Here is a 52,681-nt window from a genome sequence, read left to right as displayed (position 1 = left end):
GTTTCGCCCGAAACCTGTAGGTCGGCGATCCCGACGATCCGCTTGTCGATATCGATCGCGGGGCGGGCGATGAACCACACCTTGCCCTTGGTCGTGAACGCGCCCGAAACGGCCTTGACCGTCATCCCGACGCCGACCGCGACGCGGCGATCGGGCGTGCCGTAAATCGTGACATTGCGATATTCGGCATCGACTTCGGCGCCGCCCTTCAGCTTGATCTTGCGATAATCGATCGACTGGAGCTCGCGTAGCGCCGCGGCCTCGAGCACGTCGTAGCGGACCAGCACGGGGACGTGGACGTTGATGCCGCCCGGGGGCAGGCCGCGCATCAGGTTGGGCAGCGGCGTGACGGGCGGGTCCTTGGGCCGATCGCCGAAGATCGTCTCGGTTCTGGCTTGCGCCGCAAAGCCGATGCTGAGCTGGCCGTCGCGGATCGAATAGCCCGCCAGTCCGATTCGCTGGGGAGTGAAGCGCGCCCAGATCAGCGGATCGGACTTCACGCGCACCGAGGTGAAGCCCTTCGCCCAGATCTTCGCCACCTCACGCTTCGCCTGCACCCGATCGAGCTTGGCAGGCAACGTCCGTTCGAGCTGCGCCAGCACCTTGCGGAGTTCCGGATCGACCTTGTCGGCGAACTCGATGCGCTGTCCCAGGAAGTCGATGCCGATCTTGTTCGTCCAGGCATAGTCGGCGTCGATGTTGGCACGGGGCGTCCAGTCAGGCGCCAGGCCGAGCCGCACGCGTGCGGTGACGTTCATCGCACCGGTCGCGGTCTCACGCTTGATCAGCTTGCCGATATTCTCGGCGTACACCGTCGTGCGCACCGGCATGGCCAGGTTGAGCACATTGCCCGCGCCAGAAAGTCGGATAGGCCCGCGCACCACCTGGCCGCGCAGCCGACAGGTGACGTCGGGCAGCAATTTGCTCTCGGTCTTGACGCACACGCGCTGCGGCTCGTCGATGCGGTAGAGGGTGGCGGGAATCTCGGCGTTGATTTCCCGTTCGATCGTCGCGAGCGGGATGCCGACGGGGATGCGCAGTGTAGAAGGCTGTTCGGGAAGCGACAGCGGCTCGGTAAGGCGCGGCGGGGCAGGGTTCGACGTCGTGTCGCTGCAGGCGCTGAGCGCCGCCGCTGCCATCATGCCAAGGAGTGCGCCCGCCCTAATCTGCATCAGGGCGACTAAACCGTCAGCCGCGCCAACCGTTCCATACAAGCAACAACCAGCCGACGATCAAGGCCGTGCCGCCCAGCGGAGTGACCGCGCCGAGCCAGCGCGGACCGCCCAATGCCATGACATACAGCGTTCCGGCGAAGATCGCGCTGCCGAGCATGAACGCCCATCCGGCACCGTTCGCGCCCATGCGCGCGGCGATCAACGCGGCCACGGCATGGATGAGCTGATATTGCCCACCGGTCTGAAGCCACTCGCGTGCCTGACCCTCGGCCGCATGCGCGCCGAACGCGCCGGCGCCAACTGCGATTGCACCGGACAGCGCGGCGAAGATCACCAACAGGTTCATGGCCGGTCCTCGTCCTCAACGCGTTCGGACGGCAGCGGCTCAGGTTGCTCGCGGCCGGCGGCGAAGCCCAGTTCGGGGCGGGCGATGATCGTCTCACGCGCGGCGAGCATGTCCCCCGCCTCGTGCTGGATGCGCAGCCGCTCGCGATCGCGGCGGCGGTACAGGTCCTCGGTGCGGTCGATCTCTTCATGGTCCACACCGACCGCTTCCATCGCGAGGCGCGCCATCTTGATCGCGGATTCGAGCACCTCGCGAACGACTGCGGTCGCTGAACCGCCTTTAAGCTTGAGCAGCATGCGGCGATCATAGGCGCGCACGAAAATCGCGGCATGCGGGAAGGAGTCATGCACGGCATCGACCAGTTCGGGCGTCACCTGATCCTGATCGATGCAGAACAGGATCAACTGCGCGTCGGCGGCGCCGGCTTGACGCAGCAGGTCCAGCCGGGTGCCGTCGCCATAATAGACCTTTGCGCCGAACTGGCCGGCGATGTCGATCATCTCGATATCGGTGTCGATCAGCGTGACCGAGATGCCCTGGGCGTTCAGCATCTGGCCGACCGTCTGTCCGAAGCGGCCATAGCCGACGATGAGCGCGCCGGCGCCATCGTGAGTGGGACCCTCCCGCTCGCCCTGCACCTCGTCCCGTTCCTTGCGGAACCGGGCAGTAAACATCATCAGGAACGGCGTGGTCGCCATCGACAGGGTGACGACGGCACTGAACACGCTGACGGCTTCGGGCGCGATCAACTGCGCGGCCTGTGCCTGGGCGAACAGGACGAAGGCGAACTCGCCGCCCTGGCTCAGCAGGAGGCCGAGGCTGAGCGCCTGACGCCACGGCATGTGAAAGAACATGGCCAGGGCTGTGATGACGGCCGCTTTCGACGCGATCAACGCCGCTGCCATTACGATCACGAACAGCGGCCGCTCGGCGATGGCGGATAGGTCCAGCAACATGCCGACCGAGAGGAAGAACAGGCCGAGCAGGATCGAGCGGAACGGCTCGATATCCGCCTCCAGCTCGTGTCGGTAGGGGCTGTCGGCCAGCATCACGCCGGCGATGAAAGCGCCAAGCGCGGTCGACAAACCCAGCGTCTGCATCAGCGCGGCGCTGGCGACAACGGTGAACAGCCCGGCGAACACGAACAACTCGCGCTCGCCCCAATTGCCGATCAGGCGGAACAGCGGGCGCAGGATATAGCGGCCGGCCAGGATCAGCCCGGTGATCGCGACGACCGTGTAAATCCCGAGCAGCCAGCCCGGCGGGCCGCCGGCATCGGCCGGGTTGCGGCTCATCACCGCGATGATCGTGATCAGCGGGACGATCGATAGATCCTGGAACAACAGGATCGAGAAGGCACGCTCGCCGAACGGGGTGCGCAGCCTGCCGGCCGACTGCAGCATCGGCAGGACTTGCGCGGTGGAGGAAAGCGCCAGCGGCAGGCCGAGCGCGAGCGCGGCGGCGGGCGAGAAGCCTGCGCCATAGCCGATGACGGCGCTGATCACGACGCCGCACAGCACCACTTGCAGCAGGCCGAAGCCGAAGATGTCGCGCTTCATCCGCCACAATCGCTGCGGGCTGAGTTCAAGTCCGACGAGGAACAGCAGGAGCGCAATGCCGAATTCGGCGATGACCATCTTGTCTTCAGCGTCGCCGACCAGGTTCAGCAACTGCGGGCCGACCAGCGCGCCGGCGACAAGATAGCCGAGCGTTGCGCCGAGGCCGAGACGTCGGAAGATCAGGACGAAGACCAGCCCGAAGCCGAGCAGCGGCGCATATTCCAGCACGAAACCGTGGCTCGCCCCCTGGTCCATCAGCGCTGGTGCCCCACCATTTCGGCCGCTTCCGCCGCCGCCTCGAACGCGAGCCGGATCGAGGCGTGACGCGCGGTATGCGGGAGCGCCGGCTCGAACAGGTCGAAGCCGGGCCAGTCGGGCAGGGCGGCGCGTTTCCCCGCGAGCCATGCACTGAGTTCGTCGCGGGCGGTCGCCAGCTCAGCGGCCGAACGCCCGATCACGTTCGCACCCAGCAGCGATGCCGATGCCTGGCCAAGCGCACAGGCACGGACAAGCATGCCGATCTCCCGCACGCGGCCATCCGCATCGACATTGACGTCGACCGTTACGCGGCTTCCGCAGACCGGCGAGCGCTTCTCGACACTGGCCATCGGGTTCGGCAGCCGATCATGATACGGTATCGATGCCGCCAGCCGCAAAATCTGCGTATTGTACAGCGGCGCGTTCATTCCGTGTCGTCGCTCTCGGCGCGCTTCTTCGCCTTGGTCTTTGCCAGCACCCGGTCGGTATCATCGCCGAACACCGGCTCGCCGCGGCGGCGGCGATCGACGAACTCGGCGATGCTGGCGCTGGTGGCGTTGAGCAATGGATAGGTTCGCGAACTCGTCATCCATTCGGGACGCCTCGACGGTCCGCCGCCGACCGTGTCGACGACCAGCGTGACGAGCAGGAAGCCGAGGCTGACCAGGATCAAGCCCTTCAATGCGCCGAAACCAATGCCGAGCGCGCGATCGACCGGGCCGAGCAGACCCGAGCGGGTGCGCGATCCGATCGCATTGGCGACCAGCCGCCCGCCGAAGAAGGTAACGCCCGCGATCAGCGCAAAGGCGAGCACGGCCGCGCCCTGCACCGTGCCCACCGGTGCGGCGAGCAGCGCGGCCAGCGGGGTGTGGAGCAGGCGCAGCGCGACGACCACGAGCAACCAGGCCATGAGCGAGAGCACTTCGGTCACGAAGCCGCGCATCAGGCCCAGCACCGCTGCGCCGCCCACCGACAGCAACACGATGATGTCGATCGCGCTCAAACCCATGCTTACGTCCTTTGCCCCACGCCGCTCTTAGCCTGCCCGGGCAGCTTGTCGAACCCCAAGTTATTCGGACGCGAGGATGCGGCTGACCGCGCCGACCGTAACCGGGTGATAGCCGGGTTGCGCCTTGGCGAAGATGCGGCGCGCGATGGGCTCGCCCCAGCTGCCCTGCGCCTTCAAGCCGCGGTAGAGCGGCGTCACCAGCAGGTTGCGTCCGACCCGGGTCAGATAGGCTTCGAGCGCCGGGACGATAGGCTCGTAGCGGTTCGCGATGGCAAGGTCGAACCAGGCCGACTGGACATAGGCGTTGGGCGAGTTGGAGAGGCCGAGCGCGTCGTCGAGTTCCTTCAGGCGCGCGGCACTCTGCTGGCGCGGAAGGTTGTCGAGAAAGCGTTTCCATTGTTGCGTGGACCAACCGGTCGCATCGATCGCGCTGGCGGCACCGCCGGCGTTGAACGCAGCAAGCTGTGCGTCGATCTTCGCCAGGGTCTGCGATTTCACCTCGACCGCGTTGCTCGGCACACCCGGTTGATAGACCCAGCGGTCGAGCTGAAGCTTGGTCTCGAGCACGCGGTCGCCCTTGATCAGGTTCTTGCGCAAGTCGGCAAGGAAGCCGGCGCTGGTCTGCGGCTGGAAGGCATGGCGGTCGAAATAGCTGCGCAGATAGGCGTCCCATTTGGCTCTTCCCACCGCGTATTCGATCGTGCGCAGGAAGGTGCTGCCCTTCAGGTAATCCAGCTGCCCCGCAGTCTCCCCGGGATCGCCGTGCAGGCAGGTGGATGGCGCGGCATCGCCGCCGGCCGCCTTCACGTCGCGAACCATGCCGGCGAAATCCAGCTGCGAATTCACTGCCGCACGCTCCTTGCCGTACAGCGCCTCCATGATGCGGTTCTCGAAATAGGTGGTGAAGCCTTCGTTCAGCCAGCTGTCCGACCAGGTCGCGTTGGTGACGAGGTTGCCCGACCAGCTATGCGCCAGCTCATGCGCGACGACGTCGGTGTTCGACTTGTCGCCGGTGACGATGGTGGGGGTGAGGAAGGTGAGGTTGGGGTTCTCCATCCCCCCGAACGGGAAGCTGGGCGGCAGCACCAGCATGTCATAGCGGCCCCAGCGATAAGGGCCGTAGAGTGCCTGCGCGGCGTCGATCATCTTCTCGACATCGGCGAACTCGGCCGCTGCCTTGTCGAGCATGTCCGCTTCGGACCAAACGCCCGAGCGTGGGCCGAGCGGGCGGAACTTGAGGTCGCCGACCGCGATCGCGATCAGATAGGGCGGGACCGGGTTGGTCATGGTATAGGTGAAGGCGCGCTTCGTCCCCGCGGCAACGCCGCCGGGCGTGTCGGCGCGCGCGCTCATCACCGCAGTCAGCCCCTCGGGCACGGTGATCTTCGCGCGCCAGGTCTGGCGGATGCCGGGGCTGTCCTGAGTCGGGATCCAGCTGCGGTTGTTGATCGCCTGACCCTGGCTGAACAGATAAGGGTGGCGCTTGCCGGCGGTCTGCTGCGGGGTGAGCCATTGCAGCGCTCGCGCGCCGGGCGCGGACTTGTAGGCGATCCGGATCTTTCTGGCGCCGTTCAGCTGGATCGTCAGCGGGCTGCCGAGTTCGGCGTCCTTCTTGCCGAGCGAGTAGGCGAGGGCGCGGCCGCGCTCGTCGGTGATCCCGAAGATTTCGAGATCCAGCGTGTCGAGGACGATGGCCTTGGCACCACGCGCCGCCAGCACGTCGAGGATGGCGGTTCCGCGCACCACCTTGGCCGCGAAATCGACATCCAGGTCGAGGTCGACATGGGTAACCCGCGCCTCCGCAGGGCGGGCATAGGTCCACACGTCCTTCGCCTCGGGCGTCGTCAGGATCGGCGCGACGGCCTGCGCCTGGGCAAGGGTCGGAACGGCGGTGAGCAGCAGGGCTGCGAGAAAGTGGTTGCGCATGTGACGGACCTAGGCCGGCTGCCGCTGAACGGCAACCGAGTGCGTGCGGACGCGTTGAGTGAAGGAGCAAGGAGACATGCGATGAACGCCAGGGTCGAGAGTCCCAATCCGATGATCGCTTCGGATCGAGTGGAGGGCACGGCCGTGTACAGCCGCATGGGCGAGCGGCTGGGCACGGTTGAGCGCTTCATGGTCGACAAGGTTTCCGGTCAGGTCGAATATGCCGTGCTGGCATTTGGCGGCGTGCTGGGGATCGGCCATCGCCATTATCCGCTGCCGTGGCGGGCGCTAACCTACGAGCCCGAGCAGGGCGGCTATGTGGTTGACATCACCAGGGAGCAGATCGACAGCGCGCCAGGCTATGATGCCGAAGGCGATGACGAGCCGAGCTATGACCGCGCGTATCGCGAGCAATTGGCTGCCTATTACACGATCCCGCCCGTGTGACCGGCCCGAATCAGTCCGGTTCAGGCACGCGCCAGCGGCCGGTCTCCATCCAGAGCAGCAGCGGCTTTAGCGGCATGATCCACACGACGCCGGTGATGACGTAGAAGACGAGCTGAACCAGGATCGGCCAGCCGCCGATCGTGCCTGAAAAGCTGGCGATGAGCACGCACCACGTCACGATCAGCGCGACGATGGCAAAGGCGCCGGCCGGCTTGCGCCACGACGGGTTCATGCTGCCACCTCGCCATAAGCCATCGCTTCGGTGACGACGCCGTGCAGCGGCACGTCCCAGGAATCGGTGACCAGCAGTTGGACGCGCTGGACCGACCAGGCGACGCCGATCCGCCAGGCGCCGGGGAGTCGTTCGAACACCCGATCATAATGGCCGGCGCCCTGACCAAGCCGATTGAGCGCGGCGTCGAACGCAAGCAGGGGGGTGAGGATGACGTCCGGCTCCGCCTCGACGCTGTCGGTCGAGGGCTGCTGAAGGCCGAGCGGTCCGGCGATCAGCGGCTCGCCCGGGTTCCAGACATGGAAAGCGACGGGCGATTCGCGGCTGGCGACATGGGGCAGCACGATGCGGCAGCCGCGCTCGGCGGCGGCAAAGGCGATGGCGCTTGGATCGGCCTCGCTGCCGACCGGCATATAGCTTGAAACGGTTGCGCCGGGCACGAAGCGATCGAGCAGCGCGGGCGGCGGTTCGATCACGCCGCCGATCGTCATCGCAAACTCGTCACGCAGTGAGCGCATCCGAGCGCGAAGGGTGCGTTTATCATCCATCGCGACGTTCCGAATGCCTCAAAGTCGAGGGTGGCGGGACCACCATGGGCCGTGTGCGGTGATATCCACTGACGCACAGAACGTCAGGTGGGAACCATGTGCTTCGGGCCAGGACCCGGGCAGGGACAGCTCCCTTGGATGAAGAAATAGCCTCAGGGATGATCTTAGCTCGTACCGGGCAGTGCCCGCCACAGACATATTTAGGCGTTTGTGCCGCCATCCTCAAGGGTCGCGGCGACGGCTTCGAGGCGATCGGCAAGATTTTCGAGCAGCACGGGCGACACGCCGGCGGGCGGATTGCGCTCGGCTTCGTCCAATTGGTCGGCCAGGATCAGGCTGAGGAACAGCAAGGTGCGTTCGTAATTGCCGCCCGACGCGCGCTGTGCGGTGTCGGTGTGGCGCGAAAGCAGCGCGCCGAGCCGCTCGAGCTGAAGTTCCTCACCATCGCGACAGGCGATGCTGTGCGGGCGGCCGGCGATGGTCAGCGTTACCTGGCCCATCAATCCTTCTGCCCGTCGATCAGCGAATCCAGCGCCGCAATGGCATCCTCGACCTTTTCGCGTAGCGCGAAATGCCGGCGTGCAAGTGCATCAGCATCGAAGGCGCGTCGGCGAGAGGCTGCCTCGATCCGGGACAGCGCGCGCTCGATGCGGTCGAGCGCTGGGTGGGACGCCTCCGTCATGCCCAGTTGGATAGGCAGGCTTTACCTCGCTCGCAAGCCCCGGGCGGTTGACGTGCGCGCCCGTGCGCCCCAAAGGCACGCCACATTCGAGTCGCCGGGCAGGCGAGACGCGGGGCCCGGCATCAGGGGACCTGCCGTGACCGTTTCGTTCAGTGCCGTTCCGTTCAGCGAGCGGGCCAACGCCATTCGCGCGCTTGCGATGGACGCGGTGGAGGCCGCCAATTCGGGTCATCCGGGCATGCCGATGGGCATGGCCGATGTCGCGACCGTGCTGTTCAGCGATTATCTGAAATACGATCCGGCCGACCCGAAATGGGCCGACCGCGACCGCTTCGTGCTGTCTGCCGGTCATGGTTCGATGCTGATCTATGCGTTGTTGCATCTCACCGGCTACGCACGTCCCACGATCGAGGACATCAGCCGCTTTCGCAAGCTGCACAGCCCGTGCGCCGGGCACCCCGAGAATTTCGAGCTGCCGGGCGTCGAGTGCACGACCGGCCCGCTGGGCCAGGGCCTTGCAATGGCGGTCGGCATGGCCGCGGCCGAACGGCACCTGAATGCCGTCTTCGACGATTCGCTGGTTGATCACCGTACCTGGGTGGTCGCTGGCGACGGATGCCTGATGGAAGGCATCAACCACGAGGCGATCGGCATCGCCGGGCACCTGAAGCTGGGCCGGCTGATCGTGTTGTGGGACGACAACAACATCACGATCGACGGCAAGGTGTCGCTCTCGTCCAGCGAGGACATTCCGGCTCGCTATGCCGCCACCGGCTGGCATGTCGTCAGCTGCGATGGGCACGACCCCGCCAGCATCGCCAAGGCGTTCGACGCGGCGATCGCCGACGAGCGGCCCTCGCTGGTCCGTTGCACCACGATCATCGGCAAGGGCGCGCCGAACAAGCAAGGCACGTCCGCGACGCATGGCGCCGCGCTGGGCGCGGCCGAGGTCGCCGCGGCCCGCGAAACGCTGGGCTGGACGTCCGAGCCGTTCGTTGTGCCGGACGATATCCGCGAAGCCTGGCTCGAGACCGGCAGGCGCGCGGCCGCGCCGCATGCCGGTTGGAAGCAGCGACTTGCCGGTCACGCCGATCGCGCCGAGTTCCAACGCCGGATGGCGGGCGACCTGCCGGCAGGATTCTCGCTCGACAGCTATATCGAGGGCCTGTTGGCCGACCCCAAGAAGATCGCGACGCGGGTGGCGAGTCAGATGGCGCTCGACGCGATCAACGCCGCGCTGCCCGAGACGATCGGGGGCTCGGCCGACCTCACCCCGTCCAACAATACGCTGACCAAGGGGCTGGACGACTTTACCGCCGATAACCGGACCGGCCGCTATATCCGCTACGGCATTCGCGAGTTCGGCATGGCCGCGGCGATGAACGGCATGGCGCTGCATGGCGGGGTTCTGCCCTATGGCGGCACGTTCCTGGTGTTCTCCGACTATGCACGGCCCGCCATCCGGCTGTCGGCGCTTCAGAACGCCCGTGTCGTCTATGTGATGACGCACGATTCGATCGGCCTTGGCGAAGATGGCCCGACCCACCAGCCGGTCGAGCACGTCATGTCGCTGCGCATGATCCCGAACCTCGAGCTGTGGCGGCCGTGCGACACGGTCGAGACGGCCGAGGCGTGGGCCCAGTCGGTGGCACGCAAGGACGGTCCATCATTGCTCGCACTGTCGCGCCAGAACCTGCCGCAGTTGAGCAGCGGCGGGGCGGCGCGCGGTGGCTATCGCCTGCAGGCCGCTGAGGCGCCGCGCAAGGTTGTCCTGATCGCCACCGGGTCCGAGGTCGAGATCGCCGTTGCCGTCCGCGCCGAACTGGAAGCCAAGGGGATTGGCGCCGATGTCGTGTCCATGCCGTGCTGGTCGCGTTTCGACGCGCAGCCGGCGGAATATCGCGACGACGTGCTGCCGCCGCTCAAGCCCGAGGAACTGCTGCGCGTCTCGATCGAGGCAGGCACGACGTTCGGCTGGGAACGCTACACGATGGTGGACGGCATGCGCTTTGGCATCGACCGTTATGGCGCGTCGGCGCCGATCAACGATGTCTACGATTATTTCGGTCTGACCGCTGACAAGATCAGCGCGCAGATCCTGGCCAAACTTGGCGCTTGAGGAGAAGCACATGACGAAGGTTGCGATCAACGGGTTCGGACGGATCGGCCGCTTGGTGGCGCGCGCCATTCTCGAGCGCCCGGAAAGCGGTCTTGAACTGGTGACGATCAATGATCTGGCCGACGCGAAGTCGAATGCGTGGCTGTTCAGCCGCGACAGCGTGCATGGCAAATATCCCGGCACCGTCACGGCCGAGGGCGACGACCTGGTGATCGACGGCAAGCGCGTGAAGGTGACCAAGGAGCGCGACCCCGCCAACCTGCCGCATGCCGCCAACGCCGTCGACATCGTGCTGGAGTGCACTGGTTTCTTCACCGACCGCGCATCGGCGCAGAAGCATCTCGACGCCGGCGCGAAGAAGGTGCTGATCTCTGCCCCGGGCAAGAACGTTGACCTGACCGTTGTTTATGGCGTGAACCACGACAAGCTCGAGGCCGGTCATACGATCGTGTCGAACGCGTCGTGCACCACCAACTGCCTGGCGCCGGTCGCCAAGGTGCTGAACGACAGCATCGGCATCGAGCGTGGCCTGATGACCACGATCCACGCCTATACCAACGACCAGAAGATCCTCGACCAGATCCATGACGATCTGCGTCGCGCCCGTGCCGCGGCGATGAGCATGATCCCGACCACCACGGGCGCCGCGCGTGCAGTGGGCGAAGTGCTGCCCGAACTGAAGGGCAAGCTGGACGGTTCGTCGGTGCGCGTGCCGGTGCCGGACGGCTCGCTGATCGACCTGACCTTCACGCCGAAGCGCGACACGACCAAGGAGGAGGTCAACTCGATCCTGAAGGCGGCCGCCGAAAGCGGGCCGCTTAAGGGCGTGCTGGCATTTTCGGACGAGCCGCTGGTGTCGATCGACATCGTCCACAATCCCGCTTCCTCGACTATCGACAGCCTTGAGACGGCGGTGATCGACGGCAAGCTGGTGCGTGTCGTCAGCTGGTACGACAATGAATGGGGCTTCTCGAACCGCATGGTCGACACCGCTTCGGCGATGGCCAAGCTGGGGTAAGATGGGACGGATCGCCGGTATTGCCCGTCACCAGTTTCCCAAGGCACCGATGGAGACCATCGATCGTGCACGGGTGACGCTGGAAGGCGGGATTGCCGGCGATTTTCGTGGCGCTATGAAGGGCAAGCCGCACAAGCGCCAGGTCACGCTGATGGAAGCGGGCGACTGGGAAGCGGCCATGGCCGAACTGGGGCGCTCGATCGGCTGGGAACAGCGGCGGGTCAACCTGTTGGTCGATGGGCTCGACCTGCCGCAAATGCCCGGCGCGCGGCTGCGGATCGGTGCCGACGTGATGCTGGAAGTGCGCTGCGAGTGCGACCCTTGCAGCCGCATGGAAGCGCTGGCGCAAGGGTTGAAGGCGGCGTTGATGCCGGACTGGCGCGGCGGCGTATGTGCAATGGTGATCGCCCCCGGCGAAATCGCGGTTGGCGACGAGATCAGGATCGAAACATGACAGAGCCGGTAAGCAGCAGGGCGTTCAAGACGCTGGACGACATGGGCGACGTCACCGGCAAGCGCGTGCTGGTGCGCGAGGATCTGAACGCACCGATGAACGGCGCCGAGGTGACCGACGACACCCGGCTTCGCGCGGCGGTGCAGACCGTCGCCGAATTGGCCGACAAGGGCGCGATCGTGCTGGTCCTCGCCCATTTCGGCCGGCCGAAGGTGCCGAGCCCCGAACATTCGACTGCGCTGCTGACCAAGCCGTTCGAGCAGGTGCTCGGCCGCCCGGTGCGTTACATCAACTGGGAAGGGGCCGAGGAAGCCGTCGCGACGCTGAAGGCCGGCGATATTGCGCTGCTCGAGAATACCCGCTTTTTCGGCGGGGAGACCAGGAACGATCCCGCCGTGATCGATCGCTTCGCCGCGCTAGGCGATCTCTATGTCAACGACGCCTTCTCGGCCGCGCACCGCGCGCACGCTTCGACCGAAGGCCTTGCCCACAAGCTGCCGGCATTTGCCGGACGGCAGATGGAGGCCGAACTGGATGCGCTGGACAAGGCGCTGGGCAACCCGCAGCATCCGGTCGCGGCGGTGGTCGGGGGTGCCAAGGTCTCGACCAAGCTCGACGTGCTGAAGGCCATGGTCGGCAAGGTCGATCATTTGATCATCGGCGGCGGGATGGCGAACACCTTCCTGGCGGCGCGTGGGGTCGATGTCGGCAAGTCGCTGTGCGAACACGATCTGGTTGGCACCGCGAACGAGATCTTCGAGGCGGCGGAGAAGGCGAACTGCACGATTCACCTGCCCTATGACGTGCAGGTGTCGAAGGAGTTTGCGGTGAACCCGCCAAGCCTGCGCACCGCCAATGTTCATGAAGTCGCGGCGGACGAGATGATCCTGGATATCGGCCCGGCCGCGACCGAGGCATTGGCCGACGTGCTCAAGAACTGCCGCACGCTGGTGTGGAACGGGCCGCTGGGTGCGTTCGAGACGCAGCCTTTCGACCGTGCCACGATGGCGTTGGCGCATACCGTTGCGGCGCTTACCAAGGAAGGCGGCCTGGTCTCGGTCGCCGGCGGCGGGGACACCGTGGCGGCGATCAACCAGGCGGGCGTGGGCGGCGAGATCAGCTTCGTATCGACAGCCGGCGGCGCATTCCTGGAGTGGATGGAAGGCAAGGAACTGCCCGGCGTTGCCGCGCTCGCACGCTGACCGATTGAGCCAGCGACGCGCGATTCCTGATCCGGGATTCCTTGCCAGCGATGGCAGCCCTTTTCAGCGTCGTGCTGCGCTGCAATAGGCATTTCATCATCCGCGCTGAGGGGACATCATGAACATCGCCGAAATGACCGCCAAGATTGCCGAAGGTAACGGTTTTATCGCAGCGCTGGACCAGTCGGGCGGCTCGACGCCCAAGGCGCTGAAAGGCTATGGGATCGAGGCGGACGCCTTCTCGAACGACGATGAGATGTTCGCGCTGATCCACGACATGCGCAGCCGCATCATCACCTCGCCCTGCTTCAACGGCGAAAGGGTGATCGGCGCGATCCTGTTTGAGCGCACCATGGACGGGCAGGTCGACGGCAAGCCGACGCCGCAGGCACTGATCGAGCGCGGCGTGGTGCCGTTTATCAAGATCGACAAGGGGCTGGAGGACGAGGCGAACGGCGTTCAGCTGATGAAGCCGATGCCCGACCTGGACGCGCTGCTGGTCAAGGCCAAGGGCCTGGGCGTGTTCGGGACCAAGGAGCGGTCGGTCATCAACCTTGCCAACCGCGAGGGCATCGCCGCCATCGTCGCACAGCAGGTCGAAGTCGGGCTGCAAGTGTTGAGCCACGGCCTGGTCCCGATGCTGGAGCCGGAACTCAACATCAAGTCGCCCCAGCGTGCCGAGGCGGAAGTGATCCTGCTCGACGAATTGCTGAAGGCGCTGGACGCGATGCCGGGCGATGACAAGGTGATGTTGAAGCTGTCGATCCCGCAGAAGTCGGGGTTGTTCGATCCGCTGGTCGATCACCCGCGCGTCCTGCGCGTCGTGGCGCTGTCGGGCGGCTATGCACGGCCGGAAGCGTGCGCGGAACTGGCCAAGAACCGCGGCATGATCGCAAGCTTCAGCCGCGCGCTGCTGGAGGATCTGCGCCACCAGATGAGCGACGAGGAGTTCAACGGTTCGCTCAGCGGCGCGATCGACGAGATCCACGCGGCTTCGACCACGAAGACGAGCGTTCCGGCCTAATCGCGGCGGAACTGGAAGGTGAATCGGTAGGGGGCGGGCCGTCTGGGCTGCGCCCCCGCCATTCGTTCGGGGCTGACCGACACAAGTGCCAGCCTGCCCCCCGCGAACGGGATTGCTTCGCCCAGCGTGACGTTCGCTGTTCGGCTGCGCGCGCCATCCCGCAACGTCACTTTGACTGTGGTGCGCCCGGCCCACACGCAGCGCGCGTTCATCGGGCACCGGCTGTCCTCGACCACCTTGTCCGCGCGAAGCCGCTTGCCGGCGAGTTGCCGCCACTGGTGCAGCCCGACGCTGGTCGAAGGGGGCGCGGGCGCGGTCATGCCAGCGGCGGCGAGCGGGGCGAGAAGCAGGGCGATCATGTCTCATGTGATGCCCGCATAAAGCTGAGCGCGAAATGAACCGCTTCCGATGATGGCTTGCGCAGCCTATCAGCGGGGAATGGATGACGATGACCTTCCCCCGATCGGCCCCGAATTCGCTGCGCAGTTCAAGCGCGACGAGCAGCGGCCTGCCTGCCAGCTCTACCTGATTTCGCCGCTCGACGTGACCGGCGGCTTTGCCGATCGTCTGGCCAGTGCGCTCGATGCCGGTCCAGTGGCGGCCTTCCAGTTTCGTGTGAAGGGTGTCGATCAGCACGAGGCGGCACGGCTGGCCGAGCCGCTGCGCCGCATCTGCGCCGATCGCGATGTAGCGTTCATCGTCAACGACAGCATCAGCCTCGCCAAGCGGCTAGGCGCGGACGGCGTGCATCTGGGGCAGGGCGACGGCGACCCGCGTGAAGCGCGCGCAGCATTGGGGCCAGCGGCGCAGATCGGCGTCACCTGTCACGACAGCCGGCACCTGGCGATGGAGGCCGGCGAGGCGGGCGCCGATTATGTCGCGTTCGGTGCGTTCTTCCCGACGACGACCAAGGATACGGCGCATCGCCCGGATCCGGCGATCCTGTCCTGGTGGACGACCGTGTTTGAAATTCCATGCGTGGCGATTGGCGGCATCACGCCGGACAACGCTGCGCCGCTGGTGGCGGCAGGCGCGGACTTCCTGGCCATGTCGGGTGCCGTGTGGAGCGGGGACGAGGCCGACGCGATACGGCGCTTCGCGGCGGTGGTCGGAGGCTGACGGATGCGCGACGCGCTCGACCGGCTCTTTACCATCGTCGCCGGGCGGATCGCGCGACTGACCGGTCAGCCGGCCACGTTCATCGTCGCGGTCGTGTTGATCATCGGATGGGCGCTGACCGGGCCGTTGTTCGACTATTCCGACACCTGGCAGTTGATCGTGAACACGTCGACCACCATCGTCACCTTCCTGATGGTGTTCCTGATCCAGAACTCCCAGAACCGCGATGCCGCTGCGATGCAGGCCAAGCTGGACGAGTTGATCCGCGCCGTCGACAAGGCCCGGGGTCAGTTCGTCGGGATCGAGCACAAGAGCGATACCGAAATCGAGAAGATCCGCGCCGACCTTGAGGAAGAATGCCGGCTGGAGGCGGAGCGCGGCGAAGCGTCCATGAAGCCCCGATCCAGCGAGAGCGTCGAGCGGCTGCGCCGGCGCTACTGAGCCGCCACGCGCTGGCAGATATTGCGGAAGCGATCCGACAGGAAGTCGATGACCACTTCGACCCTGGCCGGCCGCAGCGTGCTGGGTGGGGTCATCAGATGCAGCGCGATGTTCATCGGCGCCCAACCGGTGAGCAGTTCGACCAGCGACCCGTCTGACAGTTCGCGCTCCACGATGAAGTCGGGCAGGCGCGCGATGCCGAGCCCCGCCCTGAGCGCTGGCAGCATCGCGTCGCCATTGTCGGTGATCAGCGGCCCGCTTGGACGTACGGCAGCCTCTTCGCCATCGGCCTTCCGGAAATGCCACGCGCCGATCGCGTTGGCATATTGGAAGCAGGCGTGATGGGCGAGGTCCATGGGGTGACGGGGCGTGCCATGCTTTTCGAGATAGGATGGCGCGGCGACCACGCTGGCGCGGATCGGGGCGAGCCGACGCGCACGTAGCGAACTATCCGGCAGATCGGCGATGCGCAGCGCGATGTCGAACCCCTCGGCCACGATATCGACCCGCGAATCCGACAGCCGCAGGTCGATCTCGATCCCTGGGTGCGCCACGAGCAGGTCCGCGACGGCGTCGGCGACGAAGCGGATGCCGAAGGTGATCGGCGCGGCGATGCGGACCAATCCGGCGGGTGCCTTTGCCGCTTCGAGCGCGCTTTCCTCGGCGGCACGTGCTTCGGCAAGGATGCGACCGGCCCGCTCGGCAAGCGCATTGCCGCTGTCCGTCAAGGTCAGGCGGCGCGAGGTACGGTGGAACAAGGCGGTACCCAGTTGCGCCTCGAGCCGCGAGATCGCCTTTGAGACGGTGGCCTTGCTGACCCCGATCGACTCGGCCGCGCCGCTGAACGAGCGATGTTCGACCACGCAGGCGAAAATCGCCCAGGCTTCGAAATCGGGGAGCCGCAATGCCATTACGAACGCTTAATTCCCGAAACGATCCGTTTCAAGCGTTTCCATTTACGTTGCGATCACGCGACCTATCTTGGCCGTAACAAGAGGAGGCAGCCATGATCGAGAAACGCTCGTTCGACAGCCTGGGTCATGCCGATCACGGATGGCTCAATGCACGGCATCATTTCAGCTTTGCCGATTACTATGACCCCAATCGCATGGGCTGGGGCGCGATCCGCGTCTGGAACGACGACGAGATCGGACCGAACAGCGGCTTTCCGCCGCACCCGCACCGCGACATGGAGATCATCACCTATGTCCGTAAGGGCGCGATCACGCATCAGGACTCGATGGGCAACACCGGCAAGACTGGCGCCGGCGACGTCCAGGTGATGAGTGCCGGCACTGGGGTTCGGCATGCCGAATATAATCTGGAGCCGGAAACGACGACGCTCTTCCAGATCTGGATCATGCCTCGCGCCAGCGGCGGCGCGCCGAGCTGGGGCGCCAAGCCGTTCCCCAAGGGCGAACGGTCCGGCAAGTTCGTGACGCTGGCCAGCGGCTTTGCCGAGGATACCGACGCACTGCCGATCCGCGCCGATGCGCGGGTGCTGGGCGCAACGCTCAAGGCGGGCGAGAGCCTGACGCACAGCGTCGGCGAGGGGCGCTATGCCTATCTCGTCCCGGCGGTGGGCCGTATCGAGATCGGGGATCAGACGTTCGAAGCGCGCGATGGAGCTGCACTGACGGGCGGCCAGACCGTGACGATCACTGCGTTGGAAGATGCCGAGATCGTGCTGGTCGACGCTGACTGATCCCCCGGAGCGGCCTGCCGCCCCCTCCCTGACAGGCGGGCCGCTCCAAACCCCTAATTCCAAGAGGAGACACGCGATGGCGAAGGTTCTGGTTCTCTATTATTCTTCCTATGGCCATATCGAACAGATGGCCGAGGCCGTGGCGGAAGGCGCGCGCGCTGCGGGCGCCGAGGTCGATATCCTTCGCGTGCCGGAGACGGCGCCCGAGGCTGTCGTACAGGCGGCGCACTTCAAGACCGACTCGCCGCATCCCGTCATCTCGGGCCCCGACGCACTGAAGGACTATGACGCGATCATCGTCGGCACGCCGACCCGCTTCGGCCGCATGGCCAGCCAGATGGCGGCGTTCTGGGATACCGCTGGCGGTGTGTGGTATCAGGGTGCGTTGCACGGCAAGGTCGGCGGTGCCTTCACCTCGTCTGCGACCCAGCATGGCGGCAACGAGACCACGTTGTTCAGCGTCATCACCAATCTGCTGCATTTCGGTCTGACGATCGTCGGGCTCGACTATGGCCATGCCGATCAGCAGAAGATCGACGAAGTGCTGGGCGGCGCGCCCTATGGCGCGACGACGGTGGCAGGCGGCGACGGCAGCCGCCAGCCGAGCGCGATCGACCTCGCCGGCGCGCGCTATCAGGGCCGCCGGATCGCAGAAGTCGCGGCCAAGCTGATCGCCTGAAGGGAGTGACGTCGGTGCAGCCAAGCCTGTTCGTATCGCACGGCTCGCCGATGATCATGGTCGAGCCCAGCCCGGCGCGTAGCTTTCTTGCCGGGCTGGGTTCGCATGTTGCGCGGCCGGACGCCATCCTGATGATCTCTGCGCATCATGACATGACCCAAGCGGTCGTGAAGTCAGGCGACGAACTGCCGACGATCCATGATTTCGGCGGTTTTCCACAGGCGCTGTTCGATCTGCGCTATTCGGCCAAGGGCGATCCGGCGATGGCTGCCGAGGTTGCCCGGCTGGTCGCCGATGCCGGCCAACCTGTATCGCTCGACCCGCATCGCGGCCTGGATCACGGGGCCTGGGTCCCGCTGATGCTCGCCTGGCCGGACGCCGATATCCCGGTCGTACAGCTGTCGATCAGCAGCGCGCATCCGCCGGCATGGCATCATCGGATTGGCCGGGCGATCGCGCCGTTGCGAGAGCAGAACGTCCTGATCATGGGATCGGGCAGCCTGACGCACAATCTGCGCGCCATCTTCACCGAAGGGCGCAATCATGATGCGGCGGTGCCGGAATGGGTCTCGACCTTTGCCGACTGGATGCACGATCGACTGATGGCCGGCGATACGCAGGCCGTTTTGAACGCCGTCGAGGTCGCGCCGCACGGGCGGCGGAACCACCCGACGATGGATCACATCCTGCCGCTGTTCACCGCGATGGGCGCGGGCGGCGAGCGTACCGAGCGGCTGCATCACAGCTATACCTATGGCGTGCTGGCGATGGATGCCTATCGCTTCGATTGAGGCTGTGGCAGAGGGCGCGCATGATCCAGGACCATGTGCTGTTCATCGACGGCGAAGCGATCGTGATCGACAAGCCTGCCGGCCTGCCGGTGGACCGCCCGCGCGACGGGTCGATCAGTCTCGAGAACCATCTTGCCAACCTGACCTTCGGTTTTCAGCGCTGGCCGACCGCGGTGCACCGGCTTGACCGCGATACCAGCGGTTGCCTGCTGCTCGCGCGCAATCCCAAGGCGCATGCCCGGTTCCAGCAGGCGTTCGAAGCCGGCAGCGTCACCAAACGCTATATCGCTGTCATCGACGGCGTGCCGGACGAGGAAGCGGGACTGATCGACTTGCCGCTCATCAAGGTTTCCAGCGCTGAGGCCGGGTGGCGGATGACCGGCGATCCGAAAGGCAAGTCGGCCCGTACGCGGTGGCGAGTGCTGGCGAGCAGGGAGGGCAGGGCCTTCGTCGCCTTTTATCCCGAGACCGGCCGCACGCATCAGATCCGCGTCCATGCCGCCGAGGGGCTGGGCATCCCGATTACCGGCGATCCGGTCTATGGTGCGGCGCATGGCCGGCCGCTGATGCTTCACGCCGCGCAATTGACCGTGCCCCGTCCCGGCAAGCCGGACGTCCATGCCGAAGCCCCGACACCGCAGCGGTTCAAGGCAATGGGCTTTGGCGGCGGGGCCGAGCCGGACAATGGCTGACATCGAGGCGGCGATCGTCGAGGAGAAGTTCCTCGCCGCGTCCGGCCCCGGTGGACAGAATGTCAACAAGGTGGCGACCGCGGTGCAGCTACGCATCGACGTGTTTCGGCTCGGCCTGCCGCCCTATGCCTATCAGCAGCTGAAAACGCTGGCCGGCAGCAAGTTGACCAGCGGCGGCGAACTGGTGGTGACCGCGCGCAAATTCCGGACGCAGGAGGCAAATCGCCAGGATGCGCGCGAGCGCGTGGCCGAGCTGATCGCCAGGGCGCATGAGCGCGACGCGCGCCGGATCAAGACGAAGCCGAGCAAGGCGGCGAAGGCACGCCGGGTCGACGAGAAGAAGGGGCGGTCGCAAGTGAAGGCCGGCCGCGCCAAGGTGCAGATCGACTAGCCCCTCTTGCATGGGGCGGGGCGGCGCGCCACTTGGCGGCCATGTACAGCTTCGACATTGCCGCCGGCTCGAAGGCCGAGCTTTATCGCGATCTTCACGCTGCGCTCGACGCGCTGACGTCGGGGGAAACGGATGCGGTGGCCAACATGGCCAACGCCGCGTCGCTGATCTGGCAGTATCTGCCGGACCTCAACTGGGCCGGCTTTTACCGCAATGTTGGGGGCGAGCTCGTGCTCGGGCCATTCCAGGGCAAGGCAGCGTGCATCCGCATCCCGTTCGGCAAGGGCGTGTGCGGCGCGGCGGCGGAATCGCGAGAGACCCAGCTGGTGGAGGACGTTCATGCCTTTCCCGGTCACATCGCCTGCGATGCCGCGAGCAATGCCGAACTTGTCGTGCCCATCGTGCACGACGGACGGCTGATCGGCGTGCTCGACCTCGACAGCCCGATGACCGGTCGGTTCGATGCCGAGGACGCGGCCGGTTGCGAGGCGCTGATGCGGCTGCTCGCGCCTCGCCTCTCGGGTTGATGGCGCGAGCGGGCTGACCCGTATCGGGACGTTCTTAACCATGGTGGCGCAGTGGAGACATGGTTTCCAAGGTGTTAAGGAGGATGAGGCGGTTCATCCTTCTTCATGGCGGGGCTCGTCGCTTCGGAGGAGCCTGGTCCCGTGAAGTCCATCCTGTTTGTCACCGCCGCGACCGTGATCGCTCTGTCCGCCACAACGCCGGCCGAGGCGCAGCGCGCCGGGTCCGGCGGCCCGATTCAGCGCGCGATGTCCGCGCCGCAGGCGCCACGCGCCGTGCCGATCCGGCCGCAAGCCGTTCCCGTTCCGGCACAGGTCCGGCCGATGCCGATGCGGGCCGGTCCACCGCGCACGATGCCGCCCGGCCGCTTCGATCCGCCGCGCCATGGTGGCCGTTGGGGCAGCAAGATCGGCGGGCGCTGGTCTGGCGGAATGCAGGCGCCGGGGGGCTGGAGCGCCTATCGCAGGCCGGTACGGGGCTGGACGCTGCCCGGCTATTGGATGGGCGGCAGATTCGGCATTTCCGATTATGCCAGCTGGGGTCTGGTGCGGCCGCCCCATGGCTATTTCTGGGTGCGCTATTACGACGATGCGGTGCTGGTCGATCGCGGCGGGCGCGTGTGGGATTCGGTGAGCGGGCTCGATTGGGATGGCGATGCCTATGCCGCAGACGGCTATGGCGCCGACTATGATGCGCCCGGCTATGACGAGGACGACGACCGCTACGAACTGCATCGGCGCGGCGATCGGCAGCTCCCGCCGCCGCCTGCCTGTATGCAGCGCTGCGTCGTGCCGAGCGGCTATGCGAGCGGCTATTATGCGGGCGGCTATTACATCGTCCCGCCCACCACGACCGTGGTAATTGTCGGCGGCGGCACGACGACCAAGACGGTGGTGACCGAAGAGGTGATCGAAAGCGGCAGCATCGGCAGCCGCCGCGTGGTCCGGCGCGCGCCGACCAAGCTGATCCGCCGCGGGCCAGGCAAGCAGCTCTATCGCTGAACGATCTTTCGCGGGCAACCCCGCCTGCTCATGCGGGCGGGGTTTGCCGTGTCAGCGCGGAGCGGGCGGGGGACGGGTACCAAAGGTCACGATGCTCTCGCTGCCATCGGCTGCGACGGCCGACACGCCGACAAAGTGATCGTCGACCGGCACGTCCTTCAGCACCGTTTCGGTGCGCCCGGTCACGCCGCGTGCTTCCTGCCAGTCCTGCGTGTCGTTGCGACGCCAATAGACCTTGTAACTGCGGGCACCGGGCACTGCTGCCCACTTGACCTTCGTATCGAATGACAGCGCACCGTCCAGCGTCACGCCTTCCGGCGCTGCGGGCGCATTGGCGAGTCGGCGGATCGTGGCGACGTTGATCGCGGTGACCTTTGCCAGATAGGGGAAGTCCATCTTGTCGACCGTGTCGCCATAGACGCGGCCTTGCTCGGTTCGCAGGTCCTGGTGCTGCTGATCGTAATTTTCGGCCGCGACCGAGAAGCGGATCGCGGGATAGCCAAGCTTCAGGAACGGTTCGTGATCGCCGCCGCGTCCGAAGCGGTCGGGCCGGCGGACGACGACCACGTCGAGGCCGCCCGGCATATCCGCGGCAATCTTGTCGATCGCCTTTGCCAGCGCGCGGCTGGGGCCGTCATCCTCGCCGCCGTCCCCGCGCCGCCTGATCTGGTCGGATACCTCCTCCGACGCGCGGATGCCTTCGGAGAACACGCGAACGCGGTCGGCGACGCGGACGCCGTTCTGACCCACCGTATTGCCCACGATATCGTTGTTCAGCACCGCGGTGACGGTCCAGCCGCGCTCCTTCGCGGTTTCGGCGAGCAGCTGGCCGCCCCACAGCCCCTGTTCCTCACCCGACAGCACGGCATAGACGATCGTCGCCTTGAACTTGTGCTTCGAGAGGATGCGCGCCGCCTCGATCACCAGCGCCACGCCGGACGCATCGTCGTTGGCACCGGGCGCGTCGCTGGTCGCGTCCATCACATCGGACACGCGACTATCGATATGGCCTTGGACGATGATGACGCGCTTGGGGTCCTCACCCTGTTGAAAGCCGAGTACGTTGACCACTTCAACCCCGTTGGGCGCACGCGGGCCAGTGAAGCTGCGGCCGACTCGAGCGACCTTGATGCAGTTGCCGCAGGCGGCGCCGATCCGGTCGAGTTCCTCCGCTGCCCATTTGCGAGCAGCGCCGATGCCGCGCGTCGGATGGTCGGGCGAGGACAGCGTATGGCGCGTGCCGAAACTGACCAGCTTTTCGACATCGGCCTTCAGTCGTTCCGGGCTGGGCGGCTCGATGGGTTTTTGTTGTGCGGCGGCAGGTGCGGCGGCGAGCAGCACGAGAAGGGCGGTGAATCGCATCCGATCAGCTTAGGCGATCGATTGCCTCGCGGTCGAGACTTCCTGGAATCAACATCAGCGGCACCGGCAGCGCGGCCAGTTCTGCGCCGGTGAAGTGGGCGACCAGCGCGCCGGGCTTGCCGCCTTCGGCCACGCCGAGCACCAGCGCCGCGATGTCGCGGTTCGCATCGATCATCTCGCGGATGATGCGGGGCGCATCGCCTTCGCGCACGGTGATCGTCGGCTTCAACCCTGATTCCTGGATCAGCGTGCCGGCCGCCCCGGCGACCAGCGCCTCGGCTCGCTCGCGCGCCTCGTCCTCGATCGTCGCCATGACGCCGCCCCATTGCACGAAATCGGGCTTCTCGATCAGCGAGAGGATCTCGACGCCGCCGCCGGTCTTGACCGCGCGGCGGGCGGCGAAACGCAACGCGATCTGCGCCTCGGCGCTCTCGTCGATGACCACCAGATAGGTGCGCATGTTACTATCCTCCCCCGATCCTGGTGCCTTGGTGACGCGGCAAAGCTGCCAGCGCAAGCACTTGACGGACGCGGCAGGGTTGACCGGGGCCGTTCGCCGCGCGAGAGGGGCGACTGAACACCATCACACGACAGGATCCTCCCCACCCATGTCGATCGAAATCAAGATGCCTGCTCTTTCGCCCACGATGGAAGAAGGGACGCTGGCCAAATGGCTGGTGAAGGAAGGCGATGCGGTGAAGTCGGGCGATCTGATCGCCGAGATCGAGACCGACAAGGCGACGATGGAATTCGAAGCCGTCGATGAGGGCGTCATTGCGCGGATCGTCGTGGCCGAGGGCACGGACGGTGTTAAGGTCGGCAGCGTCATTGCCGTCCTGGCGGGCGAGGGCGAGGATGCCGGCTCGATCGAAGCGCCGAAGGGCGATGCGGCCAAGACAGCTTCCGCGCCGCAGCCCGAGCGCAAGCTGGACGAGGCTGCAGATCACGGCCTGCCGCCACAGGACAGCGCCAAGTCCAATGTTTCCGCTCCCAAGGCTGCGAGCGCTCCCAGTGCCGGCGATCGCGTCAAGGCCAGCCCGCTCGCCCGTCGCATTGCCGCCGAAAAGGGCGTCGAGCTCTCCGGCCTGACCGGTTCGGGCCCGAACGGCCGCATCGTCAAGGCCGATGTGGAGGGCGCACGGCCCGGCGCTGCGCCGTCGGCTGGATCGCAAGCTGCGGCCCCCGCCGCCGCGCCCGCTGCTGCTACGGCACCTTCGGCTGCCCCTGCGGCGGCCTGGTACGACGAGAGCATCCCTCACGAGGCGGAGAAGCTCAGCAACATCCGCAAGACGATTGCGCGCCGCCTGACCGAGGCGAAGCAGACCGTGCCGCACATCTATCTCACCGTGGACGTGCGCCTCGACGCGCTGCTCAAGCTGCGTGGCGAATTGAACAAGAGCCTGGAAGGGCGTGGGGTCAAGTTGTCGGTCAACGACATGCTGATCAAGGCGCTGGCCGTCGCGCTGGCTCAGGCGCCCAAGTGCAACGTCACCTATGCCGGCGACAAGCTGATCAAGTACAGCCGCTCGGACATTTCGGTCGCGGTGTCGACGCCGACGGGCCTCATCACCCCGATCATCCGCGACGCTGCCAATATCGGACTGGCCAGCATCTCGACGCAGATGAAGGCGCTGGCTGACAAGGCCAAGGAAGGCAAGCTGCAGCCGCACGAATATCAGGGCGGCACCGCCAGCATCTCGAACATGGGCATGTTCGGGATCAAGCAGTTCGACGCGGTCATCAATCCGCCCCAGGGCATGATCCTGGCGGTCGGCGCCGGCGAAAAGCGCCCGTACATCGTGGACGACGCGCTTGGCGTGGCGACGGTGATGAGCGCCACCGGCAGCTTCGACCATCGTGCGATCGATGGTGCGGACGGCGCGGAGCTGATGAAGATATTCAAGGCGCTGGTCGAATCGCCGATGGGTCTGCTCGCCTGAGAGGTTCGCCATGCGCGTCCTGGTCGAAGCCCTGTATGTCGCCGCCGGCATCGCCGTCGCACTGGTGTTCGCCTCGCTGTGCGCGTGGGCCTATCCATTGGCAAAGCAGGATGTTTGGCTGGTCACCGGGGTCGCGATCGTCTGCGTGATCCTGATGGCGATCGGTCCCATGCGCCGGGCGGCGGCGCTGGACCGTGCGCGGCGTGAGGAGCGCCGCAATGGATGAGCCCATGCCTCCATCTATCGAGCCGACGATCCGCGTGACGACCATGCCGGCCGATGCCAACGCTTATGGCGACATCTTTGGCGGCTGGCTGATGGGACAGATGGACATGGCCGCCGGGCTGGTCGCGGCGCGACGTGCGCGAGGGCGCGCGGTCACGGTGGCGATGGACGGCATGCAGTTCCATGCGCCGGTCGCGGTCGGCGACGAGGTGTCGGTCTATGCCCGGCTGAGCAGGGTCGGGCGGACCTCGATGGTGATCGATGTGGAGGCGTGGCGGCGCGACCGGCACGGCGAAGATCATGAACGCGTGACTCAGGCCGCCTTCACCTTCGTGGCGGTGGGCGAGGACAAGAAGCCCCGCCCCGTGGATACCGCTTGATACCATTTTTCAATTTCGACGCGCGTCCGGTTCGGACCGCGCCAACAGGAGATCGACGTGGCTGAAACCTATGACGTGATCGTGCTCGGCTCGGGCCCGGGCGGCTATGTCGCGGCGATCCGTGCGAGCCAGCTCGGGCTCAAGACCGCGATCGTCGAGCGCGAGCTGCTGGGCGGCATCTGCCTCAACTGGGGCTGCATCCCGACCAAGGCGCTGCTGCGCTCGGCCGAGATCTTCCACTTCATGCAGCACGCCAAGGACTATGGCCTCGCCGCGGAGAAGATCAGCGCCGACCTGGATGCGGTCGTCAAGCGTTCGCGCGGCGTCGCCAAGCAGCTCAATCAGGGCGTCACGCACCTGATGAAGAAGAACAAGATCGCCGTCCACATGGGCACGGGCAAGCTGACCGGAAAGGGCAAGCTGACCGTCACCGATAAGGACGGCAAGGCGACCGAACTGACCGCCAGGAACATCATCGTCGCGACCGGTGCGCGCGCCCGTGACCTGCCGGGCCTGCCCGCCGACGGCAAGCGCGTCTGGACCTATCGCCACGCCATGACGCCGAGCGAGATGCCGAGCAAGCTGCTGGTGATCGGATCGGGCGCGATCGGGATCGAGTTTGCGTCCTTCTACAACGACATGGGCGCCGAGGTGACCGTGGTCGAGATGATGGACCGCATCGTGCCCGTCGAGGATGCCGACATCTCCGCGCACCTTGAAAAGGCGCTGAAGAAGCAGGGCATGAACATCATGACCTCGGCCAGGATCGACAAGATCGAGGCCGACGCAAATGGCGTGAAGGCGACCATCACGGGTAAGGATGGTAAGGCGGTTGCGGGCGAGTACAGCCACGTCATCGTTGCAATCGGCATCGTGCCGAACACCGAGGACCTTGGCCTCAAGGAACTCGGCGTCGAGGTAAACGATCGCGGCTTCCTGGTGACCGGGCCGGACTGCAAGACCAATGTCGAGGGGCTGTGGGCGATCGGCGACATCACTGCGCCGCCTTGGCTGGCGCACAAGGCGAGCCATGAGGGCGTGATCGCGGCCGAGGCGATCGCCGGCAAGCATCCGCACGCGATGGACCCGCGCAACATCCCGGGCTGTACCTATTGCCACCCGCAGATCGCCAGCGTCGGCCTGACCGAAGCGAAGGCAAAGGAAGCGGGTTACGAGGTCAAGGTCGGCAACTTCCCCTTCATCGGCAACGGCAAGGCGATCGCGCTGGGCGAGCCGGAGGGCTTTGTGAAGACGGTGTTCGACGCCAAGACGGGCGAACTGCTCGGCGCGCACATGATCGGCGCGGAAGTCACCGAGATGATCCAGGGCTATACCATCGGCAAGACGCTCGAGACGACCGAGGCTGAGCTGATGGAGACGGTGTTCCCCCATCCGACGATCAGCGAGACGATGCACGAGGCCGTGCTCGCTGCTTATGGCCGGCAGCTGCACATGTGATCGGGAACCCTCCTGCCGGCCGGGCGTTCGCGCCGGGCCTGCAGGAGGAAAACCCCGATGAAACATAAACTCATGTTAGCCGTTCTGCCCGCGCTCGCACTTGCCGCCTGTGGCGGCAATGCGGAGTCGGCCAATGTGACCGTCACCGGCAACGATGCGCTAGCCGGCAGCGAGGCCGCGATGGAAGGCAATGCTGCCGACAATATGGCGATGGCGCCTGATGCGGCCGCACCGATGACGGGCCAGCAGTTCGCCGACACCGCCGCCGCGAGCGACATGTTCGAACTCGAATCCTCGAAGCTGGCGCAGGAAAAGGCGACGACCGCCCCGGTCAAGGAATTCGCGGCGATGATGATCAAGGATCACACGACCTCCACCGCCAAGCTCAAGGCGGCGGCAGGGAAGGCCGATCCGGCGATCACGCCCGCGCCCGCCATGAATGCCGAGCAGACGGCCAACCTGGAAGCGCTGCGCGCCGCCAGCGGTGCCGAGTTCGACACGCTCTACAAGCAGCAGCAAGTTGCCGCGCACCAGAAGACGCTCGCTGCGCTGCAGGGCTACGCCAGCAGCGGCGACGTGCCGTCGCTCAAGACGTTCGCCAGCGAAACCGCGCCGGTGGTCGAAGGGCATCTCAAGCACGTCAGCGGCCTGTAATCGATCCGCCTGGGCCGGTTTGACCCGGCTCAGGCGACCGATTCCCGATAGGCTTCGATCAGCGCCGGATAGTCGCCGGGCTCGGGAAAACGCTCGAAGCTGCGGGTCGCGCCGGTTTTGGCCCAGGGCAGCGCCTCGCTTGTGAACGTCTCCATGAACGGCGTGAAACCCCGCGCGTCGTCCAGCATCGTCGCGCGCACGTTGACCGCGCCATATTCCGGCGGCAGCCGTGTGAACAGCCAGCTCTTGCACCAACCGCAATGATGATGGCGCGCCTCGTCCCCATGCAGTCCGCCGATCACCGGTTCGCCGGCAATGACCTCCAGCGCATCAGCGGGAAGAGTGATGGTGGTGGAAAAGGCGCTGGCCGTCATCTTCTGGCACCCGCGGCAATGGCAGACGGCCGTGACAAGCGGATCGGCATTGATCCGGAACCTGATACTTCCACAACGGCAGCTGCCTTCCCGATCCGTCCGCATTGCATCCTCCGCTTTACAGGCGAGCTATCACCCGGCACGTTCGATCCATAGCGAATTGGGGAGCCGCCGTCTTGAGCCTGTCCATTCTTTGGCCGACCCTGGCGCTGGTCGCGCTGATCTTCATCGTCTTCGTCACGATGTTCGTCACCCGCGCGCGGCACATCCGAGCCAACCCGCCCGGGCGCGGCGACTTCGACACGGGCGAAGCGGCACTGCGCTATTTCGCGCCGATCGAAATGCCGGCGAACAATTACCGCAACCTGTTCGAGATGCCGGTGCTGTACTTCGCGCTGATTCCGCTGCTGCTGATCACCAGCCAGGACAGTCAGGTGCAGGTCGTGCTCGCATGGCTCTATGTCGCGCTCCGATATTGTCACAGTTTCGTGCATATCGGGCCGAAGAAGGTGCCGGTTCGCGCCTTGCTGTTCCTGCTTTCCGGCGTGGTGCTGATGGCGATGTGGATCGGGTTCGGGATCGATTTGGCGAGCGCGGCGTCGCGCTCCGACGGCATGCCTGCCGACATGCTGTCGGCATGAACCGGCTCGCGTTGCTTGCCGTCGCGCTGCTCGCCGCGCCGGCACATGCCGAAACCGTCGTCGTCACCGCCGAGCATATGATCGATGTCGTGACCGGCAAGACGGTCGACTATCCCGCCGTCTTCATCACCGACGGGCGCATCACCTCGATCGCCGACGCCCGCACCGTGCGCTGGGGCGCGGACGTGCGGCATATCGACCTTTCGGGCAAGACGATCCTGCCGGGCCTGATCGACATGCATGTCCATCTGGACGCGAACCCGCGCTACGGCGGCTATGACGGGCTGCAGTTCACCGACAGCTTTTGGACCGTGCAGGCGGTCGGCAACGCGCAGGCAATGCTCCGCGCGGGGTTCACCACGGTGCGCAATGTCGGTTCGGAGAACTACAGTGATGTCGGGCTCAAACAGGCGATCGACGAGGGCCTGACGCCCGGACCGCGCATCGTCCCGGCGGCACATTCGCTTGGTGCGACGGGCGGGCATTGCGACCAGACCTATCTCCCGCCCTCGTACAAGGCGAAGGGCGCGGCCGTGGGCGACGGGCCGCAGGATCTGCGTCGCATCGTGCGCGAGCAGCGCAAATATGGTGCGGAGGTCATCAAGATCTGCGCCACGGGCGGCGTCTTCTCGCGCAATACCGAGCCGGGTCAGCAGCAACTGTCCGAAGAGGAGATGCGCGCGATTGCGGACGAGGCGCACCAATGGGGTTTGCGCGTCGCGGCGCATGCGCATGGCGCCGCGGGGATCAAGGCCGCGATCCGCGCCGGCATCGACACGATCGAACATGCCAGCCTGGTCGACGAGGAGGGCATCAAGCTTGCGGCGGCGCGCAAGCAGCCAGTGTGGTTCTCGATGGATATCTTCAATACCGACTATACCCAGGCCGAGGGCGCGAAGAACGGGGTGTTACCGGACAATCTGCGCAAGGACCGCGAGATCGCACAGATCCAGCGCGACAACTTCCGCAAGGCGCATGCCGCCGGGGTGAAGATGGTGTTCGGCACCGACGCCGGGGTGATGCCGCACGGCAGCGCGGCGGGCCAGTTCCGCGTCATGGTGCGATATGGCATGACGGCGATCGAGGCGATCCGCACCGCCACCGTGAACGCCGCGCGGGCGCTGGGGCGGGAAGGGGACATCGGCACGATCGCCGTCGGCCGCTATGGCGACATGCTTGCGGTCGATGGCGATCCGCTGAAAGACGTGAGCGTGCTGACAAGACCGGCGGCCGTGATCAAGGGCGGCGTGCGGGTCGACTAGCTTCACGCGATCCGGTTGACCGCTGCCCTGCGCCTGCGTATAGGCGCCCGCGTCCCGAATGGCTGAGTCCATGCGGGGCAGAGCTGAACGTTGCTGGAGACGCATCTGGCCCAGGAGGTCGCAAGACCGCCGGGGGCTTTTTCGTATTCGCTCGTAATAGGGCTTCAGCAAAGTAACCGCCGGGCGACCGGTAAACACAAAGGTGAAGGGCTTCATGCCGACGATCAACCAGCTGGTCCGCAAGGGCCGCACCCTGCAGAAGACCAAGTCGAAGGTCCCTGCGATGGAGCAGAACCCGCAAAAGCGCGGCGTTTGCACCCGCGTCTATACGACGACTCCGAAGAAGCCGAACTCCGCGCTTCGCAAGGTGGCCAAGGTCCGCCTGACGAACAGCCGCGAAGTCATCAGCTACATCCCCGGCGAAGGCCACAACCTGCAGGAGCACTCGGTCGTGCTGATCCGTGGCGGCCGCGTTCGCGACCTTCCCGGCGTCCGCTACCACGTGCTGCGCGGCGTGCTCGATACCCAGGGTGTCAAGGACCGCAAGCAGAGCCGTTCGAAGTACGGCGCGAAGCGTCCGAAGTAAGCCCCAGGGCGCCCTCAAGTAAGCCCCGGACGGGTTCCGGACCAGCTGAAGTTTTAGAAGGAAATTCAAGATGGCACGTCGTCGTCGTCCCGAAAAGCGGGAAATCCTGCCCGATCCCGTCTATGGTGATCAGGTTCTTTCCAAGTTCATGAACAGCGTGATGCTGGACGGCAAGAAGGCCGTCGCCGAAGGCATCGTCTATTCGGCACTGGAAGTTGTCGAGCAGCGCGCGAAGAAGGACCCGATCGGAGTCTTCCACGAAGCGCTCAACAACATCAAGCCGGGTATCGAAGTGCGCAGCCGCCGCGTCGGCGGTGCGACCTATCAGGTCCCGGTCGAAGTCCGTCCGGAGCGCGCGCAGGCGCTGGCGATCCGCTGGCTGATCAGCTCGGCCCGCAACCGCAGCGAGAACACCATGTCGGCGCGCCTGTCGGGCGAGCTGCTGGACGCTTCGAACAACCGCGGCAATGCGGTGAAGAAGCGCGAGGACACGCACCGCATGGCGGAAGCGAACCGCGCCTTCTCGCACTACCGCTGGTAAAAACAGCAACTATATTATGGGGAGCCGGATCGTCCGGCTCCCCATCTCTCTAAGGAACCGATCATGGCCCGCAGCCATCCGCTCGAGCGCTATCGCAATTTCGGCATCATGGCGCACATCGACGCCGGCAAGACGACGACGACCGAGCGCATCCTCTATTACACCGGCAAGTCCTACAAGATCGGCGAAGTGCATGAAGGCACGGCGACGATGGACTGGATGGAGCAGGAGCAGGAGCGCGGGATCACGATCACGTCCGCCGCGACTACGTGCTTGTGGAAGGCTGAAGAGGGCAAGGGTCCCGAGCATCGCCTGAACATCATCGACACCCCCGGTCACGTCGACTTCACGATTGAAGTCGAGCGTTCGCTGCGCGTGCTCGACGGCGCGATCACCGCGTTCGACGGCGTCGCCGGCGTGGAGCCGCAGTCGGAAACCGTGTGGCGCCAGGCGGACAAGTACAAAGTTCCGCGCATGTGCTACATCAACAAGCTCGATCGCACCGGCGCCAACTTCTATTACTGCGTACAGACGATCATCGATCGCCTGGGCGCGAAGCCGGCCGTCTTGTATCTCCCGATCGGCGCGGAATCGGACTTTGTCGGCCTGGTCGACCTGGTCAACGAGCGTGGCATCATCTGGAAGTCCGAAAACCTCGGTGCGGAATTCGAATATGTCGAAATCCCCGAGGATCTGAAGGACAAGGCCGCCGAATATCGCGAAAAGCTGATCGAACTCGCCGTCGAGCAGGACGATGAGGCGATGGAAGCGTATCTTGAAGGCAATCTGCCCGACGTCGCGACGCTGAAGGCGCTGATCCGCAAGGGGACGCTGAACCAGTCGTTCGTACCGGTGCTGTGCGGTTCGTCGTTCAAGAACAAGGGTGTGCAGGCGCTTCTCGACGCGGTTGTCGATTATCTGCCGTCGCCGCTCGACATTCCGGACGTTCAGGGCATCAACCCGGCCAATGACGAGCCGGATTCGCGTGCGACGGCTGACGACGCGCCGCTGTCGATGCTCGCGTTCAAGATCATGAACGATCCGTTCGTCGGATCGCTCACCTTCGCGCGCATCTATTCGGGCACGCTCACCAAGGGCGCGTATCTGAACTCGGTGAAGGACAAGAAGGAAAAGATCGGCCGCATGCTGCTCATGCATGCGAACAGCCGTGAAGATATCGACGTCGCCTATGCCGGTGACATCGTGGCGCTCGCGGGTCTCAAGGAGACCACGACGGGTGACACGCTGTGCGCCGAAAAGGCCCCGATCATCCTGGAGCGCATGGAGTTCCCGGAGCCGGTGATCGAGCTGTCGGTGGAGCCGAAGACCAAGGCCGACCAGGAAAAGATGGGCATCGCGCTTAACCGCCTGGCCGCCGAGGATCCCTCGTTCCGCGTGTCGACCGATCACGAATCAGGCCAGACGATCATCAAGGGCATGGGCGAGCTTCACCTCGACATCTTGGTCGATCGCATGAAGCGCGAGTTCAAGGTCGAGGCGAATGTCGGCGCGCCGCAGGTGGCGTATCGCGAATATCTCGCGAAGCCGGTCGATATCGACTACACCCACAAGAAGCAGTCGGGCGGCACCGGTCAGTTCGGTCGCGTCAAGGTCAAGCTGACGCCGGGTGAGCGCGGTTCGGGCTTCGTCTTCAAGGACGAGATCAAGGGCGGTAACATTCCGAAGGAATATATCCCCGCGATCGAAAAGGGCTTCCGCGAGACTGCAGAGACCGGCTCGCTGATCGGCTTCCCGATCATCGACTTCGAAGTGCTGCTGTATGACGGTGCGTACCATGACGTCGACTCGTCGGCGCTGGCGTTCGAAATCACCGCGCGTGCAGCAATGCGCGAAGCGGCCCAGAAGTCGGGCATCAAGCTGCTCGAGCCGATCATGAAGGTCGAGGTGGTGACGCCGGAAGAGTATCTTGGCGACGTCATCGGCGACATCAACAGCCGCCGTGGCCAGATCCAGGGCACCGATACGCGCGGCAATGCGCAGACCGTCGATGCGATGGTCCCGCTGGCGAACATGTTCGGCTATGTGAACCAGTTGCGTTCGTTCACGCAGGGGCGCGCGCAGTACAGCATGTCGTTCAGCCACTATGACGAAGTGCCGCCGAACGTTGCTGACGAAGTGAAGGCGAAGCTGGCCTAAGCTGGGGCTGGCATAACGTAAAAACACTCGCTATGGGGCCGCGTTCGCGCGGCTCCGCTCGCGAGGCAATCGAATCCAAGAAGGTAGGAAAAATGGCAAAGGCTAAGTTTGAGCGGAACAAACCGCACCTCAACATCGGCACCATCGGTCACGTCGACCACGGCAAGACGTCGCTGACCGCGGCGATCACCAAGGTGCTGGCCGAGAACGTCGCGGGCAACGCCGCCGTCGACTTCGCCAACATCGACAAGGCGCCGGAAGAGCGTGAGCGTGGCATCACCATCTCGACCGCACACGTCGAGTACGAGACCGACAAGCGTCACTATGCGCACGTCGACTGCCCGGGCCACGCCGACTATGTGAAGAACATGATCACCGGTGCCGCCCAGATGGACGGCGCGATCCTGGTGGTTGCCGCGACCGACGGCCCGATGCCGCAGACCAAGGAGCACATCCTGCTCGCCCGTCAGGTCGGCGTGCCGACGATGGTCGTCTTCCTCAACAAGGTCGACCTGGTCGACGACGAGGAAATCCTTGAGCTGGTCGAGATGGAAATCCGCGAAGAGCTGAGCAAGCGCGACTTCGACGGCGACAACATTCCGATCATCCGTGGTTCGGCAACCGCCGCGCTGTCGGGCAGCGACGACAAGCTGGGCAAGGATGCGATCCTCGCGCTCATGGCCGCTGTCGACGAGTCGATCCCGCAGCCGGAGCGTCCGCTGGACAAGCCGTTCATGATGCCGATCGAAGACGTGTTCTCGATCTCGGGCCGCGGCACGGTCGTCACCGGCCGCGTCGAGACCGGCATCGTCAAGGTTGGCGAGGAAGTCGAGATCGTCGGCATCCAGGAAGCCGTCCGCAAGACCACCGTCACGGGCGTCGAAATGTTCCGCAAGCTGCTCGACCAGGGTGAAGCCGGCGACAACATCGGCGCGCTGATCCGCGGCGTGGGCCGTGAAGAAGTCGAGCGTGGTCAGGTTCTGGCCAAGCCGGGTTCGATCAAGCCGCACACCGACTTCCAGTCGGAAGTGTACGTCCTGTCGAAGGACGAAGGCGGCCGTCACACGCCGTTCTTCGCGAACTATCGTCCGCAGTTCTACTTCCGCACCACCGACGTCACCGGCACGATCGAGCTGCCGGCCGGCACCGAGATGGTCATGCCGGGCGACAACGTCGCGCTGGGCGTGAAGCTGATCGCACCGATCGCGATGGACGTCGGTCAGCGCTTCACGATCCGCGAAGGCGGCCGCACCGTCGGTGCAGGCGTCGTGGCGACGATCGAGAAGTAAGCTTCTCAAAGGGCTAACAGCCGCCCGTTCCCGGATGAAAATCCGGGGGCGGGCGGTTGCCTTTTTATGAGGGTGCCGTTATGGGCCGCCCTCCAGTTTGAGTTTGAACCAGCAAGAACCTCGGCAACGGGGTCCGCTCTTTCGCATTGGTAGGGTCATGGACAACAATATCCGCATTCGCCTGAAGGCATTCGATCATCGCGTGCTCGACCAGGCTGCCGGCGACATCGCCGACACCGCGCGCCGCACCGGCGCTCTGATCCGTGGTCCGATCCCGCTTCCCACGCACATCGACAAGTTCACCGTCAACCGCGGCCCGCACATCGACAAGAAGTCGCGCGAGCAGTTCGAGACGCGCACCTACAAGCGCTTGCTGGACATCGTTCAGCCGACCCCGCAGACGGTCGACGCGCTGATGAAGCTGGACCTCGCCGCTGGCGTGGACGTCGAGATCAAGCTCGCCTAAGCGAGCTGACGCAGCCCCGGATCGACGCCGGGGCTGTTTCCGTTCCAGCCGGTGCAAAAGCGCGGGGCAGGGGTGGACAGGGAAGTCGGGCTGCCGTATTGGCGCGCCTTCCCAAACGAGATTCGCGATTCCATCGGGATCGCGCGGCCGGCCGGATCGATCCCGATCCGAGGATCCGGCCAGAGCTGAAACGCTCAAAACGACATAGGGATACCGCCGGGGTTCGCCCCGGGCCTGCGTCCCCCGTCTTTTCGCTCCGCAAGGGGCGGAATTCAGCCCGGACGGGGGCTCGCATCGACTTATCGGGCTGAAAGTACGCACCCTTCGGATGGTCCGTCGGGTGCCTCTGCGATTTGGAGTGAGTGGATCATGCGCACTGGCGTGATCGCGAAGAAAATGGGGATGACCCGCCTGTTCAAGGACGATGGTCGGCACGTGCCGGTTACCGTTCTGAGCCTCGAAGGCGTTCAGGTCGTCGCCCGTCGCGAGATGGACAAGGACGGCTATACGGCCGTGCAGTTGGGCGCGGGCAGCGCCAAGGCGAAGAATGTCGCCAAGCCGCAGCGTGGCGCGTTCGGCAAGGCCGAAGTCGAGCCCAAGGCGATCCTCGCGGAGTTCCGCGTGGATGAGGACGGTCTTCTGGACGTGGGCGCCGAGATTTCGGCTGACCACTTCGTCGCCGGCCAGCTCGTCGACATTCAGGGTCGCACGCAGGGTAAGGGCTTTGCCGGCGGCATGAAGCGCTGGGGCTTCGGGGGCATGCGCGCGACGCACGGCGTCTCGATCAGCCACCGTGCGCTTGGTTCGACCGGTCAGCGCCAGGATCCGGGCAAGGTCTTCAAGAACAAGAAGATGGCCGGCCATATGGGCGACAAGAACCGCACCCAGCAGAACCTGGAAGTCGTCGGCACCGACGTCGAGCGCGGCCTGATCTTCGTCAAGGGCTCTGTCCCTGGCTCGAAGGGTGGCTGGTTGTTCGTCAAGGACGCGGTGAAGGTCGCGCGCCACGCCGACGCGCCGTACCCGGCGTCGATCAAATCGGCTGCCAACAGCAACAACAACGCTCCCGCGGACATGCCGGCTGATGAAGCCGCTGCTCCCGAAGCGACCGACGGCCAGGAGGGCTGAACGTGAAGGTCAAGGTACAGACCCTCGACGCACAGGCATCGGGCGACATCGAGCTGAACGACGAAGTGTTCGGTCTCGAGCCGCGCGCCGACATCCTGCATCGCGTCGTCACCTGGCAGCTGTGGAACCGCCGCGGCACTGCCCGTCCGACGCGTGAGCGTTCGGAAGTGGCGCGCACCGGCAAGAAGTTCGGTCGCCAGAAGGGCGGCGGTACGGCTCGTCACGGCGATCGTGCGGCCCCGGTGTTCATCGGCGGCGGTAAGGCACACGGTGCCCGTCTGCGCGACTTCAACATCTCGCTGAACAAGAAGGTTCGCGCGCTGGGGTTGAAGATGGCGCTGTCGAGCCACGCCAAGGCTGGTTCGCTGATCGTCCTCGACGGTTTCGAAGCCAGCAAGACCGCGGCGCTCAAGGGCCAGTTTGCTGGCCTGAACGTCGGCAAGAAGACGCTGGTGATCGATGCCGAGGCCGGTGACGGGTTCCTGGCGGCGCGCAACCTGACGAACGTCAACGTGCTGCCGGCCGTGGGCGCCAACGTCTATGACATCCTGAAGCACGACACGCTGGTCCTGACCCGCGCTGCCGTCGAGAAGCTGGAGGCTCGCTTCAATGGCTAAGCAGGGCAAGCCGGTGGACGTGCGTCATTACGACGTGATCGTCGCGCCGCACATCACCGAGAAGTCGACGCTCGTCTCCGAGGCGAATGCAGTGGTCTTCAAGGTCGCGAACACCGCATCCAAGCCGCAGATCAAGGCGGCGATCGAAGCGCTGTTCGACGTCAAGGTGACCGCGGTCAACACGATCGTCCAAAAGGGCAAGACGAAGCGCTGGAAGGGCAAGCCCTACACGCGCAGCGACATCAAGAAGGCGATCGTCACGTTGAAGGACGGTGACTCGATCGACGTGACGCAGGGGGTCAACTGACCATGGCGCTCAAGAACTACAACCCGACTTCGCCGGCGCGGCGTGGCCTGATCCTGGTGGACCGTTCGGGTCTGCACAAGGGTGGCCCCGTCAAGGCGCTGACCGAAGGCAAGCGCAAGACCGGTGGTCGCAACAACAAGGGTCATGTGACCTCGCGCGGCATCGCCGGCGGCCACAAGCAGCGCTATCGCATCATCGACTTCAAGCGTCGCAAGTGGGACGTCGAAGGCGCCGTGGAGCGGATCGAGTATGATCCCAACCGCACCGCCTTCATCGCGCTGATCAACTATGGCTCGGCCGAGACGCCGGACTATGCGTACATCATCGCGCCGCAGCGTCTGGGCGTTGGTGACAAGGTGATCGCGGCCAAGAAGACCGACGTGAAGCCGGGCAACGCGATGGAGATCGGCCAGGCGCCGGTCGGCACGATTGTCCACAATGTCGAGCTGAAGCCCGGCAAGGGTGGTCAGATCGCACGTTCGGCAGGCACCTATGTGCAGGTCGTCGGCCGCGATCGCGGCATGGTGATCGTTCGCTTGAACTCGGGCGAGCAGCGTTACGTCCGCGGCGAGTGCATGTGCACCGTTGGGGCCGTGTCGAACCCCGACAATGGCAACACCAACCTCGCCAAGGCCGGCCGCAACCGCTGGAAGGGCATCCGCCCGCTGACCCGCGGCGTCGCCAAGAACCCGGTCGACCATCCGCACGGCGGTGGTGAAGGCCGGACCTCGGGCGGCCGTCATCCGGTCACCCCGTGGGGCAAGCCGACCAAGGGTGCGCGCACCCGTCACAACAAGGCGACGGACAAGTTCATCATCCGTAGCCGCCACGCGAAGAAGAAGGGCTAACCCATGGCTCGTTCCGTTTGGAAGGGTCCTTTCGTGGACCTGCATCTCCTGAAGAAGGCCGAGACGGCACAGGAGAATTCGGGCCGTGGCGGTCCGATCAAGACCTGGTCGCGTCGTTCGACCATCCTGCCGCAGTTCGTCGGCCTGACCTTCAACGTCTACAACGGCCGCAAGTTCGTGCCGGTGTCGGTGAACGAGGAAATGGTCGGCATGAAGCTCGGTGAATTCGCGCCCACCCGGTTCTTCCCGGGTCACGCCGCGGACAAGAAGGGCAAGCGCTAATGTCGAAGCCAAAAGCTCCCCGTCGGGTTGCCGACAATGAGGCGCTGTCGGTCGGCACGCAGATCCGCGGTTCGGCTCAGAAGCTGAACCTGGTTGCTGGCCTGATCCGCGGCAAGAAGGCCGGCGACGCGCTGAACATCCTTCAGTTCAGCAAGAAGGCGATGGCGGTCGACGCGCGCAAGGTGCTGGCTTCGGCCATCGCCAATGCCGAGAACAACCACAATCTCGATGTCGACGCGCTCGTCGTCAGCGAGGCGTCGGTTGGTAAGTCGATCACGATGAAGCGCTTCCACACCCGTGGTCGCGGCAAGTCGACGCGCATCCTCAAGCCGTTCAGCCGTCTGCGCATCGTCGTGCGCGAAGTGCAGGAAGAAGCATAATGGGTCACAAGAGCAACCCGATCGGTCTGCGCCTGCAGATCAACCGCACCTGGGACAGCCGCTGGTTCGCCGAAGGCGCCGACTATGGTCGCCTGCTGCTCGAGGATCTGAAGATCCGCCAGTACATCATGAAGACGCTGCCGCAGGCCGCGATCTCCAAGGTGGTGATCGAGCGTCCGGCCAAGCTGTGCCGCGTCAGCATCTTCGCTGCGCGTCCCGGCGTGATCATCGGCAAGAAGGGCACGGACATCGAGAAGCTTCGCAAGAAGCTCGGCACGATGACCAGCTCGGACGTGTCGCTGAACATCGTCGAGATCCGCAAGCCCGAAGTCGACGCCAAGCTCGTCGCGCAGGGCATTGCCGATCAGCTGGAGCGCCGCATCGCGTTCCGCCGCGCCATGAAGCGCGCCGTTCAGTCGGCGATGCGTCTGGGCGCGGAAGGCATCCGGATCAACTGCGGCGGCCGTCTGGGCGGCGCCGAGATCGCACGGTCGGAATGGTATCGTGAAGGCCGCGTGCCGCTGCATACGCTGCGCGCCAATGTCGATCACGCCACCGCCGAAGCGCACACCGCCTATGGCGTGTGCGGCGTCAAGGTCTGGATCTTCAAGGGCGAGATCCTGGGCCATGATCCGATGGCGACCGATCGCCTGAACATGGAATCGCAGACGTCGGGCGTGCGCCCGGCGCGCGACGACCGTCGCTAAGGGTTAGAGACAATGTTGCAACCGAAGCGCACCAAGTTCCGCAAGGCCTTCAAGGGCCGGATCAAGGGCGAGACCAAGGGCGGCGCGACGCTGAACTTCGGGTCCTATGGCCTGAAGGCGATGGAGCCGGAGCGGATCACCGCACGTCAGATCGAGGCGGCTCGCCGCGCGATCACGCGCCACATCAAGCGTCAGGGCCGTCTTTGGATCCGCGTGTTCCCGGATCTGCCGGTGTCGAGCAAGCCTGCCGAAGTCCGCATGGGCTCGGGCAAGGGTGCTCCTGAATATTGGGCGGCGCGCGTGGCGCCCGGCCGCATCCTGTTCGAGCTGGACGGTGTTCCCGGCCCGCTTGCGGCGGAAGCGTTCGAGCGTGCGGCGATGAAGCTGCCGATCAAGACCAAGGTCGTGGCCCGCCTCGGCGACACGTCGCACCTGGAGGGTTGATAAGATGACCAAGGCAACCGATCTGCGCGCAAAGAGCGACGATCAGCTGACCGAAGAGCTGGGCAACCTGAAGCGCGAGGCGTTCAACCTCCGTTTCCAGGCCGCGACCAGCCAGCTCGAGAAGCCGAGCCGCGTGAAGGAAGTCCGCAAGGACATCGCGCGCATCAAGACGCTGCAGTCCGAGCGTAACCGCTCGGCTGCGAAGTAAGAGGACACGTAACCATGCCGAAGCGCGTGCTGACCGGGCAGATCGTGTCCGACAAGGGCGACAAGACGGTGGTCGTGAACGTGGAGCGCAAGGTCAAGCACCCGCTCTACGGCAAGATCATTCGTCGCTCGAAGAAGTATCATGCCCATGACGAGGGCAACGAGTACAAGGCGGGCGAAACCGTGCGCATCGAAGAGACTGCGCCGATTTCGAAGCTGAAGACCTGGAAGGTGATCGATCGGGTTGACACCCATGCGACGCCGGAGCGGGCCGACAACGCCTGAGGTCTTCGGGCCTGAGTAACCCCGGTCCCCAGGGACTGAGTGTAACGGAACCGCCGGAACATGTTTCGGTAGGCCAAACGAGAAGGAACCGGATCGATGATCCAGATGCAATCCAATCTCGACGTCGCAGACAATAGCGGCGCGAAGCGGGTGCAGTGCATCAAGGTGCTGGGCGGGTCGAAGCGTCGCTTCGCCGGCGTGGGCGACGTCATCGTCGTCAGCATCAAGGAAGCACAGCCCCGCGGCAAGGTGAAGAAGGGTGACGTGCATCGTGCCGTCATCGTCCGCACCGCCAAGGACGTCCGCCGCGCCGATGGCTCGGTGATCCGCTTCGACGGCAATGCTGCCGTCTTGGTCAACAAGAACGAGGAGCCGATCGGCACCCGTATCTTTGGCCCGGTGGTCCGCGAGCTGCGCTCGAAGGGCTTCATGAAGATCATTTCGCTCGCCCCCGAGGTGCTGTGATGGCTGCTGCCAAGATCAAGAAGGGTGACACGGTCATCGTCCTGTCCGGCAAGGACAAGGGCAAGACCGGCGAAGTTACCAAGTCGATGCCGAAGGACGGCAAGGTCGTCGTCGCCGGCGTCAATGTCGCCGTGCGTCACCGCAAGCCGACCCAGACCAACCCGCAGGGTGGTCTGGAGCGCTCGGAAGCGCCGCTGCATGTCTCGAAGGTCGCGCATGTGACCAAGGACGGCAGGGCGACCCGCGTCCGCTTCGAGGAGCGTGACGGCAAGAAGGTCCGCGTTGCGGTCAAGACCGGGGATGTCATCTGATGGCTGACAAATACGTGCCGCGCATGCAGGCGATGTATGCCGACAAGATCGCCAAGGCGATGACCGAGAAGTTCGGTTACAAGAATGCGCTCGAAGTGCCGAAGATCGAGAAGATCGTGCTCAACATGGGCGTCGGCGAGGCCACCCAGGACAAGAAGAAGGTCGAGCAGGCCGCTTCTGAAATGGAGCTGATCGCCGGCCAGAAGCCGGTCGTCACGAAGGCGAAGAAGTCGATCGCGCAGTTCAAGCTGCGCGAAGGCATGGCGATTGGCTGCAAGGTCACGCTGCGCCGCGAGCGGATGTACGAGTTCCTCGACCGCTTCATCACGATCGCGCTGCCGCGCGTTCGCGACTTCCGTGGCCTGTCCGACAAGTCGTTCGACGGTCGTGGCAACTATGCCTGCGGCCTCAAGGAACAGATCGTGTTCCCCGAGATCAACTATGACCGCATCGACAAGGTGCGCGGCATGGACGTGATCGTTACCACCACCGCGAAGACCGACGAGGAAGCGCGTGAGCTTCTCCGTCTCTTCGGTTTCCCGTTCCCGATCGAGGCGAACGACGAAACCAAGCAAGCCGCGTAAGGGAAAGAGAACTTAAGTCATGGCGAAACTGAGTTCCGTGAACAAGAACGAGCGTCGCAAGCAGCTGGTGAAGAAGTACGCCGGCAAATATGCGAAGCTGAAGGCGATTGCGAACGACAAGTCGCTCGACGATACCGAGCGTCTGATCGCGCGTCTGAAGATGGCCGAGATTCCCCGCAACGGGAACCCGACCCGCATCCGCAACCGGTGCGAGCTCACCGGTCGTCCGCGCGGTTACTACCGCAAGTTCCGTCTCGCACGCGTCATGCTGCGCGATCTGGCCAACAAGGGCCTGATCCCCGGCGTCACGAAGTCGAGCTGGTAAGGGCACACGAAGATGGCATTGACCGATCCCCTGGGTGATATGCTCACCCGCATCCGCAACGGCCAGCGCGCCCGCAAGGACTCTGTCCTGACGCCGGCGAGCAAGCTGCGTGCGCGTGTCCTCGACGTGTTGCAGCGCGAGGGTTATATCCGTGGCTATAGCGAAGAGCAGATGGGCCCCGCGGCCGGCATCCGCATCGAGCTGAAGTATTTCGAGGGCCAGCCCGCGATCAAGTCGATCGCGCGCGTTTCGAAGCCGGGCCGCCGCGTCTATTCGGGCAGCAAGGAATTGCCGCGCGTCCGCAATGGCCTCGGCATCACCATCGTCTCGACGCCGCGTGGCGTGCTTTCGGATGCCGAAGCGCGCGACCAGAATGTCGGCGGCGAAGTGCTCGCGGAGGTGTTCTGATGAGCCGCACCGGTAAGAAGCCGATCACCGTTCCGAATGGCGTCACCGCCACGGTCGAGGGCGGCACGATCAGCGTGAAGGGGCCGATGGGCACCCTCACCATGCCGACCGCCGACGACATCTCGTACGAGGTGGGCGAGGGCAACATCACCGTGAAGCCCGCCAACGACACCAAGCGTGCCAAGGCTTTCTGGGGCATGCAGCGCACGCTGGTCCAGAACCTGATCACGGGCGTCAGCGAAGGCTTCTCCAAGAAGCTGCTGATCACCGGCGTCGGCTATCGCGCGAACGCGCAGGGCAGGAAGCTGAAGCTTCAGCTCGGCTATTCGCACGACGTCGATCTCGACGTGCCGGAAGGCGTCGAGGTCAAGACGCCCGATCAGACCACGGTCGAAATCTCGGGCAATGACAAGCAGGCCGTCGGCCAGTTTGCCGCTGAAATCCGTCGCTGGCGCAAGCCCGAGCCGTACAAGGGCAAGGGCATCAAGTACGACGGCGAGTTCATCTTCCGCAAGGAAGGGAAGAAGAAGTAATGAGCAAGGGTCTCTCGCTTTTCGAGAAGCGGCGTCGCCGCAATCGCACCGCGCTGAAGGCGCGCTCGGGCGGCCGTCCCCGGCTGTCAGTGCATCGTTCGGGCAAGCACATCTATGTGCAGGTGATCGACGATGCGCAGGGCAAGACGCTCGCTGCCGCTTCGACGCTGGACAAGGATCTGCGCGGCAATGCGGGTGCGAACGTCGACGCTGCCAAGGCGGTCGGTGCGCGCATCGCGGAAGTCGCGAAGAATGCCGGCGTGACGCAGGTCGTGTTCGACCGTGGCGGCTTCCTGTTCCATGGCCGCGTCAAGGCGCTGGCGGATGCCGCCCGTGAAGGCGGATTGGAGTTCTAAGATGGCGGATGAAATCAACACGACCGAAACTCCGGTCGACGCCGCTGCCGGTGCTCCCGCTGGTGGTTTTGGCGATGCCGGCGCACCGCGCGGTCCCCGTGGCGGGCGTGGCCGTGGCGGCCCGGGCGGCGGCAACAACCGTGGTGGCCGTGACGGCAACCGTGGCCGTCGCGACGATCGCCGTGGCAACCAGGATGACGGCGGCGAAGAGCTGATCGAGAAGCTGGTTCACATTAACCGCGTTTCGAAGACGGTGAAGGGCGGCAAGCGCTTCGGCTTTGCGGCGCTGGTCGTCGTCGGCGACGGCAAGGGCCGGGTCGGCTTCGGTCACGGCAAGGCACGCGAAGTGCCGGAAGCGATCAGCAAGGCGACTGCTGCGGCCAAGAAGAAGATGGTCCGCGTGCCGCTGCGCGAAGGCCGGACGCTGCACCATGACGGCAAGGGCCATTTCGGCGCTGGCCAGGTCACCGTCCGCTCGGCGCCTGCTGGTACCGGCATCATCGCCGGCGGTCCGATGCGCGCTGTGTTCGAGAGCCTGGGCGTTCACGACGTGGTGACCAAGTCGGTCGGCACTTCGAACCCCTACAACATGATCCGCGCGACCTTCGAGGCGCTGAGCGACCAGACCTCGCCGAAGGCGGTGGCGCAGCGTCGCGGCAAGAAGATCGCCGACCTGCTGGGCCGTGGCGGCTCGCAGACCGCCGAGGCTGACGCCGCGGCGATCACGGAGTAAGTCTGATGGCAACCATCAAGATCAAGCAGACCGGTTCGCCGATCCGCCGCACCAAGGAACAGCGCGCGACCCTGGTCGGCCTGGGCCTGAACAAGATGCACAAGGTCAGCGAGCTGGAGGACACCCCTTCGGTCCGCGGCATGATCCGTGCGGTGCACCACATGGTCGAGGTCGTCGAGGACTGAAGTCCTCGCGCCTTTCCAGGTGACAAATTGAGGGGAGGGGGCTAAGCGGCCCCCTTCCTGTTTTCGGGAATCACTGATCTAGTGATCCAGCGCGACAAAAGCGAAAGCGAGTGCAGACCATGAAACTGAACGAAATCAACGACAACGATGGCGCCCGCAAGGGCCGGATGCGCGTCGGACGCGGCATCGGCTCGGGCAAGGGCAAGACCGCTGGCCGCGGCCAGAAGGGTGCCAAGGCACGTTCGGGCGTCGCGATCAACGGCTTCGAGGGCGGTCAGATGCCGCTCCACATGCGGTTGCCGAAGCGCGGCTTCAATGTGCCGAACCCCAAGGATTATGCCGAGGTCAACTTGGGCGCGATCCAGAAGCTGGTTGACGCCGGCAAGCTGACGGCGACCGAAATCGATCATGAAGCGCTGAAGGCCGTCGGCCTGGCGCGCGGCGGCAAGCATGGCGTCCGCCTGCTCGGCAAGGGCGAGTTCTCGGCCAAGCTCATCTTCACCGTCGCCGGCGCGTCGAAGGGCGCGATCGAGGCGGTTGAAAAGGCTGGCGGCAGCGTGACCGTCCCGACGATCGTCCCTGCTTCGGAAAAGCATGCTGCTAAGCATCGCGTGAAGCAGAAGGAAATCGCCGCGAAGAAGGCCGGAAAAGCTTAAGCTGCTCTGGGCCTGACTTTAGCTGTGGACGGGGCGGCGCTTACGCATTGCCCTGTTCCAACAGTAACCTATATGGGCGGCGGGGTAGCGTTGAACGCTTCTCCGCCGCTTTGGTTTCCGGGATAATCGTTAATGGCATCCGCAGCCGACTCAATGGCATCCGGCCTCAACCTGTCCAAGTTCGGACAGGCGACTGAACTCAAGAAGCGCCTGTGGTTCACGCTCGGCGCGCTGATCATCTTCCGGATGCTGTCCTATGTGCCGCTGCCGGGTGTCGATCCTACGCAGCTCGGCTTGCTGGCGCAGCGCACCCAGGGTGGCGTGCTCGATTTCTTCAACACCTTCTCGGGCGGCGCGCTTGAGCGCATGAGCGTCATCGCGCTTGGCGTGATGCCGTACATCACTGCCTCGATCGTGGTGCAGCTGGCGACCTCGCTGTCGCCGCAGCTCGCCGCGATCAAGAAGGAAGGCGAAAGCGGGCGCAAGAAGCTCAACCAATATACCCGCTATGGCACGGTCGCGCTGACCGCGGTGCAGGGCTGGGTGATCGCGGTGGGTCTGGAGACGCTCGGCGCCAACCAGGGGCTTGCCCCCGTGGTCGAGCCCGGCCTGCTGTTCCGCGTCGCTGCGGTCATCAGCCTTATCGGCGGCACCATGTTCCTCATGTGGCTGGGTGAGCAGATCACCAGCCGCGGCGTCGGCAACGGCATTTCGCTCATCATCATGGCCGGCATCGTCGCGCATCTGCCGACCACGCTGGTCCAGCTGTTCGAGGGCGGCCGCACGGGTAGCATGAACCCGGTCACGCTGGTCGCGGTCATCGTGGCCGTCGCGGGTCTCATCCTGTTCATCTGCTTCATGGAGCGGGCGCAGCGCCGTATCCTGATCCAGTATCCCAAGCGTCAGACCCAGCGCGGCGTTCAGTCGGAGCGCACCCACCTGCCGCTCAAGATCAACACCGCCGGCGTCATCCCGCCGATCTTCGCGAGCTCGCTGCTGCTGATGCCGCTGACGGTCAGCCAGTTCGCAGGGCAGGCCCAGGCGGGCGAGGGTTGGGGCAGCGACCTCATCATCAGCCTGAACCAGTATCTGCAGCATGGTTCGCCGATCTACATGGCGCTCTATGCGGCCGGGATCATCTTCTTCTCGTTCTTCTACACCGCCGTGGTGTTCAATCCGGAAGAGACGGCTGACAACCTCAAGCGCTATGGTGGGTTCATCCCCGGCATCCGCCCGGGCAAGAACACCGAGGCCTATTTCGATTATGTGCTCACGCGCATCACCGTGATCGGCGCGGCGTACCTGACGATCATCTGCCTGCTGCCGGAATATCTCGTATCGGCGCTATCGATTCCCTTCTATCTTGGCGGAACGAGCTTGCTCATCGTCGTCAACGTGACCATGGACACGGTGACTCAGATCCAGTCGCACTTGCTGGCGCACCAGTATGGCGACTTGATCAAGAAGGCGAAGCTGAAGGGCGGCCGCCTCCGTTAAGGAGGCCCGCCGGACGGCGGCGAGCAGAGGGGAAGTCTGTTGAACATCATCCTGTTGGGGCCGCCGGGAGCGGGCAAGGGCACCCAGGCGTCGCGGCTGGAGAACGAGCGCGGCATGGTCCAGCTCTCGACCGGCGACATGCTGCGTGCGGCGGTCAAGGCCGGCACGCCGGTGGGGCTTCAGGCCAAGGCGGTGATGGAGGCAGGAGAACTGGTCAGCGACGCGATCGTCAGCGCGCTGATCGGGGAACGGCTGGATCAGTTGGGCGAAGCAGGCGCGATCTTCGATGGCTATCCCCGTACGGCTGCCCAGGCCGAGTCGCTGGATCAGATCCTTGCCGAACGGGGTCGCTCGCTCGATCATGTGATCGAGTTGGTCGTTGACGAGGATGCGCTGGTGGAGCGGATCACCGGCCGGTTCACATGCGCGTCTTGCGGTCAGGGCTATCACGACGCCTTCAAGCTGCCGGCCGTGGCGGACACATGCGACGCGTGCGGCGGGCACGAGTTCAAGCGCCGCCCCGACGACAACGAAGAGACCGTCCGCACCCGCATGGCGGAGTATCGCGCCAAGACTGCACCGATCCTGCCGATCTACGAGGCGCGTGGCCTGGTGAAGCGTGTCGATGGCATGGCCGATATCGCGCATGTCACGGATGCGATCGAGGCGATCCTGGACGGCCGCGCTTAGCGCCGCCCGATCGGTCTTGTAACCCGCGCCTCGCTACGGGGTGGCGGGCGCGGCCAAAATGTCCTAAAGCCCTGCTCGTGCGTATCGCGCCACGTGCGCGACGTCGTTTTTGCGCTCGGACCACCCATGGTCCGTGTTCCGCAATGCCAGGCCTAACTATTCGGGAACATACATGCCCTCTTACCGGGAACCCTCATTTCAAGACCGTACCGCCGCCGCTGCCAAGGCAAAGCAGAAGGCGCTGGAGATGCTCCGTAACAAGCCTGCGGTAGACCCTGCCGTGTTGGAAGAGCGCCGTAAGACTGCCGAGGCACGTGAGCAGGCGCTGGCCGCCGAGCGCGCCGCCAAGGCAGAGGCGCTCGCACAGGCCAAGGCCGAGAAGAAGGCGCTGAAGGAAGCTGAAGCCGCGCGCAAGGCGCAGGAAGAGGCCGAAGCTGCCGAGGCGGCAGCCCTGAAGGAAGCGCGCCTCAAGCCGCCCAGTGCGGCCGAAATGAAAGCTGCACGCGACGCGCGCTACGCAGCGCGCAAGGCTCGCGCCCAGCGCTGACCGCGCCAGTGCGGTGAACGAAAAAGGCCGCTGCCCTCGCAGGCAGCGGCCTTTTCTTTTGACGTGACGGATCGGCTTAGCGGCGTGCGCGGCGCTTGAACTGGTCCAGGCTCACGACGTTGCTTGGCCGCTCGATCGCGATGCCCGAATAGAGCGTCGCCATCGGCTCGTCGGTCACTTCATGGACCATGTCCGACCCGAAGCCGTTGAACGCGGTGCGCATCGCACAGCCATAGGCGCCCAGCATCCCGACTTCGATATAATCACCGGCCTGGACGTCAGCAGGCAGCTCGAACGGGCCGGCCATATGGTCCATGTCGTCGCAGGTCGGGCCATAGAAGCTGAACTCGGTCACTTCATCCGAAGCTTCGCCGTCACGCAGCAGCGTGACCGGAAAGCGCCAGCCGACATGCGCCGCATCGAACAACGCGCCATAGGCGCCATCGTTGATGTAGAGCTCGTCACCGCGGCGCTTCTCGACCCGTACGATCAGGCTCGAATATTCCGCGCACAATGCCCGGCCCGGCTCGCACCACAGTTCCGCGCTGTACGAGATCGGCAGATTCTCGAACGCGTTGTGGATGACGCCGAAATAGGTCTCGAGCGGCGGCGGCTCCATGCCGGGATAGGAGGACGGGAATCCGCCACCCACGTCCACGATGTCGACCGTGACCGACGACGCGACGATCGCGATGCGAACGCGCTCCATCGCCTCGCTATAGGCGGCGGGCGTCATCGCCTGCGAACCCACATGGAAGCAGATGCCCAGCGCGTCGGCTGCCTGGCGGGTGGCGACCAGCAGTTCGGCCACATCTTCCGGCTCCGCGCCGAACTTGGACGCGAGGCTGAGCTTGGAATGATCCGACGATACGCGAATGCGCACGCACAGGTTCAGGTCCTGCGCGCCGCGCGTGGCGCGCACGATCTTCTCCAGCTCGTCCATCGTATCAAGGCTGAACGTGCGTACGCCATGGACGTAATACGCTTCCTCGATCGCTTCCTCGGCCTTGACCGGGTGCATGAAGCACAAGGTCGCCTTGGGCAGCGCGCGGCGCGCCATGCGCACCTCGCCGATCGACGCGACGTCATAATGCGTCACGCCGGCGTCCCACAGGATCTGCAGGAGCTCGGGGGAAGGGTTCGCCTTGACGGCATACATCGTCGTCCCGGGAAACTTCTCGACGAAGAATCGGGCAGCACGCTTCGCGGCATGCGGACGAACGAGCGTTACCGGCTCGACGGGACGAAGGGCTTTCGCTAGCCCGAGCGCGCTATGATGCTTGTGCAACTCAAGGGACCTCCAACTGCCTTTCGGCATACGGTGAAAACACTGCCTTGCGGTGGAAGTCCCATGGGGCAGCGGAGGGGTCATTTAGGGTCGGGGTCCCCCCATGTAAAGCGATTCTGCCCCCCTTTTTCAGGCCAAGGTGACATGTGACGATTCTGCGACAGCCAACCCGGGCGGGCGTGCGCGACGCGGCGGCGAAGATCGCAGCCATTCTACCGCCGACGCCGCTGTTCGTTGCGCCGGTTCGCGGCGTTCCGGTCCTGTTCAAGGCTGAATCGCTTCAGCCAATCGGCGCATTCAAGATTCGTGGCGCGTGGCACCGGCTGACCGCCATCGATCCGGCCATGCGCGACAAGGGGGTCGTCGCCTACTCCTCGGGGAATCACGCGCAGGGCGTCGCTTGGGCGGCGAGGCGGCTCGGCATGCCGGCGGTGATCGTCATGCCGTCGGACGCACCGGCGGCAAAACGGGAAGCGACGCTCGCACTGGGCGCTGAAGTCGTCGCCTATGATCGGATGAAGGAAGACCGCATCAGGATTGCCGGTCACTTGGCCCATGCCCGTGGCGCGACGCTGGTGCCGCCTTTCGACGATCCGTGGATCATCGAAGGGCAGGGGAGCCTCGCCATCGAAGTCCTCACGCAGTGTGCGGAGATGAAGCTGCCAGATCCGACGCGCGTCATCGTGCCATGCGGCGGGGGCGGTCTTGCCGCCGGCGTGACGCTGGCGCTGCCCGAAGCACAAACCGTTATCGTCGAACCCGAAGGATGGGACGACGTCAACCGAAGCCTCGCCGCCGGCTGGATCGAATCGGTCGGCGATTCGCCGCCTGCGACTGCCTGCGACGCGCTTCAGACCTTTCAGCCGGCGCAACTGACCTTCGACGTTCTCTCGCGGCGTGGCGCGACCGGAGTCACCGTCACCGAAGCTGAAATCCGCCATGCGCAACGCTGGGCAGCCGCCAAGCTGCGCCTGGTGGTCGAGCCCGGTGGTGCGGCCGCGCTGGCCGCGCTGCTGGCCGGCAAAGTCGATCCGACGAGCGATACGCTCGTGGTGCTGAGCGGCGGCAATGCCGACCCCCAGGCCTATGCGCGCATCTTGTCCGGCAACGACTGACGGTTAACGGCGGGCTGCTTCGCCGGCAGTCAGGTCCAATGGCGGTCCAGTGTCGGCTCAGCCGACGAACGCGCGCTCGATGACATAGGTACCGGGTTTGTTGTTCGACCCTTCCTCGAATCCCAGCGCCTCGAGCTGCGCGGAGAGATCCTTGATCATCTCCATGCTCCCGCACATCATCACGCGATCCGTTTCCGGGTTCAGGCGCTTTTCGCCAACGGTCTGCGGGCCGAACAGGCCGCCATTCTCGATCAGCGTGCCGATCCGCTGGTTCACCGGAAAAGGCTCGCGCGTCACGGTGGGCAGGTAGCTGAACTGCACCAGCGCCTGATCCTGCACCAGCGGATCGCCGGCGAGTTGTGCCTCAAGCTCTTCGCGGAATGCCAGGTCGCTGACGCGGCGCACCGAGTGGACCAGCTGAACCTGATCGAACATCTCATAGACGTCGGGGTCCCGCGCCAAGCTGAGGAATGGCGCAAGGCCCGTGCCGGTCGACAGGAAGAACAGCCGCTTGCCCGGCAGCAGCGCGTCCGTCACCAGCGTGCCCGTCGGCTTGCGCCCCAGGAACAGCTGGTCGCCCGGCTGGATCAGCTGCAGCTTCGACGTCAGCGGACCGTCCGGCACCTTGATCGACAGGAACTCCAGCTCCTCCGCCCAGGCGGGGCTGGCGACCGAATAGGCGCGCAGCAGCGGGCGCCCCCCCGGATTTGCAACGTCGGCCGGCAGGCCCAGCATCACGAATTCGCCCGAGCGAAAGCGGAAGCTTTGCGGACGGGTGATGGTGAAGCTGAACAGATGCTCGTTCCAGTGCCGCACGCTCAGCACGGTTTCCACCGTCAGCGCCGCCGACGGTGCAAGGGGAATGGCGTTACGATCGCTCACGAGCACAAGAATCCTGACGATTGGGTTGTTGGCGCGCCCTATAGCAGCAGACTGTTGCGAACAAATCGCAAATAAGCCTTTGCTCGACGCAATCTCGGCTTCGCGTTAGGGGCAGCGCCATGCCGATGCAACTCTCACCTGCCGCCTCGACGCTGCTGGCGCTCGCCGTCGCGGGAATGTTCGCGCTGATCTGGGGCGGCGTGGTGATCCTTCGCCGGGGTGACCGGCGAAAGGGCGTTCTCATGCTGATCGCGGCGGTCGTCCTGGCCGGCAACGTCGCGATCTGGACCGTGTGACTTACCGCGCCGCGCTCGCCGCAACGCTCACGTCGATGCGCCGATCGTTCAATCCTGCCGCGTGATGCGCAGCGCCCAACGGTCGTAGCCCAGCGCCTCGACTCGCATCAGCAGCGCCTGCAACGTCGCAGGGTCGGGACGCGCATCGCGCGCCAACAGCCACAGATAGCGCCCGCTCGGCTCGCCGACGATTGACCAGTCATAATCGTCGCCATGGTCCAGCACCCAATAGTCGCCGGTGTAGAGCGGTCCGAAGAACGAGACCTTGAGCTTGGCATTGGTAGCCTCGTCCGCGACGATCGCTTGGCCTTCGGTTTCTGTCCGCTCGCTCTCGCCGGCGCGGATGCCGCTGTTCAGGACGCCCACCTTGCCATCCGGGCGCAGCGTGTATTCGGCGGTAACCGCGTCCATGCCCTTTTCGAACTTGTTCTCGTGGCGCGCGATTTCGAACCATTTGCCGGCATAGCGCGTCAGGTCCACCGGCTTGGCCGGCTCGGGCACGCTGGCGTTGATTACCGGCGGCCGCGTCGCGCGCGAATAGATGAACAGGCCAGCTACAGCGGCGGCGGCGGCTCCGGCGGCGAACTTGATTGCGGTCGATTGCTTCATCCGACCATCATGCGACGAGATGGACGTCAGCGAAAGAGGCGGACTTGGACCGCCCGTTTCCCGGCCGCAGCCTTATCGAACGTGCAACGGCGATGTGCGCAGCGGTTGAATGTCCTGATTGTCCGGTCGCGGCGTGGCGACGTTGTTGCGTACCACGATCCGCGAAAGCCCGGTGGTCGCGGCTTCGACGCAGCGTGCGAGCTCGACGTTCCCTTGGTCGCTGATCCCGCTGACCACGATCCGCGAACCACGCTGCCAGGCGCTGAGGCGCTTGCCGCCGCACCGTTTGACGATGTCGTGATAAGCGCGTGTCGTGAACTCGGCCGGCATCGATGGCTGCTCGACTGGCAGCGTCACCTCACGGGCATCGCTCGCAAAGACGAAGCGGACCCGGTCGGAGTTCGAGTGAGGCAAATCAGCCACGACCGGCGCCTGAATGGCCAGTGCTACGACGACGGAAAACATCGAACGCTCTCCCACTACAACCGATCGCGGAAGCGGTCGATGGCTTCCGCTGCTTGAGTAGATCAGCGGCCGAGTGGCGCGTCAAGCTGGAACGTCGACCCGACGATCCGCCATCCTACACATCTTCAGCGGATCGGTGAGTTCGGATCCAGCCGCATGTCGAGATACTTGTCCACGCTGCCCATCAGCTCCGCCATCTCATGCTCGAAGAAATGGTTCGCGCCCGGGATGGTATCGTGATGGATGGTGATGTGCTTTTGCGTGCGCAGCTTGTCGACCAGCTTCTGCACCGCGCCCGGCGTGACCACCTCGTCATTCTCGCCCTGGATGATGATGCCGCTGGATGGGCAGGGGGCGAGGAAGGTGAAATCGAACATGTTGGCGGGCGGCGCGACCGAGATGAAGCCGCGAATCTCCGGCCGCCGCATCAGCAGCTGCATGCCGATCCACGCGCCAAAGCCGAAGCCGGCTACCCAAGTGGTCGACGCTTCGGGGTGGAAGCTCTGCACCCAGTCGAGCGCCGAGGCAGCGTCGGAAAGCTCGCCGATGCCGTTGTCGAACACGCCCTGACTCTTGCCCACGCCGCGGAAGTTGAAGCGCAACGTGGCGAACCCGCGGCGCTGGAAGGTCTTGTACAGCTCCTGCACGATGCGATTGTTCATCGTGCCGCCGGCATTGGGGTGCGGATGCAGGATCATCGCGACCGGCGCGCGGGGGCGGGGGGGCCAAAAAGCGCCAGGGGCACGTCAGGTGCGGCGCCGCCAGACGGGCTACCGTAGCAACCCGCCTCTTGAGGCGATTCAGCAATCGGGTTCTGTGATGAAAAGTTGGTCGGGGCGACAGGATTCGAACC

The 52,681-nt window shown here is 65.1% G+C and carries 71 protein-coding genes and 1 pseudogene (1 of these 72 cut by a window edge); 52 read left to right on the top strand and 20 right to left on the bottom strand.

What is annotated here, in order from left to right; translation table 11 throughout:
* The 6 genes in view from BFL28_RS08070 to BFL28_RS08045 are tightly spaced (at most 60 nt apart) and all read right to left on the bottom strand, a layout consistent with a single transcriptional unit that may run on beyond the window.
* Positions 1-1,172, bottom strand: the 5' portion of a protein-coding gene (locus BFL28_RS08070; RefSeq protein WP_079247020.1) for a DUF4403 family protein. The gene continues 391 nt to the left of window position 1, outside the view; 1,172 of the gene's 1,563 nt are visible here — the first part of the coding sequence; its start codon is at positions 1,170-1,172; its stop codon lies beyond the left edge, outside the window.
* Positions 1,173-1,188: 16 nt separating this feature from the next.
* Complete coding sequence (locus BFL28_RS08065; protein WP_069320069.1) at positions 1,189-1,521, bottom strand: DUF423 domain-containing protein; 333 nt, start codon at positions 1,519-1,521, stop codon at positions 1,189-1,191.
* Positions 1,518-3,335: a cation:proton antiporter domain-containing protein gene (locus BFL28_RS08060; RefSeq protein ID WP_069320068.1), complete on the bottom strand. Its 1,818-nt coding sequence runs from the start codon at positions 3,333-3,335 to the stop codon at positions 1,518-1,520. The genes BFL28_RS08065 and BFL28_RS08060 overlap by 4 nt, the downstream gene beginning before the upstream one ends.
* Entirely contained in the window at positions 3,335-3,766 is a 432-nt protein-coding gene (locus BFL28_RS08055; RefSeq protein WP_069320067.1) for an iron-sulfur cluster assembly scaffold protein, read from the bottom strand. Before BFL28_RS08055 ends, BFL28_RS08060 begins: the two co-directional genes overlap by 1 nt.
* Positions 3,763-4,347 carry a CvpA family protein gene (locus tag BFL28_RS08050; RefSeq protein WP_069320066.1) on the bottom strand — a complete coding sequence of 195 codons (585 nt, stop codon included), beginning with the start codon at positions 4,345-4,347 and terminating at the stop codon, positions 3,763-3,765. Before BFL28_RS08050 ends, BFL28_RS08055 begins: the two co-directional genes overlap by 4 nt.
* Positions 4,348-4,407: 60 nt before the next feature.
* Positions 4,408-6,273, bottom strand: coding sequence for a M1 family metallopeptidase (locus BFL28_RS08045; RefSeq protein ID WP_069320065.1), 1,866 nt, complete (start codon positions 6,271-6,273; stop codon positions 4,408-4,410).
* A gap of 81 nt (positions 6,274-6,354) precedes the next feature.
* Here BFL28_RS08045 and BFL28_RS08040 point away from each other — a divergent pair, with 81 nt between their 5' ends.
* Positions 6,355-6,720, top strand: coding sequence for a PRC-barrel domain-containing protein (locus BFL28_RS08040; protein WP_069320064.1), 366 nt, complete (start codon positions 6,355-6,357; stop codon positions 6,718-6,720).
* A 10-nt stretch (positions 6,721-6,730) separates the two neighbouring features.
* On the opposite strand, the gene BFL28_RS08035 is transcribed toward BFL28_RS08040, so the two are convergent.
* From BFL28_RS08035 to BFL28_RS08020, 4 genes are all read right to left on the bottom strand, one after another.
* Positions 6,731-6,952, bottom strand: coding sequence for a DUF2842 domain-containing protein (locus BFL28_RS08035; RefSeq protein WP_069320063.1), 222 nt, complete (start codon positions 6,950-6,952; stop codon positions 6,731-6,733).
* A complete protein-coding gene (locus tag BFL28_RS08030) occupies positions 6,949-7,470 on the bottom strand; it encodes a 5-formyltetrahydrofolate cyclo-ligase (RefSeq protein ID WP_241527267.1) in 522 nt (173 codons plus the stop codon). Before BFL28_RS08030 ends, BFL28_RS08035 begins: the two co-directional genes overlap by 4 nt.
* Before the next feature lie 230 nt (positions 7,471-7,700).
* Positions 7,701-8,000 carry a cell division protein ZapA gene (locus BFL28_RS08025; protein WP_069320061.1) on the bottom strand — a complete coding sequence of 100 codons (300 nt, stop codon included), beginning with the start codon at positions 7,998-8,000 and terminating at the stop codon, positions 7,701-7,703.
* Positions 8,000-8,182, bottom strand: a complete 183-nt coding sequence (locus BFL28_RS08020) for a hypothetical protein (protein ID WP_069320060.1) — start codon at positions 8,180-8,182, stop codon at positions 8,000-8,002. Before BFL28_RS08020 ends, BFL28_RS08025 begins: the two co-directional genes overlap by 1 nt.
* Before the next feature lie 199 nt (positions 8,183-8,381).
* On the opposite strand from BFL28_RS08020, the gene tkt reads away from it, so the two are divergent.
* The 5 genes from tkt (at position 8,382) to BFL28_RS07995 (ending at position 13,999) form a co-directional block, all read left to right on the top strand.
* The gene (gene tkt / locus BFL28_RS08015; protein ID WP_069320086.1) at positions 8,382-10,301 is read left to right on the top strand and encodes a transketolase; all 1,920 of its coding nucleotides are present in this window, start codon (positions 8,382-8,384) and stop codon (positions 10,299-10,301) included.
* Between the two features lie 10 nt (positions 10,302-10,311).
* The gene (gap, locus tag BFL28_RS08010) at positions 10,312-11,319 is read left to right on the top strand and encodes a type I glyceraldehyde-3-phosphate dehydrogenase (RefSeq protein ID WP_069320085.1); all 1,008 of its coding nucleotides are present in this window, start codon (positions 10,312-10,314) and stop codon (positions 11,317-11,319) included.
* Between the two features lies 1 nt (position 11,320).
* Positions 11,321-11,773 (top strand): MOSC domain-containing protein, encoded by a 453-nt coding sequence (locus BFL28_RS08005; RefSeq protein WP_069320059.1) that lies wholly within the window; start codon positions 11,321-11,323, stop codon positions 11,771-11,773.
* A complete protein-coding gene (locus BFL28_RS08000) occupies positions 11,770-12,975 on the top strand; it encodes a phosphoglycerate kinase (RefSeq protein ID WP_069320058.1) in 1,206 nt (401 codons plus the stop codon). The genes BFL28_RS08005 and BFL28_RS08000 overlap by 4 nt, the downstream gene beginning before the upstream one ends.
* Positions 12,976-13,093: 118 nt before the next feature.
* A complete protein-coding gene (locus tag BFL28_RS07995; RefSeq protein WP_069320057.1) occupies positions 13,094-13,999 on the top strand; it encodes a fructose bisphosphate aldolase in 906 nt (301 codons plus the stop codon).
* Here the strand turns inward: BFL28_RS07995 and BFL28_RS07990 are convergent.
* Complete coding sequence (locus BFL28_RS07990) at positions 13,996-14,358, bottom strand: hypothetical protein (RefSeq protein ID WP_069320056.1); 363 nt, start codon at positions 14,356-14,358, stop codon at positions 13,996-13,998. The two genes, BFL28_RS07995 and BFL28_RS07990, sit on opposite strands and share 4 nt — an antisense overlap.
* Before the next feature lie 79 nt (positions 14,359-14,437).
* Between BFL28_RS07990 and thiE the strand changes: the two genes are divergently transcribed.
* Together thiE and BFL28_RS07980 are read left to right on the top strand one after the other, a co-directional pair.
* Entirely contained in the window at positions 14,438-15,118 is a 681-nt protein-coding gene (gene thiE / locus BFL28_RS07985; RefSeq protein WP_069320055.1) for a thiamine phosphate synthase, read from the top strand.
* Between the two features lie 3 nt (positions 15,119-15,121).
* Positions 15,122-15,559: a low affinity iron permease family protein gene (locus BFL28_RS07980; RefSeq protein ID WP_069320054.1), complete on the top strand. Its 438-nt coding sequence runs from the start codon at positions 15,122-15,124 to the stop codon at positions 15,557-15,559.
* Here BFL28_RS07980 and BFL28_RS07975 read toward each other — a convergent pair.
* Positions 15,553-16,464: a LysR family transcriptional regulator gene (locus BFL28_RS07975; RefSeq protein WP_069320084.1), complete on the bottom strand. Its 912-nt coding sequence runs from the start codon at positions 16,462-16,464 to the stop codon at positions 15,553-15,555. The two genes, BFL28_RS07980 and BFL28_RS07975, sit on opposite strands and share 7 nt — an antisense overlap.
* Before the next feature lie 101 nt (positions 16,465-16,565).
* Between BFL28_RS07975 and BFL28_RS07970 the strand changes: the two genes are divergently transcribed.
* From BFL28_RS07970 to BFL28_RS07940, 7 genes are all read left to right on the top strand, one after another.
* Positions 16,566-17,264, top strand: coding sequence for a pirin family protein (locus BFL28_RS07970; RefSeq protein ID WP_069320053.1), 699 nt, complete (start codon positions 16,566-16,568; stop codon positions 17,262-17,264).
* Positions 17,265-17,340: 76 nt separating this feature from the next.
* Positions 17,341-17,943 carry an NAD(P)H:quinone oxidoreductase gene (gene wrbA, locus BFL28_RS07965; protein WP_069320052.1) on the top strand — a complete coding sequence of 201 codons (603 nt, stop codon included), beginning with the start codon at positions 17,341-17,343 and terminating at the stop codon, positions 17,941-17,943.
* A gap of 14 nt (positions 17,944-17,957) precedes the next feature.
* Positions 17,958-18,734, top strand: a complete 777-nt coding sequence (locus BFL28_RS07960) for a DODA-type extradiol aromatic ring-opening family dioxygenase (RefSeq protein ID WP_079247022.1) — start codon at positions 17,958-17,960, stop codon at positions 18,732-18,734.
* 20 nt (positions 18,735-18,754) lie between these two features.
* The gene (locus BFL28_RS07955) at positions 18,755-19,426 is read left to right on the top strand and encodes an RluA family pseudouridine synthase (RefSeq protein WP_069320051.1); all 672 of its coding nucleotides are present in this window, start codon (positions 18,755-18,757) and stop codon (positions 19,424-19,426) included.
* Positions 19,419-19,817, top strand: coding sequence for an alternative ribosome rescue aminoacyl-tRNA hydrolase ArfB (gene arfB, locus BFL28_RS07950; RefSeq protein ID WP_069320050.1), 399 nt, complete (start codon positions 19,419-19,421; stop codon positions 19,815-19,817). Before BFL28_RS07955 ends, arfB begins: the two co-directional genes overlap by 8 nt.
* 41 nt (positions 19,818-19,858) lie before the next feature.
* Positions 19,859-20,344, top strand: coding sequence for a GAF domain-containing protein (locus BFL28_RS07945; RefSeq protein WP_069320049.1), 486 nt, complete (start codon positions 19,859-19,861; stop codon positions 20,342-20,344).
* Between the two features lie 141 nt (positions 20,345-20,485).
* Complete coding sequence (locus BFL28_RS07940) at positions 20,486-21,343, top strand: RcnB family protein (protein ID WP_241527266.1); 858 nt, start codon at positions 20,486-20,488, stop codon at positions 21,341-21,343.
* Positions 21,344-21,394: 51 nt separating this feature from the next.
* On the opposite strand, the gene BFL28_RS07935 is transcribed toward BFL28_RS07940, so the two are convergent.
* The gene (locus BFL28_RS07935) at positions 21,395-22,705 is read right to left on the bottom strand and encodes a M20/M25/M40 family metallo-hydrolase (protein WP_069320047.1); all 1,311 of its coding nucleotides are present in this window, start codon (positions 22,703-22,705) and stop codon (positions 21,395-21,397) included.
* A 4-nt stretch (positions 22,706-22,709) separates the two neighbouring features.
* A complete protein-coding gene (locus BFL28_RS07930) occupies positions 22,710-23,165 on the bottom strand; it encodes a universal stress protein (RefSeq protein WP_069320046.1) in 456 nt (151 codons plus the stop codon).
* Positions 23,166-23,313: 148 nt separating this feature from the next.
* Here BFL28_RS07930 and BFL28_RS07925 point away from each other — a divergent pair, with 148 nt between their 5' ends.
* Genes BFL28_RS07925 through BFL28_RS07905 form a run of 5 tightly spaced genes read left to right on the top strand, consistent with a single transcriptional unit; the run spans position 23,314 to position 27,362 of the window.
* Positions 23,314-24,645, top strand: coding sequence for a pyruvate dehydrogenase complex dihydrolipoamide acetyltransferase (locus tag BFL28_RS07925; RefSeq protein WP_069320045.1), 1,332 nt, complete (start codon positions 23,314-23,316; stop codon positions 24,643-24,645).
* 10 nt (positions 24,646-24,655) lie between these two features.
* Positions 24,656-24,871, top strand: coding sequence for a hypothetical protein (locus BFL28_RS07920; RefSeq protein WP_069320044.1), 216 nt, complete (start codon positions 24,656-24,658; stop codon positions 24,869-24,871).
* Positions 24,872-24,875: 4 nt separating this feature from the next.
* Positions 24,876-25,250 carry an acyl-CoA thioesterase gene (locus tag BFL28_RS07915; protein ID WP_069320043.1) on the top strand — a complete coding sequence of 125 codons (375 nt, stop codon included), beginning with the start codon at positions 24,876-24,878 and terminating at the stop codon, positions 25,248-25,250.
* A 57-nt stretch (positions 25,251-25,307) separates the two neighbouring features.
* The gene (lpdA, locus tag BFL28_RS07910) at positions 25,308-26,708 is read left to right on the top strand and encodes a dihydrolipoyl dehydrogenase (RefSeq protein WP_069320042.1); all 1,401 of its coding nucleotides are present in this window, start codon (positions 25,308-25,310) and stop codon (positions 26,706-26,708) included.
* 57 nt (positions 26,709-26,765) lie between these two features.
* Entirely contained in the window at positions 26,766-27,362 is a 597-nt protein-coding gene (locus BFL28_RS07905) for a DUF4142 domain-containing protein (RefSeq protein ID WP_069320041.1), read from the top strand.
* Between the two features lie 29 nt (positions 27,363-27,391).
* Here the strand turns inward: BFL28_RS07905 and BFL28_RS07900 are convergent, their stop codons facing one another.
* A complete protein-coding gene (locus BFL28_RS07900) occupies positions 27,392-27,841 on the bottom strand; it encodes a GFA family protein (protein WP_069320040.1) in 450 nt (149 codons plus the stop codon).
* Positions 27,842-27,912: 71 nt separating this feature from the next.
* Here BFL28_RS07900 and BFL28_RS07895 point away from each other — a divergent pair, with 71 nt between their 5' ends.
* The 30 genes from BFL28_RS07895 to BFL28_RS07750 all read left to right on the top strand — a co-directional run bounded on the left by BFL28_RS07895 (position 27,913) and on the right by BFL28_RS07750 (position 47,173).
* Positions 27,913-28,377, top strand: a complete 465-nt coding sequence (locus BFL28_RS07895; protein WP_069320039.1) for an MAPEG family protein — start codon at positions 27,913-27,915, stop codon at positions 28,375-28,377.
* Positions 28,374-29,639 (top strand): Xaa-Pro dipeptidase, encoded by a 1,266-nt coding sequence (locus tag BFL28_RS07890; protein ID WP_069320038.1) that lies wholly within the window; start codon positions 28,374-28,376, stop codon positions 29,637-29,639. Before BFL28_RS07895 ends, BFL28_RS07890 begins: the two co-directional genes overlap by 4 nt.
* Positions 29,640-29,853: 214 nt before the next feature.
* On the top strand, positions 29,854-30,225 hold the full coding sequence (rpsL, locus tag BFL28_RS07885) for a 30S ribosomal protein S12 (RefSeq protein ID WP_069320082.1): 372 nt from the start codon (positions 29,854-29,856) through the stop codon (positions 30,223-30,225).
* A gap of 70 nt (positions 30,226-30,295) precedes the next feature.
* Positions 30,296-30,766 carry a 30S ribosomal protein S7 gene (gene rpsG / locus BFL28_RS07880; protein WP_069320037.1) on the top strand — a complete coding sequence of 157 codons (471 nt, stop codon included), beginning with the start codon at positions 30,296-30,298 and terminating at the stop codon, positions 30,764-30,766.
* A 63-nt stretch (positions 30,767-30,829) separates the two neighbouring features.
* Positions 30,830-32,923: an elongation factor G gene (fusA, locus tag BFL28_RS07875; RefSeq protein ID WP_069320036.1), complete on the top strand. Its 2,094-nt coding sequence runs from the start codon at positions 30,830-30,832 to the stop codon at positions 32,921-32,923.
* Positions 32,924-33,015: 92 nt separating this feature from the next.
* Complete coding sequence (tuf, locus tag BFL28_RS07870) at positions 33,016-34,212, top strand: elongation factor Tu (protein WP_069320035.1); 1,197 nt, start codon at positions 33,016-33,018, stop codon at positions 34,210-34,212.
* A 157-nt stretch (positions 34,213-34,369) separates the two neighbouring features.
* Entirely contained in the window at positions 34,370-34,678 is a 309-nt protein-coding gene (gene rpsJ / locus BFL28_RS07865; RefSeq protein WP_033921125.1) for a 30S ribosomal protein S10, read from the top strand.
* A gap of 369 nt (positions 34,679-35,047) precedes the next feature.
* Complete coding sequence (gene rplC, locus BFL28_RS07860; RefSeq protein WP_069320034.1) at positions 35,048-35,806, top strand: 50S ribosomal protein L3; 759 nt, start codon at positions 35,048-35,050, stop codon at positions 35,804-35,806.
* Positions 35,807-35,808: 2 nt separating this feature from the next.
* Entirely contained in the window at positions 35,809-36,423 is a 615-nt protein-coding gene (gene rplD, locus BFL28_RS07855) for a 50S ribosomal protein L4 (protein ID WP_069320033.1), read from the top strand.
* Positions 36,416-36,730 (top strand): 50S ribosomal protein L23, encoded by a 315-nt coding sequence (locus BFL28_RS07850; RefSeq protein WP_069320032.1) that lies wholly within the window; start codon positions 36,416-36,418, stop codon positions 36,728-36,730. The genes rplD and BFL28_RS07850 overlap by 8 nt, the downstream gene beginning before the upstream one ends.
* Before the next feature lie 2 nt (positions 36,731-36,732).
* Positions 36,733-37,578 (top strand): 50S ribosomal protein L2, encoded by an 846-nt coding sequence (rplB, locus tag BFL28_RS07845; protein ID WP_069320031.1) that lies wholly within the window; start codon positions 36,733-36,735, stop codon positions 37,576-37,578.
* A 3-nt stretch (positions 37,579-37,581) separates the two neighbouring features.
* Positions 37,582-37,860, top strand: coding sequence for a 30S ribosomal protein S19 (gene rpsS, locus BFL28_RS07840; RefSeq protein ID WP_069320030.1), 279 nt, complete (start codon positions 37,582-37,584; stop codon positions 37,858-37,860).
* Positions 37,860-38,240 carry a 50S ribosomal protein L22 gene (gene rplV, locus BFL28_RS07835; protein WP_069320029.1) on the top strand — a complete coding sequence of 127 codons (381 nt, stop codon included), beginning with the start codon at positions 37,860-37,862 and terminating at the stop codon, positions 38,238-38,240. The genes rpsS and rplV overlap by 1 nt, the downstream gene beginning before the upstream one ends.
* Positions 38,240-38,947, top strand: a complete 708-nt coding sequence (gene rpsC / locus BFL28_RS07830; RefSeq protein ID WP_069320028.1) for a 30S ribosomal protein S3 — start codon at positions 38,240-38,242, stop codon at positions 38,945-38,947. The genes rplV and rpsC overlap by 1 nt, the downstream gene beginning before the upstream one ends.
* Before the next feature lie 12 nt (positions 38,948-38,959).
* Positions 38,960-39,391, top strand: a complete 432-nt coding sequence (gene rplP, locus BFL28_RS07825; protein WP_069320027.1) for a 50S ribosomal protein L16 — start codon at positions 38,960-38,962, stop codon at positions 39,389-39,391.
* A gap of 4 nt (positions 39,392-39,395) precedes the next feature.
* On the top strand, positions 39,396-39,599 hold the full coding sequence (gene rpmC, locus BFL28_RS07820) for a 50S ribosomal protein L29 (protein ID WP_069320026.1): 204 nt from the start codon (positions 39,396-39,398) through the stop codon (positions 39,597-39,599).
* Positions 39,600-39,613: 14 nt separating this feature from the next.
* Positions 39,614-39,883, top strand: coding sequence for a 30S ribosomal protein S17 (rpsQ, locus tag BFL28_RS07815; protein ID WP_069320025.1), 270 nt, complete (start codon positions 39,614-39,616; stop codon positions 39,881-39,883).
* Positions 39,884-39,979: 96 nt separating this feature from the next.
* The gene (gene rplN, locus BFL28_RS07810) at positions 39,980-40,348 is read left to right on the top strand and encodes a 50S ribosomal protein L14 (protein ID WP_066574426.1); all 369 of its coding nucleotides are present in this window, start codon (positions 39,980-39,982) and stop codon (positions 40,346-40,348) included.
* The gene (rplX, locus tag BFL28_RS07805; RefSeq protein ID WP_069320024.1) at positions 40,348-40,659 is read left to right on the top strand and encodes a 50S ribosomal protein L24; all 312 of its coding nucleotides are present in this window, start codon (positions 40,348-40,350) and stop codon (positions 40,657-40,659) included. The genes rplN and rplX overlap by 1 nt, the downstream gene beginning before the upstream one ends.
* Positions 40,659-41,243, top strand: coding sequence for a 50S ribosomal protein L5 (gene rplE / locus BFL28_RS07800; RefSeq protein WP_069320023.1), 585 nt, complete (start codon positions 40,659-40,661; stop codon positions 41,241-41,243). The genes rplX and rplE overlap by 1 nt, the downstream gene beginning before the upstream one ends.
* 19 nt (positions 41,244-41,262) lie before the next feature.
* Positions 41,263-41,568, top strand: coding sequence for a 30S ribosomal protein S14 (gene rpsN, locus BFL28_RS07795; protein ID WP_069320022.1), 306 nt, complete (start codon positions 41,263-41,265; stop codon positions 41,566-41,568).
* 12 nt (positions 41,569-41,580) lie between these two features.
* Positions 41,581-41,976, top strand: a complete 396-nt coding sequence (gene rpsH / locus BFL28_RS07790) for a 30S ribosomal protein S8 (RefSeq protein ID WP_069320021.1) — start codon at positions 41,581-41,583, stop codon at positions 41,974-41,976.
* On the top strand, positions 41,976-42,509 hold the full coding sequence (rplF, locus tag BFL28_RS07785) for a 50S ribosomal protein L6 (protein ID WP_069320020.1): 534 nt from the start codon (positions 41,976-41,978) through the stop codon (positions 42,507-42,509). The genes rpsH and rplF overlap by 1 nt, the downstream gene beginning before the upstream one ends.
* The gene (rplR, locus tag BFL28_RS07780; RefSeq protein WP_069320019.1) at positions 42,509-42,865 is read left to right on the top strand and encodes a 50S ribosomal protein L18; all 357 of its coding nucleotides are present in this window, start codon (positions 42,509-42,511) and stop codon (positions 42,863-42,865) included. The genes rplF and rplR overlap by 1 nt, the downstream gene beginning before the upstream one ends.
* A 1-nt stretch (position 42,866) precedes the next feature.
* Positions 42,867-43,598, top strand: a complete 732-nt coding sequence (gene rpsE, locus BFL28_RS07775) for a 30S ribosomal protein S5 (protein ID WP_079247017.1) — start codon at positions 42,867-42,869, stop codon at positions 43,596-43,598.
* A 5-nt stretch (positions 43,599-43,603) separates the two neighbouring features.
* Positions 43,604-43,783 carry a 50S ribosomal protein L30 gene (gene rpmD, locus BFL28_RS07770; protein WP_069320018.1) on the top strand — a complete coding sequence of 60 codons (180 nt, stop codon included), beginning with the start codon at positions 43,604-43,606 and terminating at the stop codon, positions 43,781-43,783.
* Between the two features lie 119 nt (positions 43,784-43,902).
* Complete coding sequence (gene rplO / locus BFL28_RS07765; protein ID WP_069320017.1) at positions 43,903-44,439, top strand: 50S ribosomal protein L15; 537 nt, start codon at positions 43,903-43,905, stop codon at positions 44,437-44,439.
* Between the two features lie 132 nt (positions 44,440-44,571).
* Positions 44,572-45,936, top strand: coding sequence for a preprotein translocase subunit SecY (secY, locus tag BFL28_RS07760; RefSeq protein ID WP_069320016.1), 1,365 nt, complete (start codon positions 44,572-44,574; stop codon positions 45,934-45,936).
* A 39-nt stretch (positions 45,937-45,975) separates the two neighbouring features.
* Positions 45,976-46,626 (top strand): adenylate kinase, encoded by a 651-nt coding sequence (locus BFL28_RS07755; protein WP_069320015.1) that lies wholly within the window; start codon positions 45,976-45,978, stop codon positions 46,624-46,626.
* 172 nt (positions 46,627-46,798) lie between these two features.
* Entirely contained in the window at positions 46,799-47,173 is a 375-nt protein-coding gene (locus tag BFL28_RS07750) for a DUF6481 family protein (protein ID WP_069320014.1), read from the top strand.
* 76 nt (positions 47,174-47,249) lie between these two features.
* Here the strand turns inward: BFL28_RS07750 and BFL28_RS07745 are convergent, their stop codons facing one another.
* Positions 47,250-48,461: a type III PLP-dependent enzyme gene (locus BFL28_RS07745; protein ID WP_069320013.1), complete on the bottom strand. Its 1,212-nt coding sequence runs from the start codon at positions 48,459-48,461 to the stop codon at positions 47,250-47,252.
* 146 nt (positions 48,462-48,607) lie between these two features.
* On the opposite strand from BFL28_RS07745, the gene BFL28_RS07740 reads away from it, so the two are divergent.
* Entirely contained in the window at positions 48,608-49,576 is a 969-nt protein-coding gene (locus tag BFL28_RS07740; protein WP_173655706.1) for a threonine ammonia-lyase, read from the top strand.
* Between the two features lie 57 nt (positions 49,577-49,633).
* On the opposite strand, the gene BFL28_RS07735 is transcribed toward BFL28_RS07740, so the two are convergent.
* Entirely contained in the window at positions 49,634-50,458 is an 825-nt protein-coding gene (locus BFL28_RS07735; RefSeq protein WP_069320080.1) for a ferredoxin--NADP reductase, read from the bottom strand.
* Positions 50,459-50,577: 119 nt separating this feature from the next.
* On the opposite strand from BFL28_RS07735, the gene BFL28_RS20890 reads away from it, so the two are divergent.
* Positions 50,578-50,754 (top strand): hypothetical protein, encoded by a 177-nt coding sequence (locus tag BFL28_RS20890; protein WP_158011637.1) that lies wholly within the window; start codon positions 50,578-50,580, stop codon positions 50,752-50,754.
* 48 nt (positions 50,755-50,802) lie between these two features.
* Here BFL28_RS20890 and BFL28_RS07730 read toward each other — a convergent pair whose 3' ends face one another.
* The 3 genes and pseudogenes from BFL28_RS07730 to BFL28_RS07720 form a co-directional block, all read right to left on the bottom strand.
* Positions 50,803-51,363, bottom strand: coding sequence for a lipocalin family protein (locus BFL28_RS07730; RefSeq protein WP_079247016.1), 561 nt, complete (start codon positions 51,361-51,363; stop codon positions 50,803-50,805).
* 72 nt (positions 51,364-51,435) lie between these two features.
* Complete coding sequence (locus BFL28_RS07725; RefSeq protein ID WP_069320011.1) at positions 51,436-51,828, bottom strand: hypothetical protein; 393 nt, start codon at positions 51,826-51,828, stop codon at positions 51,436-51,438.
* Between the two features lie 125 nt (positions 51,829-51,953).
* Positions 51,954-52,574 (bottom strand): annotated as a pseudogene (locus BFL28_RS07720) (alpha/beta hydrolase); the annotation flags it as partial.
* Positions 52,575-52,681 lie beyond the last annotated feature (107 nt).

This window comes from Sphingomonas turrisvirgatae (assembly GCF_001721295.1).
Taxonomy (GTDB): Bacteria; Pseudomonadota; Alphaproteobacteria; order Sphingomonadales; family Sphingomonadaceae; genus Sphingomonas; species Sphingomonas turrisvirgatae.
Note: the sequence above shows the minus strand (reverse complement) of the source record. Positions and strands in the feature narration are given on the sequence as shown.

Coding starts and splice junctions, on each gene's coding strand:
- BFL28_RS20890 (WP_158011637.1), top strand. CDS start 50,578: ATGCCGATGCAACTCTCACCTGCCGCCTCGACGCTGCTGGCGCTCGCC.
- BFL28_RS07945 (WP_069320049.1), top strand. CDS start 19,859: ATGTACAGCTTCGACATTGCCGCCGGCTCGAAGGCCGAGCTTTATCGC.
- rpsC (WP_069320028.1), top strand. CDS start 38,240: ATGGGTCACAAGAGCAACCCGATCGGTCTGCGCCTGCAGATCAACCGC.
- secY (WP_069320016.1), top strand. CDS start 44,572: ATGGCATCCGCAGCCGACTCAATGGCATCCGGCCTCAACCTGTCCAAG.
- rplC (WP_069320034.1), top strand. CDS start 35,048: ATGCGCACTGGCGTGATCGCGAAGAAAATGGGGATGACCCGCCTGTTC.
- rplE (WP_069320023.1), top strand. CDS start 40,659: ATGGCTGACAAATACGTGCCGCGCATGCAGGCGATGTATGCCGACAAG.
- BFL28_RS07905 (WP_069320041.1), top strand. CDS start 26,766: ATGAAACATAAACTCATGTTAGCCGTTCTGCCCGCGCTCGCACTTGCC.
- rpsE (WP_079247017.1), top strand. CDS start 42,867: ATGGCGGATGAAATCAACACGACCGAAACTCCGGTCGACGCCGCTGCC.
- BFL28_RS08005 (WP_069320059.1), top strand. CDS start 11,321: ATGGGACGGATCGCCGGTATTGCCCGTCACCAGTTTCCCAAGGCACCG.
- BFL28_RS07920 (WP_069320044.1), top strand. CDS start 24,656: ATGCGCGTCCTGGTCGAAGCCCTGTATGTCGCCGCCGGCATCGCCGTC.
- BFL28_RS08020 (WP_069320060.1), bottom strand. CDS start 8,182: ATGACGGAGGCGTCCCACCCAGCGCTCGACCGCATCGAGCGCGCGCTG.
- rpsN (WP_069320022.1), top strand. CDS start 41,263: ATGGCGAAACTGAGTTCCGTGAACAAGAACGAGCGTCGCAAGCAGCTG.
- rpsS (WP_069320030.1), top strand. CDS start 37,582: ATGGCTCGTTCCGTTTGGAAGGGTCCTTTCGTGGACCTGCATCTCCTG.
- rpsH (WP_069320021.1), top strand. CDS start 41,581: ATGGCATTGACCGATCCCCTGGGTGATATGCTCACCCGCATCCGCAAC.
- rpsJ (WP_033921125.1), top strand. CDS start 34,370: ATGGACAACAATATCCGCATTCGCCTGAAGGCATTCGATCATCGCGTG.
- BFL28_RS07990 (WP_069320056.1), bottom strand. CDS start 14,358: ATGATCGCCCTGCTTCTCGCCCCGCTCGCCGCCGCTGGCATGACCGCG.
- rplO (WP_069320017.1), top strand. CDS start 43,903: ATGAAACTGAACGAAATCAACGACAACGATGGCGCCCGCAAGGGCCGG.
- BFL28_RS08045 (WP_069320065.1), bottom strand. CDS start 6,273: ATGCGCAACCACTTTCTCGCAGCCCTGCTGCTCACCGCCGTTCCGACC.
- BFL28_RS07725 (WP_069320011.1), bottom strand. CDS start 51,828: ATGTTTTCCGTCGTCGTAGCACTGGCCATTCAGGCGCCGGTCGTGGCT.
- fusA (WP_069320036.1), top strand. CDS start 30,830: ATGGCCCGCAGCCATCCGCTCGAGCGCTATCGCAATTTCGGCATCATG.
- BFL28_RS08065 (WP_069320069.1), bottom strand. CDS start 1,521: ATGAACCTGTTGGTGATCTTCGCCGCGCTGTCCGGTGCAATCGCAGTT.
- BFL28_RS08000 (WP_069320058.1), top strand. CDS start 11,770: ATGACAGAGCCGGTAAGCAGCAGGGCGTTCAAGACGCTGGACGACATG.
- rplP (WP_069320027.1), top strand. CDS start 38,960: ATGTTGCAACCGAAGCGCACCAAGTTCCGCAAGGCCTTCAAGGGCCGG.
- BFL28_RS07935 (WP_069320047.1), bottom strand. CDS start 22,705: ATGCGATTCACCGCCCTTCTCGTGCTGCTCGCCGCCGCACCTGCCGCC.
- BFL28_RS08040 (WP_069320064.1), top strand. CDS start 6,355: ATGAACGCCAGGGTCGAGAGTCCCAATCCGATGATCGCTTCGGATCGA.
- BFL28_RS07850 (WP_069320032.1), top strand. CDS start 36,416: ATGGCTAAGCAGGGCAAGCCGGTGGACGTGCGTCATTACGACGTGATC.
- arfB (WP_069320050.1), top strand. CDS start 19,419: ATGGCTGACATCGAGGCGGCGATCGTCGAGGAGAAGTTCCTCGCCGCG.
- rpsQ (WP_069320025.1), top strand. CDS start 39,614: ATGCCGAAGCGCGTGCTGACCGGGCAGATCGTGTCCGACAAGGGCGAC.
- rpsG (WP_069320037.1), top strand. CDS start 30,296: ATGGCACGTCGTCGTCGTCCCGAAAAGCGGGAAATCCTGCCCGATCCC.
- BFL28_RS07915 (WP_069320043.1), top strand. CDS start 24,876: ATGCCTCCATCTATCGAGCCGACGATCCGCGTGACGACCATGCCGGCC.
- BFL28_RS08030 (WP_241527267.1), bottom strand. CDS start 7,470: ATGCGCTCACTGCGTGACGAGTTTGCGATGACGATCGGCGGCGTGATC.
- BFL28_RS07970 (WP_069320053.1), top strand. CDS start 16,566: ATGATCGAGAAACGCTCGTTCGACAGCCTGGGTCATGCCGATCACGGA.
- thiE (WP_069320055.1), top strand. CDS start 14,438: ATGGATGACGATGACCTTCCCCCGATCGGCCCCGAATTCGCTGCGCAG.
- rpsL (WP_069320082.1), top strand. CDS start 29,854: ATGCCGACGATCAACCAGCTGGTCCGCAAGGGCCGCACCCTGCAGAAG.
- rplV (WP_069320029.1), top strand. CDS start 37,860: ATGTCGAAGCCAAAAGCTCCCCGTCGGGTTGCCGACAATGAGGCGCTG.
- BFL28_RS08055 (WP_069320067.1), bottom strand. CDS start 3,766: ATGAACGCGCCGCTGTACAATACGCAGATTTTGCGGCTGGCGGCATCG.
- tuf (WP_069320035.1), top strand. CDS start 33,016: ATGGCAAAGGCTAAGTTTGAGCGGAACAAACCGCACCTCAACATCGGC.
- rpmC (WP_069320026.1), top strand. CDS start 39,396: ATGACCAAGGCAACCGATCTGCGCGCAAAGAGCGACGATCAGCTGACC.
- BFL28_RS07730 (WP_079247016.1), bottom strand. CDS start 51,363: ATGAAGCAATCGACCGCAATCAAGTTCGCCGCCGGAGCCGCCGCCGCC.
- BFL28_RS07980 (WP_069320054.1), top strand. CDS start 15,122: ATGCGCGACGCGCTCGACCGGCTCTTTACCATCGTCGCCGGGCGGATC.
- wrbA (WP_069320052.1), top strand. CDS start 17,341: ATGGCGAAGGTTCTGGTTCTCTATTATTCTTCCTATGGCCATATCGAA.
- BFL28_RS07925 (WP_069320045.1), top strand. CDS start 23,314: ATGTCGATCGAAATCAAGATGCCTGCTCTTTCGCCCACGATGGAAGAA.
- rplN (WP_066574426.1), top strand. CDS start 39,980: ATGATCCAGATGCAATCCAATCTCGACGTCGCAGACAATAGCGGCGCG.
- BFL28_RS08025 (WP_069320061.1), bottom strand. CDS start 8,000: ATGGGCCAGGTAACGCTGACCATCGCCGGCCGCCCGCACAGCATCGCC.
- BFL28_RS08035 (WP_069320063.1), bottom strand. CDS start 6,952: ATGAACCCGTCGTGGCGCAAGCCGGCCGGCGCCTTTGCCATCGTCGCG.
- BFL28_RS07890 (WP_069320038.1), top strand. CDS start 28,374: ATGAACCGGCTCGCGTTGCTTGCCGTCGCGCTGCTCGCCGCGCCGGCA.
- tkt (WP_069320086.1), top strand. CDS start 8,382: ATGGACGCGGTGGAGGCCGCCAATTCGGGTCATCCGGGCATGCCGATG.
- BFL28_RS07995 (WP_069320057.1), top strand. CDS start 13,094: ATGAACATCGCCGAAATGACCGCCAAGATTGCCGAAGGTAACGGTTTT.
- BFL28_RS08060 (WP_069320068.1), bottom strand. CDS start 3,335: ATGGACCAGGGGGCGAGCCACGGTTTCGTGCTGGAATATGCGCCGCTG.
- BFL28_RS07930 (WP_069320046.1), bottom strand. CDS start 23,165: ATGCGCACCTATCTGGTGGTCATCGACGAGAGCGCCGAGGCGCAGATC.
- rplR (WP_069320019.1), top strand. CDS start 42,509: ATGAGCAAGGGTCTCTCGCTTTTCGAGAAGCGGCGTCGCCGCAATCGC.
- BFL28_RS07900 (WP_069320040.1), bottom strand. CDS start 27,841: ATGCGGACGGATCGGGAAGGCAGCTGCCGTTGTGGAAGTATCAGGTTC.
- BFL28_RS07955 (WP_069320051.1), top strand. CDS start 18,755: ATGATCCAGGACCATGTGCTGTTCATCGACGGCGAAGCGATCGTGATC.
- gap (WP_069320085.1), top strand. CDS start 10,312: ATGACGAAGGTTGCGATCAACGGGTTCGGACGGATCGGCCGCTTGGTG.
- BFL28_RS07750 (WP_069320014.1), top strand. CDS start 46,799: ATGCCCTCTTACCGGGAACCCTCATTTCAAGACCGTACCGCCGCCGCT.
- rpmD (WP_069320018.1), top strand. CDS start 43,604: ATGGCAACCATCAAGATCAAGCAGACCGGTTCGCCGATCCGCCGCACC.
- BFL28_RS08050 (WP_069320066.1), bottom strand. CDS start 4,347: ATGGGTTTGAGCGCGATCGACATCATCGTGTTGCTGTCGGTGGGCGGC.
- rplX (WP_069320024.1), top strand. CDS start 40,348: ATGGCTGCTGCCAAGATCAAGAAGGGTGACACGGTCATCGTCCTGTCC.
- rplF (WP_069320020.1), top strand. CDS start 41,976: ATGAGCCGCACCGGTAAGAAGCCGATCACCGTTCCGAATGGCGTCACC.
- rplB (WP_069320031.1), top strand. CDS start 36,733: ATGGCGCTCAAGAACTACAACCCGACTTCGCCGGCGCGGCGTGGCCTG.